The sequence below is a fragment of the Desulfonatronum thiosulfatophilum genome, assembly GCF_900104215.1.
In the GTDB taxonomy this organism is placed as follows: Bacteria; Desulfobacterota; Desulfovibrionia; order Desulfovibrionales; family Desulfonatronaceae; genus Desulfonatronum; species Desulfonatronum thiosulfatophilum.
Genome location: NZ_FMXO01000014.1, coordinates 1 through 57,671, shown reverse-complemented (window position 1 = coordinate 57,671; position 57,671 = coordinate 1). Strand labels below are relative to the sequence as shown.

Here is a 57,671-nt window from a genome sequence, read left to right as displayed (position 1 = left end):
CGCTGGGAGACCGTCTCGGCGGCCACTTGGTCAGCGGACATGTGGATTGTCTGGCGCAGGTCGGGGAAATGCGCCAGGTTGGTCAGTCCCGGTGGTTCAAGATTTTATTCCCCTCGGAGTTCGCAACGCTCGTCGTACCGAAAGGCTCCGTGACCCTGGACGGAATCAGCCTGACGGTCAACAGTTGCGGAGACAATTTTCTGGAAGTGAACATTATCCCGGAAACATGGCGTAACACCACTATTGCCGAGTGGCAGCCCGGCCGGGATGTGAATATGGAAACCGACCTGATCGGGAAGTACGTGCAACGCATGGTGGGGCCCTGGACCGAGGCGAAAAAATCCTCGGACCACGGCATCAGTGAGGCGTTTCTGCGCGAACATGGATTTTAACAGCCCGAAGTCAAAGAGGGACGAATATGGCGCTATGCAGCATTGAAGAGGCCATCGAGGACATTCGCCAGGGGCGGATGATCATCCTCGTGGATGACGAAAACAGGGAAAATGAAGGTGACTTGACCATTGCCGCCGAGAGCGTGACCCCGGAGGTCATCAACTTTATGGCCATTCACGGCCGCGGGCTGATCTGTCTGGCCATGGAGCAGGAGCTGGTGCAAAAGCTGGAATTGCCCATGATGTCCACGCGCAATGAATCCCGTTTCGGAACGGCCTTCACCGTGTCCATCGAGGCGCGCACCGGCGTGTCCACGGGAATTTCCGCCTATGACCGGGCGACCACGATCCTGACTGCCGTGGCCGACGACGCCAAGGCCGAAGACATCGTTTCCCCTGGTCACGTGTTTCCCTTGCGAGCCAGAAAGGGCGGCGTGCTGGTCCGGGCCGGACAGACCGAGGGCAGCGTGGATCTGGCCCGTTTGGCCGGAATGAAGTCCGCGGCGGTGATCTGCGAGATCATGCGCGACGACGGCAACATGGCCCGCATGCCGGATCTGGAAGTGTTCGCGGCCAAACATGACATGAAGATCGCTTCCATCGCCGACCTCATCCGGCACCGGATGAGGCATGATTCGCTCTCCGTGCGCCGGGTGGGCGAGGCCAATTTGCCCACCTGCCACGGCGATTTTCGGGTCTATGCCTATGAGAGCGACGTGGACAACGGCGTGCACCTGGCTCTGGTCAAGGGGACGATTTCTCCGGATGTGCCGATCCTGGTGCGCGTCCACAGCCAGTGTTTGACCGGCGACGTCTTCGGCTCATTGCGCTGCGACTGCGGTCCCCAATTGCAGACCGCCATGCAGACCATTGCCGAGGACGGCAACGGCGTGATTCTCTATATGCGTCAGGAAGGCCGGGGCATCGGTCTGGCCAACAAGATCAAGGCATATTGTCTGCAGGACAACGGCAAGGATACCGTGGAAGCCAACGTGGAGCTGGGGTTTGCTCCGGATCTGCGCGATTACGGTGTCGGAGCGCAAATCCTCGTGGATCTGGGTGTGAGCAAGATGCGCCTGATGACCAACAATCCCAAGAAGATCGTCGGCCTTGAAGGGTATGGCCTGGAAATGGCCGGCCGGGTTCCCGTGGAAGTGCAGGCCTGCGCGGAAAACCTGCAGTACCTGATGACCAAGAAGGAAAAAATGGGCCACATGCTGGATTTCAAAGCAGACAAGGAGAAGACGGATGTACCATCTTGAAACCATTGAAGGCCGCCTGGACGCCACCGGCTTGCGCTTCGCGATTCTGGCCAGCCGGTTCAACGATTTTATCGTGGATCGCCTGGTTGGCGGCGCTGTCGATTATCTGCTGCGCCACGGCGCCGAAAAAAGCGACATCACCCTGATGCGCGTTCCGGGCGCCTACGAAATGCCCCTGGCCGCCAAACGTCTTGCGGAAACGAAAAAATACCACGGCGTGGTTTGCCTTGGCGCCGTGATCCGCGGCTCCACCCCGCATTTTGATTACGTTTCCGCCGAGGTTTCCAAGGGCCTGGCTCAGGTGATGCTGGAGACGGGCGTACCCATTGGCTTCGGCGTGCTGACCACGGACACCCTGGAGCAGGCCATCGAGCGGGCCGGAAGCAAGGCCGGCAACAAGGGCGTTGATGCGGCCGCCGCGACCCTGGAACTGATTCGTGTTTTGGAGCAAGTCTGATTGATGGCCATGGAAACCCCTAAAGTTCATCGCCGATCTGCCCGCAGGCGGGCCCTGCAGTTCGTCTTCTCCATGAATTTCCGGACCTTCGAGGACAAAAAGCAGGTGCAGCGGGCTTTTTTTGAGCTGCCCGTGGATGAGGAGGACTGGAGCGATGAGACCAGCGCCGCGGTTTCGGATCCAGCCCCCCTGACGCTGGAGGACCGGGAATATGCCGCCAAGCTGGCCACCGGAGTCTACCTGTTTCGGGAGGAGATCGACCAAGTCATCCAGCGCTTTTCCAAACATTGGCGGATTGCCCGGATCGCCAAGGCCGAACTGAGCATATTGCGCCTGAGCGTCTATGAAATGCTCCATGAGCCGGACATTCCGCTGCGGGTGAGCATCAATGAGGCCGTGGAACTGAGCAAGGCGTTTGCGGACGACCAATCGTTTCCTTTTGTCAACGGTATTCTGGACGCCGTGGCCAAGGCGGTGAGCCATGGTGAATTTGGGCTTCATAAGCAGTTCTGAACAGTGTCCCCCCCATGTTCGCCATGTCCGAATTCTGGCGGGCCGGGAGCATTTTTCCGGAGCCGGTCAGGCTGAAGTGCGAATACTCACGGATGCGCAGGGACGGACCAGCTGGGCGCTGGACTGGCTTGTGGCCGCACCTGGGGATGTGGCTGCCTGGTCGAAGTTAATGGCAATTCAGATGAATAATCTGGCCTGGCCGGCATGGTGGCTGGATGTCGGGTCATTGCTCCAGACCACAAGTCTGCCCGCGGATTCGGCCCTTGCCAGATGGGGCAATCCCTTCTGGGGAGCCTACCTGGGGGATGCCCTTGTTTTCCTGGATGTCGGCGGACGGCGCAGGATGGTCTATCAGGTCGTGCGGCAATGGGAAGCGCGGATGCCCCACATGCGGTTTTCAACCAAGCATGATCTTGATGCAACGACATGAGACAACGAGGTACGGGAGAGGGAATGGAGAAGGTGACGGATCGTTACGATCCACAATCAGTCGAGGTCAAATGGCAGCGGATTTGGGAAGAGCAGGGCACATTTCATTCCGAAACCGATGCCGCGCTTCCCAAATACTATGTGCTGGAAATGTTTCCCTACCCTTCCGGGCGCATCCACATCGGCCATGCCCGCGTCTATTCCATTGGGGACGCCGTGGCCCGCTTGAAACGGATGCAGGGCTTCAACGTCCTCCATCCCATGGGATGGGACGCCTTTGGTCTGCCGGCGGAAAACGCGGCAATCAAGCACGGGGTTCATCCGGCCAAGTGGACCATGGAAAACATCGACACCATGCGCACCCAGTTGCAGCGGATGGGATATTCCCTGGACTGGCGGCGGGAAGTCACAACCTGCCTGCCTGAATATTACCGCTGGGAGCAGCTTTTTTTCCTGAAGTTTCTCGAGCAAGGCCTTGCATATCGTCACAAGGCCGCCCAGAACTGGTGCGAATCCTGTAACACGGTTCTGGCCAACGAACAGGTCGAGAACGGATTATGCTGGCGCTGCGACACGAAGGTGGAGCAGAAGGAACTGACCCAGTGGTTTTTGCGGATCACCAAATATGCCGAGGAACTGCTCCAGGATCTGAACGGTCTTGAGGGCGGTTGGCCGGAGCGGGTCGTGAGCATGCAGCGCAACTGGATCGGCAAGTCCATCGGCGCTGAAATCGAATTTGCCCTGGAAGAGCCTGCCGAGGACGCAACGCAGTCCATTCGCGTGTTCACCACGCGCCAGGATACGGTATGCGGAGCGACGTTCATGAGCCTGGCCGCCGAACATCCCCTGGTCGAGGAGCTGATCGCGGGGTCGTCGCGGGAAGCGGAAGTCCGCGCTTTTTGCGACAAGGTCCGGAACATGGACAAGATGGTTCGCGGCGCCGAAGACCTGGAAAAAGAGGGCGTGTTCACGGGACGGTATTGCCTGAATCCCTTTACTGGTCGGAAGATGCCCATCTGGGTGGCCAATTTCGTACTCATGGGCTACGGCACCGGCGCGGTGATGGCGGTTCCGGCCCATGATCAGCGCGATTTCGAGTTTGCCCGCAAATACGATCTGGAAGTTCTGCCCGTGATAATCCCCGAGGGCCGGACCATGGACGGGGCGACCATGACCGAAGCCCGGCCGGAACCCGGCCTGCTGGTGGATTCCGGCCCGTTCACGGGCATGGACAACGAAGCGGCCAAGGTGGCCGTGGCCGACCACCTGGAAGCGCATGGCCTAGGCCGACGGGCGATCAATTATCGCCTGCGGGATTGGAACATCAGCCGGCAACGGTACTGGGGCGCGCCCATTCCGGTCATGTACTGCGAATCGTGCGGCGTGGTCCCGGAAAAGGAAGAAAACCTGCCGGTCATCCTGCCTTTGGATCTGCAGGTCCGACCGGACGGACGGTCCCCCCTGCCCGATGCGCAGGATTTCGTGCAGACGACCTGCCACCTCTGCGGCGGGCCAGCCAGGCGGGAGACGGACACCATGGACACCTTTGTGGAGAGTTCCTGGTACTTTTTGCGTTACACGGCCCCCTGGGAGGACGGGAAGCCTTTCCGCGCCGAGGATCTGGCCTACTGGTGTCCGGTGGATCAGTACATCGGCGGGGTGGGGCATGCCATTTTGCACCTGCTCTACGCCAGATTCTGGGTCAAGGCCCTGCGCGACCTGGGTTACGTCGCCATGGACGAGCCGTTCAAGGCCTTGTTGGCCCAGGGCATGGTGCTCAAGGACGGCGCCAAGATGAGCAAGAGCAAGGGCAACGTGGTTTCGCCGGACGAGATGACCCAGCGCTACGGCGCGGACGCGGTGCGCTTGTTCCTGCTGTTTGCCGCACCTGCCGAGCGCGACCTGGACTGGAGCGATTCCGGCATCGAAGGCGCCCAGCGCTTTACGCACCGTTTATGGCGGCTGGTGACGGATCTGGCCCCGGATCTGACCGCCGTTGCTCCATGCTCGGCCTCGGCCCAGGATGCGCAGGCTGCGAAAGTTCCCGAAGCCGTGACCTTGCGGCGCAAGGAGCACGCAACCGTAGTCAAGGTGGCTGGAGACATCGCCGACCGTTTTCAATTCAATACGGCGATTTCCGCGGTCATGGAACTGGTGAACACCATGTACCAGGTTAAGGACGTTTTGCGCACCACCGATGCCGGCAAAAAAATGCTGTCCTCGGCAGTGGCCTCCACCCTGGTGGTACTCTCTCCGGTGACGCCGCATCTGTGCGAGGAAATGTGGCAGCTTGTCGGCCATGCCGATCTGCTTTCCCACCAGTCCTGGCCCGCCCATGACCCCCAGGCTCTCATCCAGGACGAGGTGACCATAGTGGTTCAGGTGGACGGCAAGGTTCGCTCCAAGATGACCGTTGCCGCGGATGCTTCCGGAGAACAGGTTCAACGTGAGGCCCTGGCCAGCGAAAACATTCAAAAACACATTTCCGGCCGGGAAGTCGCCAAGATGGTCTTCGTGCCCGGCAAGCTGCTGAACATCGTCACCCGGAAATGATGACCCTTCAGGAGCGCAACGACACGTCGCCAAGGCGAGTCCGTCGTTGCGCTCCATCTTCCGTGATCTCCATGCTTAGTTGAGAATCAATCGTTATCATCATCAATCCCATCCCTCATTCCTGACGGTACCGCATGTCCCGCGCTCCCTTCTTTTTCTGTATCTGCCCTGATCCCTGGATGATGCAACGGGAGATCAACCGGCTGATCAGCGCCGCCGGATGCGCACAGTGGAGCAGGACGACGTTCTGGGCTGACGAGCCTCTGGAATCCGGCTTCTGGACCATGCTTTCCATGCCCGGTTTGCTCAGCCTGCTGGGCAAGGGCCGGGTTCTGGTCCTGCGCCGGGCCAATGCCCTGACCGTCAAGGTCTGGTCGGATCTTGAGCCGTTGCTGCGCAAGGCCAAGCCGGATTTGTGGGTGTTTTTCTGCCTGGAAGGAGATTGGAAGGGCAGGACGCCGGCCGTGCCCGCGGTTCTGGCCAAGCAGAGTTTTTACAAGGCTGCCCGCAAGAAGAAGTGGTACTGGGAATTCCCGGGCATGACGCCGCAGACGCTGCGTTCGGAACTGCAAAGCTGGGCCGGCCGCCGGGGCATTTCCATTGCGCCGAATGTCGCGGAAAGGATGGCCGCCCTGTTGCCCCTGGACGGCGCTCGGTTCGGCAACGAGTTGCTGAAGCTGGAACTGCACCTGGGCGAGCGACGTCAGGTGGAGGACGCGGACCTGCATCTTTTGGGCGAAGCGTCGGCCATGGATAATTTTGCCTTTCTGAAGGCGGCGTTGCGTTCCCCGGCCAACCCCGAAATCTGGCGAACCGTACTGGCGGATCACGAGGCCGGCGGTTCCGGAATGCTCATGCCGATCCTGGGGCTGTTGCAATGGGAAATGCGTACCCTCGGGATGCTCAACGCGGGTGAGGACGCTTCAGTTTCCTTGCCGCCGAGCATCAAGGACGACAAGCGACGATTGGCCAGGCAGATGGGCGAGCAGGGCATCGCCGCGATTATCAACCTGGTTTTCCAGGCGGAAAAGGACCTCAAATCCGGACGCAAACAAGCGGACCAGATTCTGGAGTTTCTCGTTTCCAATCTCTCCAGGCATTCTCAAACTCAGAGATAACAGCTCGTTGAACCTGTTCCAGGTTCATATCGTTCTCCACACCTTCCTTCCTCGCCATTCTTCGTCCAATTTGCCGTCCATCAGGGCGCAAAAAGGCTACTGAAGGCTTCAAACGGTTTGCTTTCAAGGTTTTTGTTGATACAAACCGTTCCTACGGCCATGTTTTTTGAAAAATATGGTTTGTTGGGCGAATTTTCATTGCCATAACCAGCATCCATACCTATATGCCCATGGACAAGCATTATCTCGGACACCGGAAACGGCTCAAGGCCCGCCTTGCCGAAAACTCGCAGGGGTTGGCGGATTACGAAGTCATGGAACTTCTCCTCGGGTATGCCCTGCCTCGCAGGGACACCAAGCAGCTGGCCAAGGAGATGCTGACCCGTTTCGGCTCGTTGCGCGGCATCTATTACGCCCGTCCGAACGAACTGGAAGGGGTTCCCGGGATGAGTTCCAGCGTGATCGTCCTGCTGGATGTCTGGCGTGAATTTTGGGGAAGGGTGCAGGAGGGGGCGGTCCAGGAACGCCACGTCTTCAGCCACCCCCGGACCGTGGCTGATTTTGCCATTGCTCGTCTGGGCCACGAGTTGACCGAGCAGTTTTGGGTGGCCCTGGTGGACAACAAGAATCGTCTTGTGCAGTGGCGCCAAGTCAGCCGGGGAACCGTGGACCAGACGCCGGTCTATCCCAGAGAGATCTTGCGCATGGTTCTGCACCATCAAGCCAGCGGGTTGATCCTGGTGCACAATCACCCTGGCGGGGATCCGAAACCGTCCATCCAGGATCAGGAATTGACGCGGAAAATGCAGCGTGCGGCCCAGGAAATGGATATCCGGGTTCTGGATCATATCATCGTCACGGAATCCGACTACTTCAGTTTCCAGGCCCAAGGCTTGCTTTGACGGAACAGGAGGTACGTTCGTGAAGGAATTGCATGCATACGTTTCCGGCCGCGTTCAGGGTGTTTTTTTTCGGGCGTGGACGAGAAACCAGGCCCGCCAGCTCGGATTGACCGGATGGGTCCGGAATGTATCCGATGGACGTGTTGAAGTGACGGCTCAAGGGCCGGATCATGTCCTGAAAATGTTTCAGAGACGGCTTGGCGAAGGTCCGCCCATGAGTCGCGTGGACGGAGTAGACGTGACATACCAGGAAGGCGACGAACCGTTTGCCGGTTTTGAAATCACCGCGTCATCACGGTGATGAGCTGTCGAATTAAGCATGATAAAGCCATGATTCGTTTGGATAAAAGTCATTGTGCGCCGGCTCAAGCAGGACCAGTTCCCGCCGATGATAATTTTCCGAAGAAACTAAGAATGAGATAAATCCAAAGGAGTATTTCAATATGAGTACCAACGATGATACCCCGCATGTGGAAGTCATTAATGAATCCGAGGAGCAGGAGGCGCATGTGAAACTTGGGTCCTCCGTGGAGCCGGTTTCCGAATCCGAAGATCGAGACGGCGGCAACGTCGGTCAGGAACTGCCCCAGAATGTTCCCCTGCTGCCGGTGCGGGACGTGGTGGTCTTCAACTACATGATCCTGCCGCTATTCGTCGGACGGGAACGGTCCATTCTCGCCGTGGACGCCGCGCTGAATTCCAACAGGCACATTCTGATCGCCACCCAGAAAGAAGAAAAAACCGACGACCCCGGTCCGGAAGAGGTGCATTCCGTGGGCACCCTGGCCACGATCATGCGCATGCTGAAAATGCCGGACGGGCGCTTGAAGGTGCTGGTCCAGGGCGTGACCCGGGCGCGGATCACCGGGTATGTTCAGAATGAACCCTTTCACATGGTGGAGATCGAGCCGATCATGGAAGAGGAGGTGCGGGAGCCGACGCCGGAATTGGAGGCCATGGTCCGCACCGCCAGGGAACAGAGCGAAAAAATCCTGTCGTTGCGGGGCATCGCCTCTCCGGACGTTCTGGCCGTTCTGAACAACGTGGAGGAGCCGGGCCGATTGGCGGACCTTATCGCCTCCAATCTTCGGATGAAGGTCGAGGACGCCCAGGAAATCCTGGCTTGCGAGGACCCTGTCCAGCGCCTGGCTTTGGTCAACCGGCAACTGCTCAAGGAAGCCGAAGTCGCGGAGATGCAGGCCAAGATCCAGAACATGGCCAAGGAAGGAATGGACAAGGCCCAGCGGGAATTTTTCCTGCGCGAGCAGCTCAAGGCCATACGCAAGGAGTTGGGTGATTCCGGGGAGAGTGACGAGGATCTTGAGGAGCTGCGGGCTTCCCTGAAAAAGGCAGGCCTGCCCAAGGACGTACGCAAGGAAACGGACAAGCAGTTGAAACGGCTGGAATCCATGCATCCGGAATCCTCCGAGGCCACGGTAATTCGAACTTATCTGGACTGGATCGTGGAGCTGCCTTGGAAGAAGTTGTCCAAGGATCAATTGATCATCCAGAAGGCCAAGGAAGTCCTGGACGACGACCATTATGGGCTGGACAAGGTCAAGGACCGGATTCTGGAATATCTCAGCGTGCGCAAGCTCAATCCGGACATGAAGGGCCCGATCCTTTGCTTTGTCGGCCCGCCCGGCGTGGGCAAGACCTCGCTTGGGCGTTCCATTGCCGGTTCACTCGGCCGCAAATTCGTGCGCATGTCTCTTGGTGGAATCCGGGATGAGGCGGAAATTCGGGGCCATCGTCGGACTTATATTGGTTCCATGCCCGGCAGGATCATCCAGAGCATCAAGCAGGCCGGCACGCGCAACCCGGTGATCATGCTGGACGAAGTGGACAAGGTCGGCACGGATTTTCGCGGCGACCCGTCCTCGGCACTGCTGGAAGTGCTGGACCCGGAACAGAATTCCACCTTCAGCGACCATTACCTGAACGTCCCATTCGACCTCTCCAAGGTCATGTTCATCTGTACGGCCAATGTGCTGGACACCATCCCGTCGGCCTTGTTGGACCGGATGGAGGTCATCCGGATTCCGGGCTATACGGAAGTGGAAAAGGTCAAGATCGCAAAGCGTTACCTGTTGCCGAGGCAGATCAAGGAAAACGGGCTGAAGCCGGAGGACGTGGAGATTCCGGACCAGATCATCGGCAAGATCATCCGTGAATATACGCGGGAGGCCGGACTGCGCAATCTTGAACGGGAACTGGGTACCGTCTGCCGCAAGCTGGCCCGCAAGGTGGCCGAAGATGAGTCAGGACCGTTCGTGGTGACCGGCAGGATGGTTACCAAGCTGCTGGGCGTGCCCAGATTTCTGGAAAGCGAGAAGGACAAGGAGCTTTACCCGGGCGTGGCGCTTGGTCTGGCCTGGACTCCGGTGGGAGGAGAGGTGCTGCATGTGGAAGTGAGCACCATGCCCGGCAAGGGCAAGTTGATTCTGACCGGGCAGTTGGGCGACGTGATGAAGGAGAGCGCCCAGGCCGCGCTCAGCATCGCCCGGAGCCGTGTCAAGGCGTTGGGTCTGGATCCGGATTTCGCGGAGAAAAATGATATCCATATCCACGTTCCCGCCGGAGCAACCCCCAAGGACGGGCCGTCCGCCGGGGTGACCCTGGTTGCGGCCCTGCTTTCGGCCCTGACCAACATTCCGGTGAAGAACGACCTGGCCATGACCGGCGAGATCACGTTGCGGGGCCGGGTGATGCCGGTGGGCGGGATCAAGGAAAAGATTCTGGCGGCCGTGGCGCATCAATTGAAAACCGTCCTGATTCCTGTCCAGAACAAAAAGGATTTGCAGGAAGTGCCCAGTGAACTGCTCCGCAAGATCAAGGTTCGGTTCGTGGAACATGTGGACGAACTCTGGCCCCTGGTTTCCAGCGCAAGTCAAAAATAACGGCGGAATCCGTCGACATCGTCAAGCCAAAGGCCGTCTTTCGAGGCGGCCTTTGGCCTTTGGCATGCACGAAACTCTTACACCAGAGACCATTTTATCTAGCTTTTGCGTCTCGTTACTGATGCGCCGGCCTCGTAAACCGGACATCTGACATGGATTGCCGGTGAATGCCTTCAGGGTTGCGCGGAGGCGGATTGCTGATCAGGCTCGATGGAGGTCAGGCGGATGCTGCGGCGTCGCTCCAGGGGTAGGAAGATATCAAAACGCGCACCCTGTCCCGGTTTCGAGAGCACGTGGGCCTGGCCGTCATGATTGTCGATGATTCGTTTGAGAATGGCCAGATCTATGCCGGCGCCTTGGGGTTTGGTGCTGAAAAAAGGGTGGAAAATGGAGGGAAGGTGCTCTTCCGGGATGCCGGGACCATTGTCCTGAACGCTGAAGACGTACCATGAAGACCTGCAATGTCCTGTGACGCGGATTTCCCCGCCTCTGGGCAGGATTTCAAGGGCATTTTCCAGGAGAATGCATACGACTTTGGTGATCAAACCTTGATCCATGAGCAGCTGCATGGGTTCCACGTCGATACTGCACCGGACTTCGGCCGCGCGCATTTCCCGGGCAAGGGATGCGACACTTGCCTCCACCACCTGTTCGGTTGATGTGCTGTTCAGTGCAGGCTTGGGTGGATGGGTGAAGAATTCGATTTTGCGGACGATGTTTTCAATTTTTCGCAAGTTGTCCACAATGCACCGATATGATGCGTCGTCCTCGTCCGTAGCCTTGCAGGAGGCGTACATCTTGCGCAGATAGCCGCCGATGATCAGCAGGGGATTGCGAATTTCATGGCCGACCCCATTGGCAACCCGCAGTAAATCTTGATAGCCGAGCTCTTGCAGGACGTTCTCCATTTGTTTCTGGCGGTCGATGTCCTGGACGTGGAGCAGCAGCAGAGGCTGGGCTTCGTGGTCATATTTCCGCAGATGGATCATGGCCATGAAACGGGTTCCGTTGCGGCGCAGGAGCATCGCTTCTTCGTTCACGGCGCCTTTGTTCCAGGCCAAGCGGAGCAGGTTGCGGCAGAAAATTTCGGTATCTTCCGGGAGAAAGAAAATACTCAGGCTCCGGTCGCAAAACCAGTTCGGCACGTGGCCGAAAGTCGTCTGGGCTTCGGAATTCGCGTACAGTATGGTGCCGTCCGCGGAGCAAATGAAGGCGGCATGCGGCAAGGATTCCAGGAACTGTTGCAATAAGTGCGGATAATCGATCTGGTCGGGCAGGAGCGTCGGCATGGGAACCTCTTGTCGATGATGATCGGCAAAATGAAGGTAAGCATTTGCGGCCCACATGGAAAGAAGTTTGTCTGATGGGGTACATAACAAACGGAAGGGAGGAAATCATGAAGGAAATACAGGTGCAGGCACGGACATTGATGAAGGGGTTCTGTCGGGTTTGTCCGGTATGTGACGGACGGGTTTGTGCCGGGGAAGTCCCGGGCATGGGCGGTTTGGGAACCGGATCCTCATTTCAGGACAATGTGCGGGCCCTCTCGGAAATCCAACTGAACATGCGCTGTCTGCACGACGTCTCGCAGCCGGATCTGTCTGTGTCCATCCTGGGATTCGATCTGTCCATGCCGGTATTGGCCGCGCCCATCGGTGGCGTATCCTTCAACATGGGCGGCGGCATGGCTGAAGAGGAATATATCCTGGCCAAGCTCACGGCCTGTGTCGAAGCCGGGACAATCGGCTGCACGGGTGACGGCGTCCCGCCCGTCATCCATGAAAGCGGATTTGCCGCGGTCAAGGCCCTGGATGGCCGGGGCATTCCGTTCATCAAGCCCTGGGAGGACGAGGAACTGTTCGCCAAGCTGGACAAGGCTCTGGATGCCGGAGCAACCGTCGTGGGCATGGACGTGGATGCCGCCGGCCTGATCACCTTGCGCAAGATGGGCCGGCCGGTCTCGCCCAAGCCCGTCGCCGAGTTGGCGGAGGTGATTCGCCGCACCAAGGCCAAGTTCGTGGTCAAGGGGATCATGACGCCTGACGAAGCCAAGATGTGCGTGGATGCCGGTGCCGCGGCAATCGTGGTTTCCAACCACGGAGGACGCGTTCTGGATGGAACTCCCGGCACGGCCAGGGTTTTGCGCGGGGTGGCTGACGCCGTTCGCGGTCAGATCACCGTGCTGGCCGACGGCGGCGTGCGTTCCGGCGCCGATGTCCTGCGCATGCTTGCCCTTGGGGCGGACGCGGTACTCATCGGCCGACCGTTTTCAGTGGCCGTGCTAGGAGGCGGAAAGGACGGCGCGGCAACGTATCTGGAAAAGATCCGTCAGGAGCTGACCCAATGCATGGTGCTCACCGGCACGGCCAAGGCCGGCGAGGTGAGTCCTGGAATCATCCGGACAGTGGAGAGGTGATGATTGGCGGCACGCCTTGAATCTTTCAACGTCCATCCGAGCGGGGAAGGGCAGGGATGATCCGTTCTGGAACATGATCTGAAAACCCCATTGGAAAAGTCAGGGCGGAAACTGCGGCATACGAGGTTTCCGCCCTTTTTCAGGATGATGCGCGTCGACTTGCAATCAGATCATCCGACGACTGGCCGTCAGGTAATCAGAACAAAAAATCCAGCACGTACCGGCCGCCCGTGAAGACCAGAATCACTGCCAGCATCCATTTGATGTACACGGCGGGAACGAACTTTTGCATCCTGGCGCCGGCGTACATGCCGATCATCCCGCCGGCTCCCATCAGGATGCCCAAAGCCCAGTCCGGGGCCACGGCCATGTGCGGGTAGAACGGGGCAATGACCTGATAGAAGATGGCGGCCACCACGGATGTCAGAAAGGTGCCCATCAGGCAGGCGCCGGCAATGGTGTACACGGGCAGGCAGAAGATGGTCACGAAGAACGGCGCGATGATGGCGCCGCCGCCGATGCCGTACATCCCCCCGACCACGCCGACAATGGCGCTGAGAAGGAAAATGCCCATGGTCGGGGCCTGGATGGTCTCTCCGTAAAAGGTGTACTCGATCCTGGAAAGGGTGAAGCTGTTCATGGCCACGCAGGGCAGGGACCTGCCAACCGCCTCGGCCGAGGATTGTTCCTTGCGGAATCCGGCCACCAGTTGTTGGAAGCGTTTTTCCGAGGAAGCCTTATCCTGGCCCGAAGCAGGTTTCTTAAGCAGGGAGCGGGCTACCAGAAAGCCGATGTACAACAGCACCAGACCGGCGAAGAACTTGAAATGCGTTGGGTCCGGCAGGTAGCGCACCCGCAGGATGACGCCCACTAGGACGCCGGGTACCGTCCCGGCAATAACCACCCAGGTCAGGGGCCAGACCATTCGGCCTTCCCGGATGAACCGGTAGACGCCGCTGGGAATTGCCACAATGTTGAAGAGATGGTTGGTGGCGCTGACCGCCGGGGTGACGAATCCGAGAACGCTCATCTGGAAGGGCAGCAGCAGGTTGGCCCCGGACACGCCGCCCATGGAGCAGATGAAGGCCACGAAAAATCCGGCCACAAAGGGAATCCAGGGCGCAACTTCAATTCCGGCCACGGGAAACAGCATAACAACCTCCTAAATCACGCGATTTCCGGCTATCCGGAATCGAAGAAGGGAGTGAAAGCAGGATCAGGGCATTTTCAGAGCACGTGATTAAACTGACTGACACGAAAACTGCAATTAAGGTGTCAATTGTCGCCTACATCCGCCGGACTGCCATGTCAATATGTCTGAGCGGAAGAGCGAATCAGCGTTCTTTCTTGCCCTGGCGAAGTTGTCGCCTTATGAATCGGCATCCGCGCCATGGTCCGAGGTGTCGCGATAATCCAGCATGGGGAATAACCGTGGATTCATTCTTTGACGACGACAGTCGCAGCCGGTTCCGAACCGGCACGCATTTTTCCGTCCCGCCAGACGTGAAAATGCTGGACTCAGTGCAGCTTGCGGAAATGGAACGTTCCTTTCGCAACTGGGTAAACGATTCCGTGCGCCAGGACGTGCGCAGGTCCAGGAGGCGGATTCTGCTCATATTCTTGCTGATCCGCCATACCGGAGCAAAACTGCATGAGATTCTGGAACTGCAGGTAACGGACATCAACCTGGAAGAGCGGGTTGTCAGAGTGGGAGGCGAGGGGGCGGAGAATTCCAGGCAGGTTGAAATTCCGGATGATCTGGTGGAAGAATTGCGGCAGTTCCTGGCATCGGATGGAATATCGCCCGGCAAGGCCTTGTTCAGGGTCGATCCGGGTCATGTACGACGCAAGTTCTACGAACGGGCCGAGTCCTGCGGGCTGCCCAGGGAGTTCGGCAACCCCAGCGCACTGCGGCGGGCGCGCTCCGTGGAATTGCTGCGGGGCAACCTGCCGCTGCCCGTAGTGCAGAAGCTCCTCGGCCACTCCACGCCCAACCTGACCGCTGCTTTTCTGGATGTTTCCGACGAGGAGATGCACCATGCGGTCCGGCGACATATCGACCGCGAAAGCCGGAAAAGGACCAGTGCCAGGAACTTTTTCTTCGGCAAGATCAGTGAAATCATCCAGGGTGATATCCAGTCCGAGGTGATCCTCCTGACCCTGGGCGGCCTGCGCATTTCCTCGATCATCACAAACGGCAGCTTGAAACGGATGCGTTTGGCAGTCGGGACTTTCGTCACCGCGGAGATCAAGGCGCCGTGGGTGTTCATCGCAGCAACCGAGGAGGCAGCCGCCAACAGTGCCGAGAACCGGCTGCGGGGAACGATCATGGAGGTCAATGCCGGACGGGTGAATGCGGAAGTTTTGCTGCGTCTCGAGGATGGAACCGAGATCTGCTCGGTGATTACCGCCGACAGCTGCCGGCGTCTCGGCCTGCGGGTGAACGGCCCGGCCTGGGCGCTGTTCGGCGCGTATTCGGTAATCTTGAATCTCGAATAGCCTGGCAGGGATCGAACGTGGACCGGAAAAGGGAACCGCTCGCTTTGCTCAGGACGCCAAGGCCGCCAAGTAAAAATTTCTTTCTTCCTTGCGTCCTCGGCGCCTTGAGCGAAGCGGGGGTTCACATTCAAGGTTCTTTTCTTCCACCCTCGTCAATGCGAAAAGGTGCTTCAGCTTGTTCCAACCTCTTACCCGCGGTGGATCGTTCCGCCCGCACCTTCACCAGTTCCCCCACGATGCTCAGGGCGATTTCGGCAGGCGTTTCGGCGTGGATGTCCAGGCCGATGGGGCAATGGACGGCGTCCAGTTGGGATTGGTTGAACCCCTGGCGGCGCAGGGCCGCATAAATGGCGTCGCGTTTACGGCGGCTGCCGATCATGCCGATGTAGCCGGCTCTGGCGGGCAAAGCCTGGGCCAGGATGTCCATGTCGTGGCTGTGTCCCCGGGTGATGATCACGATGTAGCAGTTGTCGGTGATCCGGCGACTATCCAGGGCCGTGGCGAGGCTCTCCGGAACATGCACGGCCCGGGCGTTGGGGAAGCGCTGTCGATTGGCAAACTCCGGCCGATCGTCGTAGACCTCCACCCGAAAACCCATTCGGTGGGCCAGAGCTGCGACCTCCATGGAAACGTGTCCCGCGCCGAAAAGATGCACTGTTTCCGGATTAAGCACCGGCTCGACAACCAAGCGCACATTTTCCATATCGAACAGGACCGTGTTTTTTAGGGTCCGCGCCGCTTCCAGGAGCGGGATGAACGCGGCGGCATTTTCCGGTTCGCGGGGATGAAACACCGGTCCGGAGGGCGTCAGTTCCACCAGCAGCCGCTGGGGGACATATCCTTCATCCTGCTCCTTGCGGTCGTTTTGCAGCAGCGTGGCCAGCAACAATTGCCTGCCTTCAGCACGGAGCCGGTCAAGGGTTCGCAACAGACCGATGGTCCGTTCATCGACGCACACCGGCTCCACCAGCACGTCCAGCACTCCACCGCAAATCATGTCCATGTCGCGAACGTCCTTGCCGGTCAGCTCGAAGCGCCGCAAGAAGGCCTTCCCGGTCCGCAGCGCCTCAATGCCGGCCTGAATGACCTCGGCTTCCAGACGTCCGCCGCCGATGGTCCCCATGATCGAACCGTTGCCGCGCACGGCCATGCAGGTGCCGGCAGTCCGCGGCGCGGAACCGGAAAGACTGACAATGGTGGCCAGGGCCGAGGGTTCGCCGGATTCAAGCAGGGCGAGAATTTCGTTACTTAATTGGTTCATTCGGTGTTTTTCTGTAACTGTACAAGCTGTTCATGGGATAGAGCCGGATACCATTCCGTCTGCGCGAAGATAGAAATGCACGAGGAGGACTGTTCGCACACGGCATGGAATAAGACAAGTCAGGCCTACGAAGATGGAAATTCGGGATTTTGAATCAGAAATCCTGCTCCTGACCGGCAGGTATCCTTTGCAGACAGAAATGGAAAAAGTGTAACTATCGGCACATCCTGGTTAGGCCTCATTCCGACGCTGGATTCCCGCCTTCGCGGGAATGACTCGTATCCAATGCCGTCTCCGAATCAGTCATACCCGCGAAGGCGGGTATTCAGTCTGCATATGCACGGTTTAGCTGAGTATTTACAGTATCTTACAAAAAGTGGCGTGGCTGACGGGATTATGCGTAGCGTTCGCGCAGGATATTCGCGGCCAGGACGATGTTTCTGATCTTGGCCGCGGCAACTTCTTCCACGTTCACGCAGCGGTTGGCGAAGCAGCCGAAGCCGCAGTCCGTGTTCAGAAAGAGCTGCTCGGGCCGGTAGAATTGCATGGCGAGTTCGGTCTTGGCCACGATCTCCTCGGGCGTTTCAGCCACGGTGGTTCGCGGGTTGACCACGCCCAGCCCCAGTTCCCTGGGTCTGTTCGTGCCCGGAACGTTTCCGGAGAGTGCCGAACCGACCACGGCGATTTCTCCGGCTCGGGGAGTGGCGTATTCCAAGACGTACTGATGAATGTGCATCCTGGTCAGGGCCGGCAGGAGGGGCTTGTAGTCTCCGGTCAGCAGGACGTCCTCCCGGGTGCTCCAGTTGCCCCGGCAGATGTGCAGGCCGATGCGCGGTCCCTGCACTCCCTCCATGGTCCGGTTGATCAGTTCCGCGGCGTATTCCAGTTCTTCACCCACATCACGGCGGGTGGCCAAGGTCGCTCACATGAAGGTGCGGCGACCGCATTCCGCGGACATGACCACTTCGGTCAGCACCGGCTCGTCGAATTGGACGAATTCACATCCGGCCGCGGCCAGGTCCAGTAGTTCCTCGCGCAGGATGCGAACCACGTCGTCGCCCATCTCCTTCTGATCGACATAGACGTTCTTGGTATAGCCGGGCACCCACATGGACCGGCTGAGGAGGTAGGGGCCGGGCAGGGTGATCTTTACCGGCTTGTCCGTGAGGCTCTTCACGAATTGGAAGTCCTGCACGGCCAGGGGCTCCCGGCGTTCCAGCCGACCGACGCAGGTGGGGTTGCGGATGGCCGATGCCGGAACATCCAGGGTTCCGAGCAGTTCCTCGAATCCGGATTTGTCCTCCACCTCGTCCAGCATCTCGGCCAGGCTCATCAACCGGGTACCTTCCATCTTTTCGGTGATGAAGGAGTAGAAGTTGTCCCGGCGGTGCTCTCCGTCCACCAGGATGTCCATGCCGGCCTCTTCCTGGATGCGCACGGTGCGCCGCACTTCCTCATCGGCCACGGCGTCGAATTCGGCCCGGGACATCTTGCCCAGCCGCCGGTCGCGCAGGGCCTTGAGCATGTCCCGCGAACGGGGCCAGCTTCCGACTTGTGTTGTGGTAAACATGATCAGACCACCGCGAATTTGATGTTCAGATCGACCGCCTTGGCCAGGGTTGCGGCAATGGGCGAGCGGGCCACGGTCTGCTCCCATGTGGAGCGAACCTTGTTTTCGTTGTCCATGGTCGAGGCAAAGCATTTCACCTCGATGGACGCAAAGGACGGGTCGCCCGGCTCCAGGCCCATGTGAGCCAGGATATTGCGCAACTTGCCCCGAACCGTGATCTCGATATCGTCTACATCCAGCCCTTCCCGGGCGCAGTCCGTGGCAAAGCCGGAACTCAAGGCTCCGCCAAGCGCCCCAAGCAGAGCTTCCACGGCGCAGGGGTGGGCGTCCTTGTCCTTGAAGCTGGCCGGCTGGCCAAGATCCCAGGAGAAGTTTCGGCAATAGACCGTGCTTTTCAGGTTGCCCGTGGAGCGCACCCGCATCCGCCATTCGTAATCCATGGCCTTTTTCTTATCCTCGGCCAAAGCCTGATCGTCCGAGGGCGGCGCGCCGGCGGCCGTTTTGGGCTCGCCCCGGCGCATGAAATACCGGGCATAACCGTCGCCTTCAAGACGTCCGAGATATTCATGACCGGACATCCGGCACCAAGGCGGCAGATCGTCGTTGACCGTGGGTTCGCGAGTGCGCATTTCCAGGATTTCGCCCACTGGGATCTGGAGCATGTTCTCCCGGATCAACAGAATCAATCCGGACCCGCAGTCCAGATCCGCCCCGTCAAAGACCCGCTCCGGCCGCAATTCATTCAAAGCCGCCGCATCAAGGATTTCGGTCATTTCTTTCTCCACGGGCATCTACTCCACAAAATCATGTTAAGCCGGACCTCAGGAGTAGTTGCTATTACAATAGAAATGATCGTGCGGTGCGGATGCCTTCGCCATCTGGAAGATCACGGGGCGAAAGCATCTTTCCCGACGATACACATTTTATTCCGCTTCTTTCTGATCTCTGATTCAGATTTTTCAGATTTCAATCACTGATCCTGACCTCTACCGTTTGCCTTTCGGCTTAATAACCCACGCAGGCCGGATCGGTGGACAGCCATTCCACAAGGGCCGCGCCGCCGGCCGGAACGGCGCCTTCGATCAGATCGGCCTCGGACAGGCCGCGTTTTTTCAGACAGGGGGTGCAGACGTAGATCTTGCCGCCGGCATTCACGAACTTGGTGATCAATTCCTTGAGAGGTGCAAAGGGCGCGCCCTCGTCGATCTTCTCGGCCTCGCCCTTGACCGCGCAATATACGCCGTCCGAACTCAGAAAAATCATGGTTTCCTTCTCGCTGCCCTGGGCCGCGTTGGCAACGACGAAGCCCAGCGTGGCCTTGTCTCCATCGGTTCGGCAATGGCTGATGGTCACGCAAAATCTGTTGGCCATGGGATCACTCCTTTTTCAGTTCAGGTTTGTATTCAATGAGATAATAAGGATGCCGCTTGTCCAGAAGGGTGTTTTTGGTCATGCGGCACCAGGCCGGGAATTCGATGTGCGCAGCCGGATCTTTGGATATAAGCAGGACCTTGGTGCCGGGCGGCATGGGCAGCAGATAGGTGTACAGGTTGATGATCACCCGGCCGCAGGTTTCCTCACCGCCGTCGAACTCTTCGTCGAATTCCCATTCCGAGGGATGTGTTTCTTGCATTGTCCTGGTTTCCATCGTGAGAATTTCCATGAGGATTTCCAATCTTAGAAATGATTCAGGGGAGGAATGTCAAATTGAAAAAGCTGATGCATATCGGCTTTTCTGATAGGAATTCTCTGTTGATCAATTGGACGACATCATGGATATTGCCCATGCGCGCGTTGCAGGCTGTTCAAGAGAGCTTCCGCATCTCATTATGAATTCAATATACTGCCCCTGTCCTCCCACCCTGGCGTTCACCGCCGCATCGCCTGACTGCGCGGCCCGCTTGCAGTGGGTGAGCGAGAACGCCGTTGCGGTGGAGTTTTCTCCGGACCCGGAGCGCCTGGATCTCCTCCCCGAAATAATCCTTCCCTTCCGGCAGGCTGGTCTGCCCATCCGTTTCCACACCCGATACTTTCAGTATGAGCTGGGCCATGCGGATCCGAGCCTGGCTTCCGCCGCCCTGGAGGTGCATCAGCGTTCCCTTGTCGCCATGGCCGGATTGAGCGAGCCGGTGGTCACGGTGCACAGCGGCCTGAACCCGGATCAGCCCGTGCACATGCCGACCCTGGTGGACAATCTGTCCCGTCTCGTGGAATTTGCCGGAAAGTTGGGCATGATCGTTTGTCTGGAAAATCTGCGCACAGGGCATTCCAGCGATCCAAGGAACATCGCAAGCTGGGCCGCGGCAGCCGGGGCCATGATTACCCTGGACATCGGCCATGCACTGGGGTCTGCTTCGGTCCAGAGTGGAAGCTGTACGGTGGAGGATTTTGTCGATCTTTTCGCGCATCGACTGTGGGAAGTGCATATCTACGGCCGGGAAGACGAATCCGGACATCATCCCATTGACGACATGGAGCCCTTTGAGCCGATTATCGCCAGGCTGCTGGAAACCCGGTGCTCCTGGTGGACCGTTGAACTGCAGGATGCCGACGCGGCGCGGAACACGCGGGAAATGATCCGGCGCTCCCTGCAAAGCCGTTTTCAGTCTGATGCCCGGACCAGAGCTAACATGCACGCTGTTTAACCCTGGTTTCCCCATACGTCTCGTCAAATGGAGTGTTTTAAGACTGCCAGAGGAGATTGAGAAATACATGCCTTCGAAATGCCTGCTCATCGTCCTGGATGGACTCGGCGATCGCAGCCATGTCTGTCTGGATCACCGGACTCCGCTTCAGGCGGCCCATGTGCCGAACATGGACCGCCTGTCCGCTTCGGGCGCCAACGGGCTGTACCATGCAGGCATGCTGGGCGAATGTTTGCCCAGCGAGACCGCACACTGGGCCATGTTCGGATATGACCGGGCAGATTTTCCCGGGCGCGGCGTTCTGGAAGCCCTTGGCGCGGGAGTGGAGCCGGTAAAGGGTCAGGTCGCCGTGCTGGCCCATTTTGTGAGCCTGGAAGAGCGGGATGGCTGTCTTGTTCTGGCCGAGGATGTACCCCGGGCCGAGGCGGATGATGTCCGAGAGCTGATCGCCGCTGTGGCCGAATGGGAGCACGGCGGGGTGCGGATTCGCTATGTTCCGGTCAAGAGCGTCTTCGGCGTTCTGATCATGTCCGGAAACGTGTCGCCGAAATTCACGGATACCGGCCCGATGCGTAACGGGCGGTTCATCCCGGACGTGCTGCCCCTGGCGGAATGTGCCGATAATCTTGATGCTCAAATTACGGCATCCGCATTACGTTCATATCTTCTCCACGTCCGCCGGGTTCTGGGGCAACATCCTCTCAATGTCCGACGCCGGGAGCGCGGGCTGAAGCCCATCAACGGCATCGTGACCCAGCGGGCGGGACGGTTTCGCCCCAATGTTGCCTTTTCCAAACGTTGCGGGCTGCGCGGATTGAGCATTGCTTCCGGCGCGGTGTTCCATGGATTGGCCCGGTATCTGGGCTTGGATATCCTGCCGCCGCATGAAGGCGGAGATATGGAGTCGGATTTCGCCCGTGATCTGGAACAGGCCCGGGAGCAACTGGAGCGATACGACTTCATTCATCTGCACACCAAGGCCCCGGACGAGGCGGCCCATGCCAAGGACCCGGTCCGCAAAATGAAGGTCATCGAAGCCCTTGACCGGGCCCTGGGTTCCGGATTGTCCGCACTGACGGACGACCCGGAAGTGCTCATCGTGCTGACAGCGGATCATTCCACGCCAAGCTCGGGGGACTTGATTCACTCCGGCGAACCCGTACCGCTGATCATCCATGGCCGGGGAGTACGCCGGGATATGGTCCGCCGCTTCGACGAGATCCACACGGCACGGGGCTGCCTGGGCAGTGTCCGGGGAACCGAGTTGATGCGCCTGATCCTGAACCACCTGGACAAGGCCCGGCTGGAGGGCGTTCGGGACACGCCCGAGGACCGGCTGTGTTGGCCCGGGGATTATCAGCCGCTGAGGTTCTGAATCCGCACGGGCGCAAAGCGCCAGAGCACATTAAAAAAACCGGACGAGATTGCAATGTATGACATGGGTGTGATTCACGGTCGTTTTCAGGTCCTGCACAACGATCACATGCGATACCTTCTGGCAGGCAAGGAACTGTGCCGGCATCTCGTTGTCGGGATCACCAACCCGGATCCCAGTCTGACCGGCGAAGTGCAGGAGGATCGGACACGGTCCGATGCTCTGGCCAACCCTTTGAGCTATTTCGAGCGCTTGCTGCTTGTTCGGGATTCTTTGCTGGAAGTCGGTCTGACATACGAAGAAATGACCATCGTACCGCTGCCTATCACCCAACCGAAGCTTTTTCGCCATTACGTGCCGTTCAACGCCGTGTTCCTGCTTTCCATCTACGATGACTGGGGGCGACGCAAATTGGATCAGTTTCGGCAACTCAGCTTGGAAACCCATGTGCTCTGGGAAGTGCGGCCCGAGGAAAAGGGGATCAGCGCCTCGGATGTTCGGGAAGCCATGATCGACGGCCGGGAGTGGGAACATCTGGTTCCCAGGCCCACGGCCGTACGTTGCCGGCAATGGGATATTCCGGGCAGACTGCGGAAATTGAGACATGCCCGGCGGTGATGATACGGATAGCTGCCGCGGGCTGCTTCAACACAGAGAGAGGATGAATGAAGACTGACGATATGATCGAGAATATCAGGCTGCATGCCGAGCAAATGTACCGGGCCGGTGAGTTCTACTGTTCCGAGGCGGTGGTCAAGGCGATCAAGGACCATTACCTGCCGGATGTTTCAGATGACGTCATCGCCGCTGCATCCGGCTTTCCCATGGGGGTCGGCGGCGCGAAGTGCATCTGCGGCGCGGTATCCGGCGGCGTGATGGCCCTGGGCCTCGTCTTTGGCCGGAAAAAAGCGAAAGACCGACGGATCAAGCAGTGCATGAACTTGGCAAAAGAACTGCACGACACGTTCAAGGACCGGAACAAAGCCCTGTGCTGCCGGGTGCTCACCAAAAAAGTGAAGCACTGCTCCGTGGAACATCTTGATCAATGCACGCGCTTCACCGGGGAGGTCGCGGCCGATGTCGCCCGGATCATCGAGCGGGAGCGCAGGGAAAGTGGTTCTTTTTTTGATGCATTCACCGTTTAATTGTTCTGAGTTGGTTAAAAAAAGGTAACTATCAGCACTTCTGATCACGTGGCATGAAGTGGTCCGGCTTGTCTCGATTTTTCGGCATCGCCTGTCTAACTGAGTCAGGATTCGTTCATCGAACCATTGCCAAACGCATGAAGCGCCAAATGCTGTTTATTTACGCAATGGTTCGATGCTACGAAGCCGACGAAGGAGTTGCGAGGCCGAAAAATCGAGACAAGCCGGAACGCTGGTGAGTAGTTGCAAAAAATGTAACTACTCACGCTCTTCCGAGAAATATTCGAACTGGATACCGGCCTTCGCCGGTATGACTGAATTGGGAAAGGCTTGCTCCGATACGTCATTCCGGCGAAAGCCGGAATCCAGTGCATGTGAATGACCATCCACAGAATAAGCTGAATAGTTACCAACCTTTTGAAAGCAGCTCTTTCCTTGCTTTCAAAAATGGTTTTCTTGGCGTCCCCCGCGACTTGAGCGCAGCGGGCGGTTCACATTCAAGGTTCCAATCCGAAAAACTTCCTCAATTATCTCCTAAAAACGCTCCCGCAGATTCCGGATCTTGTCCAAAATCAGGGCCTGATCACGTTGAAGATCTCCACATGGCAGATGTTGACATCCGTTGCCAAGGTCCGACTATTATTATTGCTTGAGCCGTTATTTGCTCAACGTACAGAAACCTCCACTCTCAATTTCCAGCAAGGAAGCTTCTGACGGTCTTGTAGCGCTGGACGCTTGCGGCGTTCACGCAGGCCGTTTTAGGTCTGCCGGTATCGTGAGGAGCCAGATGAAACCCAGGAAGAAGATCGCAAAAAAGACCGTCCGAAAATATCCCATCGGCGCGGAACCAATGGGGAATGGTGTTCATTTCCGGGTATGGGCGCCGAGCCGGCGCGTCGTGACGCTGGTGGTGGAATCCGACGGCAATGCCGGTGGACGTGAACCTTTCGAGATCACGTTGGAGGAAGAGGGCGACGGTTATTTTTCTATCCTGGCTCCGCGCCTGTCCCAAGGTGCGATGTATCGCTTCCGTTTGGACGACGATCCCCGCCCATATCCCGATCCGGCTTCCCGCTGCCAGCCCAACGGGCCTCATGGTCCGTCCCAGGTGATCGACCCCGCGAAATTTGCATGGACCGATGATGACTGGCCGGGCGTTTCTCCGCAAGGTCAGGTGATCTACGAGATGCATGTCGGAACGTTCACCCAGGAAGGCACCTGGGCGGCGGCTGTTCGGGAGTTGCCGGAGCTGGCCAAGCTCGGCGTCACCGTCCTGGAGGTGATGCCCGTGGCCGATTTTCCCGGGCGTTTCGGATGGGGTTACGACGGCGTCAACCTTTTCGCGCCGACGCGGCTGTACGGAACGCCTGACGACTTCCGGCTTTTCGTGGACAAAGCCCATGAAGTCGGTCTCGGGGTTCTCCTGGACGTGGTCTACAATCATCTTGGCCCGGACGGAAACTACCTGCGGCAGTTCTCCAGGGATTATTTTTCCACTCGGCACAAGGGTGAGTGGGGAGATCCTTTCAACTTCGACGAAACCAATGCCGGGCCTGTGCGGGAGTATGTCCTGACCAACGCAGCCTACTGGATCGAGGAGTTTCATCTTGACGGCCTGCGCATAGATGCCACGCAACAGATATTCGACGATTCCGATGAGCACATCATGGCCGCGCTGACCCGGCGCGTGCGGGAGGCCGGAGCGCCTCGCAAAATTTATGTCGTGGGTGAAAACGAACCCCAGCATGTCCGGATGCTCCTGCCGTCGGACAAGGGCGGATACGGCATGGACGCCCTGTGGAACGATGATTTTCACCATACGGCCATGGCGGCCATGACCGGCCGTTCGGACGCCTACTACAGCGATCACCGGGGCGGGGCGCAGGAGTTTGTGTCCGCGTTCAAGCATGGCTTTTTGTATCAGGGGCAATGGTATTCCTGGCAGAAGAAGCCGCGCGGCACCCTCACGCTGGGGTTTCGGCCCGACCGGTTCGTCAATTTCATCCAGAACCATGATCAGTTGGCCAATTCCGGTAGCGGCAAACGGGCGCATCTGCTGACAAGTCCCAGCCGTTACCGCGCGTTGACGGCGCTTTTTCTGCTGGCGCCGCAGACCCCGATGCTGTTTCAGGGGCAGGAATACGCGGCCAGAAGCCCATTTTTCTATTTCGCGGACCATGACGAAGAGATAGCCCAGCAGGTGGCCAGGGGGCGCAGCCAGTTTCTCTCCCAGTTCCGGACCCTGGCAACCCCCGAGATGCAGGCCAGGCTCCCCGATCCCGCGGACCCGATGACATTTACCCGCTGCAAGCTGAACCACAACGATCGCGGCGTCCATGGCGAAGAATACCTGCTGCACGTGGATCTGCTGCACCTGCGCCGCCATGATCCCGTGATCCGAGCCTGTCAGTACGACTCGCGGGTCGACGGCGCCGTGCTGAATCCCGATGCCTTCGTCATCCGCTATTTCGGCGAATCGCACGGGAACGATCGGCTCCTGCTGGTCAACCTCGGCCGCGATTTCGTGCTGCTTCCCGCCCCGGAACCGCTCTTGGCTCCACCGGAAGAGGCCTCCTGGACTCAGCTCTGGTCCAGCGAGGATCCACGATATGGAGGCGTTGGGAGCATGCCCTTTGAATCCGAAGGCAATTGGCATTTGCTGGGGGAGTCGGCAATGGTTCTGACTCCTGAACCCAAACCGAGAACAGAGGTCGCAGATGAACGCTGATCCATTGCTTCGAATACCCTGGGCGCACGACCTGCATGAAGAGGATGGCTTGTTGACCCGCGAATGGTTGATCACCAACGGAATCGGCGGATACGCCTCAGGCACCTTGGCCGGTTTTCCCACGCGGCGCTACCACAGCATCATCACCGCGGCGTTGCCCGCGCCTTTGGGGCGATACGTCATGCTCGACCAACTCAACGAGTTGCTCCGTCTGCCCGACGGCAGCACGCAGCGCATCGGCGGCCTGGAACTGGCCGAGGGCAGTCTGGAACTGCATGGGATGGGCAACCTGCGGGAGTTTCGACTGGAAATGGGGTTGCCGGTCTGGCGTTATGAATTCGACGGCCATGTAATCGAGAAGTGGATGTTGATGCCCTACAGGCACAACTCGGTTCATGTCAGCTACCGTCTTGTGTCCGGAGCCGGAACGGTGCGATTGAAACTGCGCCTGGCCATGCTTTTCCGGCCGCATGAGGCCTCGCTGGCCAATTCAATGCCGAATCAGGTTTACGACCTCAAGGCATCGGAGGGGCAGTTCGAGGTTCACGGGCCTTCCCCGTGGCCCCTGCGGCTGCACGTTGACGGCGAAAGACCGGCGTTCACGTACGAGCCCCAGCGCTTTTCGGACATTCTCTATCGGATCGAAGAACAGCGCGGCTATGAAGCACAGGGGGTGCTCTGGAGCCCGGGATATTTTCGCGCCGACCTGTCGGCTGGGCGGGACGTCACCTTGATCGTCTCTACCGAGAACTGGGACGCCGTGCACTCGTTGTCGCCCGGCGAAGCATTGAACGCGGAAATAACGCGACGGCGGCGGCTGATCGCCATGGCCCATCCGGCCGTGCGCGGCGGCCGGATTTCGCAACTGGTGCTGGCCGCGGATCAGTTCGTGGTGGTTCCCACGGAACGGGTGGGCGAACTGGCTCGTTTGCGGGCCGAAGGCAGCGAGCCGCGGACGGTGATCGCCGGTTATCACTGGTTCACCGACTGGGGCCGCGACACCATGATCAGCCTGGAGGGGCTCACCCTGACCACCTGCCGTCATGTGCAGGCGGCCCAGATCCTGCGGACCTTCGCCCATCATGTACGCAACGGGCTCATCCCCAATCTCTTTCCGGAAGGCGAGAGCGAAGGCGTCTACTATACCGCCGACGCCACGCTATGGTTCTTTCACGCCCTGGACCGTTACCTGGAAACCACGGGTGACACGGTTCTGTTGCGGGAACTGCTGCCAAAGCTTCAGGACATCATCGAGCATCACGTCCAGGGCACGCGCTTCGGCATCCGTCGCGACCCGGAAGACGGACTACTTATCCAGGGCGATGCGCGATACGCCCTGACCTGGATGGATGCCAAACTGCGGGACTGGGTGGTCACGCCCCGCCGCGGCAAGGCCGTGGAGATCAACGCGTTGTGGCACAACGCTCTCAGATGTCTGGAAGGCTGGTTGCGGCGGGAAAATCAGACGGACCGTGCCGATAAAATCGCCACGCTGGCGCAGCAATGCCGGGAAAGCTTCAACCGCCGGTTTTGGAACCCTGATACAGGGTGCCTGTTCGATGTGGTGGACGGAGAGGACGGCAACGATGGGGCATGCCGACCCAACCAGCTGTTCGCCCTGTCCCTGCCGCATCCGGTATTGGACCAGGAACACCGGCAAGCCGTGCTGGAAGCGGTCCGGGAACGGCTGCTGACCCCGTTCGGACTGCGAACCCTTGCTCCGGACGATCCAAACTTCAAGCCGAACTACCACGGGGACCTGCGCACCCGCGACGCCGCATATCATCAGGGCACGGTCTGGCCCTGGCTGATCGGCCCGTTCATCGACGCCTGGCTACAGGTCTATCCGGACCAGCGAGCCCAGGCGCGCCGCTTTCTCGAGCCTCTGGTGGACAAGCATCTGAGCGAGAACGGCGTCGGCTCCATCAGCGAGGTTTTCGATGCCGTGGAACCCTTCGCCCCGCGCGGTTGCATCGCCCAAGCCTGGAGCGTCGCGGAGGTGCTCCGAGCCTGGGCCAAGACGGAGCCGGACGGGGAGTGACACGCCTCGGTTCGGTTCACTATCGTTGCCTCTTATGAAACCGCCGGGGTAAAGTGCGGCGGTGGATATCGCGTGGCTTACCTGGAGCATGTTAATTGAAGGCTCTACTTACAATCTGCATGGTTTCATGTAATCTTGCTCTATGCAAGAAAGAACAATCAAGCAGGCTCTTCATTACCTGGCTGCAAAATATCCGGTGGTCACGGTCACCGGTCCCCGTCAAAGCGGTAAGACCACACTCTGCAGGATGACCTATCCGGACAGAAAGTATGTCAATCTTGAAGCACCGGATGTTCGCCAATTCGCCATCGACGACCCACGAGGCTTTCTGGCTGAGTGCCGGGAAGGAGCTATCCTGGATGAGATTCAACGCACCCCTGACCTGCTGTCCCATCTACAACCCATGGTGGACGAGGACCCGAACCCAGGACGTTTCATCCTCACGTGCAGCCAACAGTTCAATTTTCGGGAGGCCCTGAGCCAGTCCCTGGCGGCAGGACCGGCTTGCTGACCCTGCTGCCTTTTGATTGGCGGGAAGTTCAAGCTTTCCAGGATGTTTACGACGTGGACAAGCTTATTCTGCATGGTTTTTATCCCCGCCTACACCAGATGCGCATCAATCCGACGCAGGCCCTGGCCGATTATTTTGAAACCTATGTGCAGCGTGATATCCGGCAACTCGTTCAGATCCGCAATGTCGGAGCGTTTAAGAGATTCGTGCGTCTTTGCGCCGGCAGGGTCGGGCAGTTATTGAACCTGAACAGTTTGGGCAATGATGCTGGGGTGACGCACACCACGGCCAGGGAGTGGATATCCATCCTGGAAGCCAGCTACATCGTATTCCTACTACCCCCTTGGCATGCCAACATCGCCAAGCGTCTGATCAAGACACCGAAGATTTATTTCTGGGACGTCGGCTTGGCCTCCTATCTCCTTGGATTGCAGGAAGAGAAGCAGGTGAGCAGGGACCCGTTGCGGGGCAGCCTTTTCGAAAACATGGTTGTGGCTGAATTGTTCAAGCAGCATTATCATCAGGGTGTACGCCCCAGGCTTTCCTTTTACCGCGATAGTGCGGGCAATGAGGTGGACGTGGTCATTGATCGGGGGAATGACCTTGTCCTGCTCGAAATCAAGGCCGGACAGACCGTGAGCAGAAACTATTTCCAGGGCCTGGAGCGTTTTGCCGGCGTGGTCGGGGAGCGCGTCAAGGGAGGGATAGTGGTTTTCGGGGGTGAAAAGGCGCAACGCCGGTCCGCCTGGGAGGTCTTGCCGGTTGGGGATATTGGCGGATTGCGGAACAGGGTGGAACAGTTTTTTCTTAATTGAAGATGCGGTTTCAGGTGTCTGATCTTTGAATTTGACTGTGTGGACGCTTGGAGATCAACAATTCAACAATTGTCCATGCCCCAAAGAGCGGCAGAGGGGACATGCGGATTTTTCAAGCGCTGGGCAAGCTTCTTTTTCAGCTGATCGCGCAGGTCCGGGGTCAGCTTATTCCACTCTTTCAGAGCCAGCTCATGGAATCGCAATTTATAGATCATCCATGTTCACCTCCACAAAAGGGCCGGCGGATCGCTCCTTTATGAGTTTTGCATCCTCGATGTCTTCGAGGCGATCGATCAGGCGTTCATAGTGCTCGGCGGAAAGAAGATAAGCTGCTGCCTTGTTGTGGTTGAGAATCGCAACTGGATCATTGCCGGCTTGGTTGAGCACGTTGGAGAAATTTCTTTTCAACTCTGTGACGCTGACTATTTTATCGGTATAAATGGTTTGCATATCATGCTCCTTTTGACATCTAATTTGGCACTAAAAATAGCGTGTTGTAAAATAATGTCAAGGAGATATTTGTGGGGGAAAAAATCATAGCCCAATGGCTAAAAGACTTATTTATTTAAACTCGACCAAGGTGTTGAAAAATTAAAAATTATGCAATTATATGACGATTTTTTGGCACTTATTCGGCAGGATGCAGGAGGGAGTAGACGGTTTTTCGGCATATGCCCAGGCGGTCGGCGATTTCTTGACGCTTGTATCCCCTGGCTAGGAGCTGTTCAACAATGAACCTTTTGGCCTTCCTGGATTCCGGCTACCTGGAGTTCTTGATGGACGCAAAATCTCGCGTTAATGCTTCCAGGTCGGTCAGTTCCATGACTTTCCGTTCTCTTTTGCGGCCAATCTGATCACCCCGGGCAATTCTTTTGAATAGCGCAGGAAAAATTCCGCCATTGTGACGCCAATGAGTAATCCGGAATCATGCCCCACAAACCCTCAAGGTGTTCATCCAGAGAAGAAGAGCATCAAGCCTTGGGCTGGAAGCAATATTGGGATGCCTTGAAAAGGATGCATGGCCAGCAGGTCCTTGTCGCCGGTGATCAGGCAATCTGCATTTCCATTGACCGCGGTTTCAAGAAATATGTCATCTTCCGGGTCCCGGCATCCCATGGGCCTGTTGACAATGGGTACGTACTCGGAAACCGCGTCCAACTGGGCCAAAAAACGCTGTCTCATTGGCACTGACACATACCGATCAAACTTGTTTTTCATGAGTCGGCTGACGAGTTCGGCCTGGGTTTCATGGGAAAAAAGAAGCACCGCGGTTGATCTGTGCAACGCTTCAAGCAGGCCTGCCGGCGGACCTGATGCTCGCAATGCCGCGCTGATCAGCACGTTGCTGTCGATGACAAATCGTTCAGCTTTCGTCATCGAGGAGCTTGGTCAAAATGTCATCGGTCAACCCATTTGCCTCGGCTTGATCCCGTATGGCGTCCATGGTCGCTGCAAGCTGTTCCCATGCCGACCCGCGCAACCTCTGAAATTGTTCCTCTGACAGGAAAACTCCGGCTGAACGACCTCGCTTGGTGACCCTGACCGGCTCTCGTTGCGCCCAATCCAAAAATTGCCCGAATTGATTCTTTGCGTCTTTTGAAGTGATTTCTTTCATGTGGCCAAAATAGCTATTTGGTCCAGTCACGTCAATGGACTCATGCTATCATTGAGCAGCGTGCTGATCAGTCCGATGCAATCCGGCCTGGAAATTGCTTGATCTTTATAAAAGAATTGCAAGCAGGTAAATAATGCCCAATCACAACAAGTATATACGCCATATTTCAGCTTCGCCAAAGGGTGTCAAAATATTATCATGCCGGGGCTGGAAGTTTTGTTCAGGCGGAAGCATTGTAGCAGTTGGCGGATGTGTAATATTGTACCCAAGAAACGTCACACGTGAAGTGGGTAATTTTCTGCAATTCTAACCAAATATTGTGTGACGACAAAAGAGTATTCAAGAAGTGGTGTCCATGCTCAACATCAGTCAAGGATATTCGTCAGTCTTAGGGATTGCCAATGAGTCTCGGAACACTGTTCCGTATCGGGATAAGGTGCGGCGTGAGCATTTGGAAAAGCTGCTTGGGCAGAGCAGCATGGTGCTTTGGTTCACAGGGCTGTCCGGGTCGGGCAAGTCCACCATAGCCCATGCCGTGGAGGAACGGCTGCATGCCATGAGCAGGCTGACCTCAATTTTTGACGGGGATAAAGTTCGTTGAACGTATCCGAGGGTATGACACCATGTTTGAAGGCAAGAGCATCTTGATTACCGGCGGGACGGGGTCGTTTGGCAAGGCTTTTATTAGAACGTTGCTGATCAAGCATAAGCCCCGCCGAATTGCCGTGTATTCCCGGGATGAACTCAAGCAGTTCGAGATGCAGCAAGAGTTCAATGCTCCAGAGATGCGCTACTTTATCGGCGATGTCCGTGACCGGGAACGCCTGATCATGGCCATGCGCGGGGTGGACTTCGTGGTCCATGCCGCTGCCCTGAAGCAGGTTCCGGCCGCGGAGTACAATCCCATGGAATGCGTAAAGACCAATGTCTACGGCGCGGAAAACGTGGTTCACGCGGCCCTGGCCCACAATGTGGACAAGGTCATTGCCCTGTCCACGGACAAGGCCGCCAATCCGATCAATCTTTACGGCGCGACCAAGCTCTGCTCGGACAAGCTGTTCGTGGCGGCCAACAATCTGGCCGGCGCTCATCGCACGACGTTCAGCGTGGTGCGCTACGGCAATGTTGTCGGGTCACGCGGTTCGGTGGTGCCGTATTTCAAGAAGCTGATCGATTCCGGCGCGGACCACTTGCCCATTACCCACGAACAAATGACCCGCTTCTGGATCACTCTGGACCAGGGCGTGGATTTTGTGTGCAACAACTTTGAGCGAATGAAGGGCGGCGAGATTTTCGTGCCCAAAATCCCCTCGGTGCGCATCACGGACCTGGCCAAGGCAATGGCTCCGGATCTGCCCAGCAAGATCGTCGGCATCCGGCCCGGCGAAAAACTGCACGAGGTGATGTGTCCCAGGGACGATTCCCACTTGACCGTTGAGTTTGCGGACCATTATGTTATAAAGCCGACCATTAAATTCTACAGCAAATGCAACGAGTTTTTGACCAACAAGCTGAACGAAACCGGAAAACCCGTGGATCAAGGCTTTGAATACAATTCCGGAGATAATCCGCATTTCCTGACCGTTGAACAAATCCGTGAAGTCAATCATTTGGCCGGGTTTTGAATGGAAGCATGGCACTACAGCGACATTCATGCCATGATCACCAATACGCCCTGAGAGTGGCCCACGGAACACACGGAAAAACACGGAAACCATGGGAGCGAGGGCATCTTGCCCACGGGTTTTTTTACTTCGGCAAAGTGTCGCAGTAATGATAAGTTGTTTGTCTTTATGAGGTCGTTGAAACCTTGAAATTTGATATATATGATTTGAGGTGCAAAACATGCCTTTGGAAATGAGATTTACGACAGAGTATCATTCAGGCGGAGTTATTGCCGTTGATCCACGAGTTGCCATGAGTTTGCGTGAGGGACAACGGTTGCGGGTTACCCTGGAAGTTTTGGAGGAACAGCGAGGTGATACATGTATCCCACGTGCTTCTCACAACGAATATTCTGAATTCATCGACTTCCTGAAACGCAACATTGTGCAGGGCGGCTATCGTGAAGCGGTCGTAACCAGAGATTTTATTCATGAAAACGACTGACAAGCCATTGCTTGATTCGAATATTTTGATCTATTCGATCAATGGCGATTCTCCCTTCCACGGAAAAGCCTTGGACCTGCTGGTACAGTACACCCAGAGCGGTTTTTATGTGGCTGATATCAACCTTGTTGAGTTTTTTCAGGTCGTTACGGACGGCAGAAAGACGCTTCACCCCTTTTCCACGGAGCAGGCATCTGAATACATCAGGAAACTTGTACGCATACCGCAAGTCAACGTTCTCAAAACGGGTTCGTTTCACGAAATTCTCCAGGACGAAGATGCACATGCCGAAATCCGGCGATTACAAATCAAGCGGTTTGCAATATACGACTATCTTATAGCGGATTGCATGCGGCGGCATGCCGTCAAGCTGATTATTACCGGAAATGCAAGAGATTTCCGGAAGTTTTCTTTTCTTGATGTCATTGATCCATTCACCAACTCTCTGACTTCTGATCTCGGAACTCGGACCTCAAACCTCAATTACATCCCCTACGCCCGCCAATCCATTTCCGAGCAAGACGTGGCCTCTGTCTGCTCGGTCCTGCGTTCCGACTTCCTAACCCAGGGGCCGAAAGTTCCTGAATTCGAAAAGGCAATAGCCGAGTACTGCAATGCCGGCCATGCCGTGGCCGTGAATTCCGGGACCAGCGCCCTGCACCTAGCCTGCCTGGCTCTTGGGCTGGGTCCTGGAGACACCCTCTGGACATCGCCCATCACCTTCGTGGCTTCGGCCAATTGCGCTTTGTATTGCGGGGCGTACGTGGATTTCGTGGATATTGATCCACGAACATACAATCTCTGCCCTCTGACTCTTGAGAAGAAATTGCAGGCCGCGAAAAAAAACGGGAAGCTGCCCAAGGTTGTTGTTCCCGTGCACTTCAGCGGTCAACCCTGCGACATGGAAGCCATCCATAACCTGAGCCGAGAATTTGGCTTCAAAATCCTGGAAGACGCGTCTCATGCCTTGGGAGCCCGGTACAAGAACGAACCTGTGGGCAATTGTAAATACAGCGACATTACGGTGTTTAGCTTTCACCCGGTGAAGAACATCACCACGGGCGAAGGCGGCATGGCTGTGACCAATGATCAGGGGCTTGCGGAGAAGATGGCCTTGCTGCGAAGCCACGGCATCACTCGCGATCCTAAGCTTTTTGAAAATGAACGATGGCAGATGTCAAGCGTCCGATGTCAGACGTCCGACCTTGACCCTCCATCTTTCTATTATGAGCAGGTTTATCTGGGCTTCAATTACCGCATGACCGACATCCAGGCCGCATTGGGGTTGAGTCAGTTGCAACGACTGGATGCCTTCGGTGCCCGCAGGCGTGAACTTGCTAAAAGGCATGACGAGCTTTTGGCCGGGCTTCCTGTGATCACTCCCTGGCAGCATCCTGACGGCGTCTCGGCGTGGCACCTGTATGTGGTCCGCTTGCGGGCCGCCGTGGGAAAAACTACGCATCGTCGTATTTTCGACGCTATGCGAGAACAAGGAATCGGCGTGAACCTACACTATATTCCGGTGCATACCCAGCCATGGTTTAGGCAACTAGGGTTTATGCCTGGCATGTTTCCTGAATCTGAAAAGTATTACGAGGAGTCCATCACCATGCCCCTGTTCCCGGCCATGCCCGAGGAGGAGCAGGATCGGGTGGTGGAAGCGCTGAAGGCAGCACTGGTCACAGAATATGCGGAGTAGCAAGAAACAAGAAGTTCACGCCATATGTATCCACCCATGTATTTCGTGAACAGAGATTTGCAAGATGAAAAGAAAAGCCTTGCTTAAACATCTGCATAACCATGGTGCGTGTCTCCTGCGTGAAGGTAGTCGGCACAGCATTTATCAGCATGGCCGTAGAAAGACGCAGGTGCCAAGACACGCGGAAATTATTGATGAATTGGCCCGAAAAATTTGTAAAGATTTAGATATCCCGTTCGTGAGGTAGAAAAATATGCAATACAGGGCTGTTATTAAGCAAACAGAAGGGTGGTGGATTGGATGGCTTATTGATCTGCCAGGGGTCAATGCCCAGGAGAAAACCCGAGAAGAGCTTATGGAGTCTCTGCGCATTGGAGCCCAGGAAATGCTTGAGACAAATGTTCCGTTTGAACCGGGTTTCATCATGGAAAAGTTGGATGTACCGGAGCCAGAGTGGGCATGAAAAGAATTTTTCCCACGTAAAACACGGAATGACACGGAAGGAGGGTAAAGGATATCCGATTTCTGACCTCGGCCATGGCCCTTCTGACTTCCGACTTTCCGTGTATTCCGTGGGCAAAAATCTGTTCTGATTGCTTTTCACATTCCATGAGCTCAAAGGTCCAAGAATGAAATCCATCCTCGTCATTGCCGCCCATCCTGACGATGAAACCCTTGGTTGCGGGGGGACCATGGCCCGGCTTGCACAGGAAGGCAAAGCGGTGCATGTCGCATATGTGGCAGACGGCGTAGGGTCAAGAATCCCGACCGGCTTGCCGGATCAGCAGGCACTCGCCGCCCGTCGACTGGCTGCGGCCAATGCCTGTACCGTTCTTGGTGCTCAGCTCCCACGTTTTGGTGATTATCCGGACAACAGGCTGGACAGCGTTCCTCTGCTGGAGGTCGTCCAGTACATTGAAGCCTTGATCTGCGACCATCGTCCGGACACCATCTTTACCCATCACTGCGGAGATTTGAATATTGATCATCAACTTGTTCACAAGGCGGTGGGCACTGCGTGCCGACCGCAAGCAGGTCACCCAGTAACCACCCTGTTGTTCTTTGAGACCCCTTCCAGCACTGAATGGCAAACCCCCGGGGATGCTCCGGCTTTTACCCCCAACTGGTTCGTGGACATCACAGATACGCTGGACCTGAAAATCCAGGCTGCTCAATGCTACGAGTCAGAGCTTCGGCCCTGGCCGCATCCAAGGTCTGTCCAGGGGATTGAGCATCTGGCCCGCTGGCGCGGGGCCACGGTGGGAGTGGATGCCACGGAAGCATTCATGCTTGGGAGATACCGGACATGACAAGTGTAGCCATCATACCTGCCCGGGGCGGCTCAAAACGCATTCCCCGCAAGAACATCAAAGACTTTCACGGCAAGCCAATGATTGCCTACCCCATCTCGGTTGCCCTGGAGTCCAGGCTGTTTGACCGGATCATTGTGTCCACGGATGATGAGGAAATTGCGGACGTCTCGATGCGTTACGGGGCTGAAGTGCCGTTCATGCGACCCAAGGAGCTGGCCGACGACTATGCCGGAACAAATGCTGTTGTCAGGCATTGCCTTGAATGGCTTGTTGAGAAGAACCAGAAACCTGAATACGCCTGCTGCATCTATGCCACAACTCCATTCCTGCAGGAGGAGTATTTGCGAAAGGGGCTTGAATTGCTCAAGGTCAGCGGGAAGTCGTTTGCCTTTACCGTGACCACCTTTCCTTCACCCATCCAAAGGTCCGTGCGAATCAGGAAGGACGGAGCCCTGGAGGCCATCTTTCCTGAACATGTGCCCAAGCGTTCGCAAGATCTGGAGGAAGCCTATCATGACGCCGGCCAGTTCTACTGGGGGAAGTCTGAGGCGTTTCTGAACAGGGTTGCGCTTTATTCCCCTGAATCCATCCCAGTGATCCTTCCACGTTATCTTGTCCACGATATTGATACGCAGGAAGACTGGAGAATGGCGGAGTTGATGTACAAGGCCCTGAGTTTCTACGAAAATCAATAAAAGCCATGAGGAATAGAAACGTTTCTATCCGTCCCGCATCAATAGACGATTGCCAAGATATTTTTGGAATCATTTCAGATCCAGATGTTATAAAGGCGACATTCAAGCAAAAAAAAATACCATTGGATGAACACAAAATCTGGTTTCAAATGGCATTGAATAATCCTGGCCGGTTCTTGTTCCTTATTGAAGACAATGACAAAAATACTCTTGGAATGCTACGGTTCGATATTCAAAAAAAATATGCTGATGTGTCCATCGTGCTGAACAAAGCGAGTCGTGGTCATGGGTATGGTCCACAGGCTCTCAATCTGGGTTGCAATGTCATTTATCAAACAACAGGGGTTTCTGATTATCGTGCGTATGTAAGAGCTGATAATATCCCGTCCTGCAAGGCTTTTACCAAGGCTGGATTTGTTCACAATGGCACAACCACAATTGAGGGTACAGAGGCTGACATCTTTGTCTACACCATAACAGACACTTCATCAAATGCCGTATGATCCCGACAGACAGCTTACCGTCAATCATTATCCTCACCGACAGCCTGCCATCCTCCGGCTTAGGTCATGCCCGGCGGACCATATCCCTGGGGCAGGCGCTACAGTCCCAGAGGTGCTGGGTGACATATTGGCTGCTGCCTGGCTCAGACACTGATCCTTTTGAGTCTGCCGGGTTCAGCCCAACAGTGCTCCCTGACCCGGCAGCTCCCCGATTCCTGGGACAAGCATTGACCCAGTCCCCAAACCATTTACTCATTATCGACACCTATCTTCTGCCTCGGGATTTTTATCATGAGCTGGCAAACGAGTTGCCGGGTTTGTTCATTCTGACTTTTGACGATCACGGCGAGAAGGTGGGATTGCCTGTGCTGGGCATTATGAACCCCGGACTTGGCGCTGATCAGATCCTCTATCCTGGTCGCTGGAAGCCCTTCAGCGCCATCGGTCCGGAATACATGCCCCTGCCTGAGGAATGTTTGCAGACAGGACCGCACCCGCGCATGTCAGACCAGGACAGACAGGAATACCCGCAAAATATTCTCCTGGTCATGGGGGCGTCCGACCCAGAGCGACAGACTGAACGGCTCACGCGCATTCTCCTGGCCATGACCGGCTCATTTCATCTGCATGTCGTGGCCGGTCCGCATTACGGTCCGCCTGAAGCACTAACGGCCCTATGCGCTTCTGATCAGCGGGCCAGGCTGCACATTGCTCCCAAAGATTTTCACCGGCTCGCGGCTTCCTGCGATCTGGCCATTGTGGGCGCGGGGTTGACGGTTGCCGAGATGCTTCACCTGGGGGTGCCGGTTGTCGCTCTGGCCTTGGCAGACAATCAGATGCCCACGGCCAATGGGCTGGAGCAGCGCAACCTGGGGGTGAATCTCGGGCGCTTTGATCAGAAGGATGATTGCCAACTGGCCCATGAGATTTCCAGGGCCATGGCCATGCCTGAACGTATACGCGAAATGGCGGCCAGGGGCCGCGGGTTGTTCGACGGCCAGGGCGCTTCCAGGCTTGCGGCCCATGTACTCTCAGCCTGGCTACGCTACCAGGGAAAACACTCCTCTACTGATGCCGTTGTTTCCGCGTACCGCCAGGCCTTTGTCCACCCTGAACCATACCGGAAAGTGCTCTGGGGTTCAGCGGAAGGCATGGAAAACCGGTATGCCCTGGCCCTGGAAATTCTTGGTTCGGTCCAGGGTGAAACATGGCTGGACGTGGGATCCGGCACAGGAGATTTTTTCATCTACGCAGTGAAAAAGAATCAGATGCCCTCTATCTATTGCGGCGTTGACCTCACCGAGGAGCTGACACGCTACGCTTTGGAGCGGTGCACACAGATCGCGGACATTGGCACCAAGTTTTGCTGTCAGGACTTCATGCAGCCTGTTCCAGGCGAACCGTTCTCGTTGGTCACCTGCCTTGGGGTACTCCAGAATTGCGGGGTCGGTTTAAAAAAGGCCGTTGCCCGCCTGGCCGAGTTGGTCGCACCGGGCGGCCGCGTCCTGGTTTCCACGAAGAACCTCGACTGGCAGGCCTTTGATGAGCCCGCATGCATCCCCTGCCCGGAGCATCTGTGGTACAGGACGGCGCAGTTGCGCGAGGCTTTTGCCGGGGCAGGCCTCGAGGATATCCGAATCACCGGCTATGAACCGCGTTCAGGCCGACTGCTCCCGGCACGCGAGGCGCACAGCGTTTTCGTGTCGGCAGAGAGGCGGAGCAATGATTGAGAGTTTGTCAACTTTTCAGATTTTTTTGCCACAGACGGGAAAGGCAGACAAAGGAGGACTTTTCACCAGCCGACTTGGCTGGTGAAAAACTCTTCCGTCTGCCTTATTCGTCCCGCATGGTCTAGCGAAGCGGGTGGCTAAAACAATGTATTTCAGGTTGCTTGGCGTTCAATGATTTTGCAGGGACAAACATCTAATGCTTCCATGATTGACGCTCATGTGTATTGCCTGCCGCCCCGGTTGCGTCAGGCGGACGTTCGCCTGCCGGCGAGCGAGCGGTCCATTCAGGAGGCAATTCATCGCCACCCTGAAGGCCCTTGCGCGCTTGCGCTTTCCGCGCCTGAAGCGATCCTGGCATCCATGGACCACTCGGGCATCCAGCGCTCCGTGCTGGTCGCGTTTCCCTGGGCCGATCCTGAACTGTGTAGCCAAAACAATGACTACCTTCTTCAAACGGCAACCGAAAATGAACGCTTCCTGGCCATTTGCTCGGTCCAGCCGACCAGCCCCAATGCGCTTCAGGAGGTGATCCGCGTGGTGAATGCCGGTGCCGTGGGCATCAAGGTCAATCCGGTCTGGCAGAAGTTTGCGCTGGATGATCCACGCATGGATGAGCTGGCCCTTGCCGTCCAGTCAGCCCAAGCCTTTTTGATGTTGCATGTGGATCAACCCTACAAATCCTCTCCAGCCTCGCCGGCAATGCTTTACGCCCTGGCCGGCAAACATCCGGGTCTGCGCATCCTGGCCGCTCATCTGGGGGGACTGCTGGGCCTGTCAGCCTTGCATCCGCCCGTGGCCCGGACCCTGGCCAATGTCTGGTACGACACTGCGGTATCCTCCACCCTGGAGATAGTTCGCTGGTACTGCCAGGCAGGTCTGGCCGACAAGGTGGTCCTGGGCACGGATTTTCCCTTCAATCACAGCCATAGTCAGAAGCAGGTGGTGGACGGAATCCGTGGTCTTGGGCTGGCCCCGGAACAGGGCATGGCGATTTTTAAAGCGAATTTTTCACGGTTGGCCAGACTGGATGTGGACCGGGAAGTAAAGGCGCAGCCATGACCATTGTCAGTGGCCATCAACCCGCATATCTGCCCTGGCTGGGTCTGCTGCACAAGGCCAGCCTGTGCGACATTTTCGTGTACATGGATGATGTCCAGTTCCTGGATCGGGATTTTATTCACCGCAACCGGATAGTCGCCACTGATGGCAATGTCATTTGGCTGACTGTACCAGTTGACCGCAGGAATTCATCTTCTCTAAGAATAAGCGATATCCGCATAAAGGATGACCAGGGCAAAAACTCCTGGAGATATAAGCACTGGGCAAGTCTTAAGACCTGCTATGGCAAGACAAAATACTTCAAAGAATATGCGCCTTTTTTTGAATGGCTCTACCTGGAGAACACCTGGCAGCGTCTTGCGGATCTCAACCTGGCCATTCTTAGAAAAGCCTTTGAGTGGTTTGAAATCCAGGCAAGCATTGTCGTCGGTTCGGCCTTGAATTTTTCGGGGAAAAAATCCGATCTGGTCCTGGATCACTGTCGGCGCTTCAATGCCAACACCGTGGTCACGGGCACCCACGGAAAAGATTACATTATTCGTCAGGACTTTGAAAAACTTGGGATAAAGGTCTTCTTCCAGGACTACAAGCATCCGGAATACAGCCAGAGGATAAGGCAGGATTTTGTTCCCTGTCTGTCCTTCGTCGACCTGCTCTTTAATCATGGCGCGGATTCTGCATTTTTTATGATAAAAGAAAATGTATGCAAAAGAGAAATAGAATCATGGACTCAGGCCACAACATAAAACCAATCCAAATCGAAAATCGCCTCATCGGCCCGGGCCATCCGGTGTTCATCATTGCCGAGATCGGGGTGAATCATAACGGGGACAAGGTCCTGGCCAAGCGGACCATTGAAGCCGCTGCCCGGGCCGGGGCTGATTGCGTCAAGTTTCAGACATGGCGGACCGAGGAGTTCATGGCTGACCGGGATTTGGAGTATGAGTATGTCTCTGGGGGAGGGCTGGTCAAAGAAAAAATGTACGACATGTTCAAGCGGCTGGAGCTGCCGTTGCAGTGGCACCAAGAGCTGTTTGACCATGCCAGAAATCTTGGTCTGGTTCCACTGACATCCGTTGCTGACCCATTGAGTACTGACGCTGCCCTGGAGGCAGGCGTAAAAGCCTTGAAACTGGCTTCCGAGGATCTGATCAATCTGCCGCTTCTGGAGTACGTGGCAGCCAAGGACGTTCCCTTAATCCTGTCCACGGGCATGGCTGATGAGATTGAAATCAAGGATGCCCTGGAGATCATGAAACATTATCATGCCCTGTCCAGGACGATCTTCCTGCATTGCGTTTCTCTTTACCCAACCAAGGACGGTGAAGCGAATTTACTGCGCATGCAGGCCATCCAGGAAGTGACAGGATGCATCCCCGGGTATTCCGATCATACCATCGGCCCGGAAGCATGTCTTGGGGCTGTCGCGCTTGGCGCGTGCGTTCTGGAAAAGCACTTTACCCTGGACAAGGGGTTGCCAGGGCCGGACCATGCCATGAGCGCGGACCCTAAGGAACTGATGCGGTTGGTCAGCATGATCAGACGTATTGATAACATGTTAGGTCAGAAAATCCTCCAACTATCTGAAAGAGAAGCAGAGGTTCGCAACACCTTCCGCCGATCTATCGTAGCAGCTAGGGATTTGCTGGCAGGGGAGAGGCTAAAAGCTGAAGACTTATCACTGAAGAGGCCGGGTTATGGGATGCAGCCAAGAAATCTCTCCAATATAATTGGAAAAAAAATTATGTGCAATATAAAAAAAAATGAGCGTATTGTGCTAAATTTTTTTGATGATGAATATGGTGAATAGAAGTAACTCAGATTGAGAGAGTTGTTGATAGAATGTTAGACTTCTGTATCTATTTATGTAATATAGGTGAATAACACTTTATTATCATATTGTTTATTTATGTTTTGATAATTAGATTTCACTTTTAATACGATTTTCTATGTCAGCTGTGCATGTTAAATCATGTGAACGATTTGAAGCCTGCGGGATACACTTTGTGTATTGCGCCAGGCATAAAAGAGGGGGTTATGAAGGAATGTCCTGTTTGTAATATCTGCGACCCAGTTATTGTTTATACGCGTGAGGGTTATCCGTTAATTGAGGGCGTGAACAGGATTGGGTGCAATTTTGCATTCGGCTTCAATGACTTGAATATTTCGTTGTGCAACTCCTGCGGGCACATCTACAACTGCACAATGCCGGGACGTTCCTTTTTAGAGAGGGAGTATTTTCAGTGGTATCCATCACCTCCTGTGCCGGGTGGCATGACGACGCTTCTTGATACCCTGATTAGAAGAATCGTCATATATGCTCAAGGCAATAGCGGCCATTCAAGCTCGTTGTTTCAAGACATGTGCGGCGATGGGTACTTATTGAAACATATGCGGGAAGTCGGTTTTTCCGTTGCGGGAACTGAACTTGATGCCTATCAGTTGCGTTTTTCTAATGTTGAACCTGAAGAAGAAGAAATTATCCAAGAGTGTTTTCTAGAAGCAGACATCGGCCGGACATTTGACTACTTCGTATCATATCACGTTTTCGAGCATGTGGCTTCGACCCGGGACTATCTTGAAAAGATTAGGAGGGTGTTGAATGAAGACGGTGTCGCCGTCCTGCAATTTCCCTGTTTGAAAACGAGGATGCAAAAGCATTATGTTGATCAGTTCATCAACGCGCATGCCTCATATTTTACTGTAGAATTCGCTGTTCAGTTTATTGAGTCATGTGGTTTCGATGTGCAGCACTATGAATTGAATAGTAACGGAAGTGCAACAGTCTTTGCGCGACGCAGCGAAACATATAAAGCGCTACATTCACATTTTATAGATAATATGAGGATTATTAAGGACTATATTTATATAGAAGACCATGTAAATTTTTTGCGTACTGAATTCTTCGGTGGTATTGATCCTGATGTGCGCATTGCATTTTTTGGTGTTGGTGGGGCATTGATTCACCTGCTGTACACTCAACCTAACCTGTTATCCAATAGGCACTGTTTCATCGATAATTCATTGGTGAAACAAGGCGAGAGAATCTGCTGGTCTGATGAAATTATACGTCCAAAATCCGCATTATCAGTATTTTCTCCTGACTTGACTGTGGTTACGACAACGTTTGCCAAGGAAGTTGTAGAATATTGTAAGATGGATGGGAAAAAGGTAGCAATTCTGTTGCCAGAGCCTAGGTATTTAGATTTGTAGAGTCAAAAGAGACATAATTGCCTATTAGAGTGGCCGAAATAGCCTGGATATTGCTTCTCGTGAGCAGGAAATCCGGCATGTTTTTCGCAAATCCGTGGTTGCGGCCCATGCGCTTCAAAAAGGCACTAGGCTTGCTGCCACGGACCTCGTTCTCAAGCGTCCAGGCTCCGGCCTTCGAGCCCGTGAAATACCGAAACTGCTTGGTTGTGTCCTGAACAGGGATGTGAACGCCGACACCCAGATTAGCTGGGATATACTGCAAAAGGAGTAGAGTGAATGAACGACCAGATTAAACCTCGCGAAAGTTTCCAAAAGGTTGTTGATCGATTTGTTGATCAGCTCACCTTTCTTCAAAATCCCGCGGAAGGCATCCCGCCTTTTCCTCAGCATATCCATATTGAACCGACCAACGCGTGCAACCTGCGCTGCATTCACTGCGTTCAGGACGCCATGCAACGCAAACGCGGCATGATGGACATGGACATCTATCGCAAAGTCATTGACGAAATTGGACCGCTGGGATGCGCCATCTCCCTGAATGTACAAGGTGAGCCCATGCTCCACCCTCATATCCTGGATATGGTAGCCTACGCAAAAAGCGCTGGATGCCATGTCTCGTTATTGACCAATGCAACGCGTTTGACCGCGGCAAAGTCCGCTCGCTTGATCGAGCTTGGCCTTGACCGTGTGGTTTTTTCCTTCGATGCGGTGGATCAAGACCTTTACGAACGTATCCGCAAACGTGCCAAGTTCAAGCCAACCCTGGCCAATATCCTTGAGTTCCTGCGCCAGAATCTGGAAGCCGGAAGCCCTACCTTTGTTTGCGCATCCATTATACATGAGGAGGCCACTAGCGGTCACCTGGAAGAGTACAAGCGCTATTTTTCCGAACTGCCGGTAAATACCATTTTTGTCAGCGAGTTGCTGAATATGTCCGGGTATTCCAGTATCTCCAGCGAAATTGATTTGACCAAGCATGAAAATTTGAAAAATGAAGATCGCCCTATTTGCCGGGTACCGTGGGAGAACATCACGGTAAACTGGGATGGTCGCGTTTGCTCATGTCCGCTGGATTTTGAAATTACCTGCCCAGTTGGCGATGTACGCACCCACTCTCTGAAAGATATATGGCAGAGCCCTGCATTCCAGGAATTCCGCGAGGCGCACTTGGAGCGGAATTATGCTTGTTTTGAGAAGGGCCAGACTTTGTGCTCAACCTGCAACTGCCTCTGGGATCCGGAGTATGATCTGCGAGGCTACCCCGAGTTCGTGAAGAAGGCCGTTTTACGGCAGGCAGGGCATTATGCGAATGCATTGACGGAGAGGAAAAGTGATATTGGGCTAGGGGAAAAGCGTATTTCGCTCATGAAGCGAATTAATGAACTATAACCTGAATTGATCGATTCAAAATTTTTGCAAGGCTTTCTTTGTTCGATTTAAGGTAAAATTGGTCTTCACGCCGGAATTTTTCAGCTTTTAAGTTTCAGGCAGACTCAAGATTTTTGTTTTTTGGCTCTTCGACGTTTGAAGTGGAATTCACATAATCCTGATGCAGCAACTTCAAGGGGTCAGACCCAACGGGGTTACCTCGAATTATATTCACTTGCAGGCGAGATAAGCACGCGTTTTTGAAAATCAAGTTTGGAAAAGCTCATTAAACAGAGAGATTCTCCGCTTTATGGTATAATTGCTTAGTTTGGATCCCTCTTTGTTATGTCGAACGAAATTTTGAAGTCAACTGTCAGTATCGCGTAACATTCCCCTCACCATCCTTTTCAGCCATCAGATTATCGAATCAAACCAAGATTATATTTGAACAGCTGCTCTGTTACTCTCTGACTCGTCCCAAGCTTTTGGTCTTGTATTTGACTAGTTTGGCAATATTGGCAGCCTTTATTCAATCTGTAATTTAAAAATTAATGGCAAATGACTACACTCGATTATGCCCAGCTAAGTAATGAATGTAAAATGATTAGATCCATTTTGCATCAGAAAAATTAAAAGATACAAAAGCGCTCTAGATCGTTGGGCAAAACATATTATTAGAGCCTTAAATGTTCAGACTAAACTACCTGATAATTCGTATATAAATATTAAATATGAAGATCTTGTAAAAAATCCTGATACTGTAATCAGTAATATTTGTGATTTTTTACAAGTTAAACATTATAAAACTACTCATCATGCTAATGTTCATAAAGAATCATTGTCTAAATGGAAGGAAGAATTTACTAAGGACGATCTTGATTACGCAAAAATACATTATTCAGAATTATTTAAAATTATTGGATACGAATTATAGCTATTGACAGTAATAACAGATGTTTAAATAAATACTTCAGGAGCATTGAAAATGAGTTCATTAAAAATTGTTGGATATTCTCCCTATAATCAATGGATGTTACATGGCCTCTGGCATATTACAATGCTTCATGGATTGCGGCTGAGAGGCAATGATGTGAAATATGTACTTTGTGATGGTCTGTATCAAGCCTGTGACATGCATAGAAGCAAACTTCCTAGAAATGAAATGTCCTGCTATAAATGTCAAAAAATTGTTTCTGAACAGGCCTGTGACCTTCGGATGCCATTTGAATGGCTGGGAAGATACATATACCCTTCTGAAATATTAACTGCTGAAAAATGGTGCCATGAGTTTGACTCGTCAAACTTTTTCCAAGCCAGGTATGATCATTGGGAGATCGGCTCCTGGATCAAATCTTCAATCCATACACATTTTCGCATTCCTTATCCTGATCTTAGCGATCCGAAAATTGCAGAAACAGTTAGAATGTATCTGTCATCTGGATTGATTGCCTGCTTTGCTCTAAATCGTCTTATGGACGACTATGCTCCGGATATACTGCTCCTTTTTAATGGTCGGATGTCATCTACAAGAATAGCTTTGGAGCTTGCCCTGAAAAGAGGAATACAGGTCTTTACCCATGAGCGTGGAACCTTGAAGGAAAGCCTGACTCTTTGGAAGAATACGTCATGCTCTTCATACTATCTGGTGCGTAAGGCATTGAATGAATGGGAAAATATTCCTCTATCCAAAAAGGAAGCAATAGAAATCAAAGCTTTTCTGAATGATAAAATGCACGGCAAATCACAAAACTGGGTTAACCACAGCCCACCTCCTGAAAACATTGAGTCTCTTAGAAAAAAAATGAACTTGCCAAGCAATAATCGTCAGCTCTTTGTGCTGTTTAATTCTTCTGACGATGAAATTATTGCCAGTGTTGACGAGCCAGGCCCATTTAAAAAACAAATTGACTGGATAATGCAAACCATCGCCTTTGCCAGGCTTCACCCTGAAATCGACGTTGTCCTCAGAGTACACCCTAATATTGCAGGGAAAAAGGCGGCTATGGGAAATAACTTTCAACAGCTTCATGAAATCCTCGACTTGAAACCTATTATCCCACTTAATGTTCGTCTGATCATGCCGGATGATCCGATAAGTTCTTATACCCTCATGTCCATGGCTGATGTAGGTCTGGTGTACAGAAGCACTGCCGGGCTGGAGATGGCATGTCAGGGAAAGCCGGTGGTGGTTGCGGATAATTGCATTTTATCTGATCAGCCATTTCTTCTCACCGCAAAATCGCCTGAACACTATAATGAAATCTTAAGCTCTTTTCTTGGAAAAAAGACAAAGGAAATTAATCCAGAAACAATCAGGATGGCTCACCGCTTTGCATATACATTGTTTTCTCGTAAATCTATTCCTTTCCCTCTGGTTAAAATGACCAATACCTTTAAAGGCAAAGTTGTTTACGATTCTGTTGATGATCTATTGCCTGGAAAGAACCCATATCTGGACCGGGTTATGCGCATTATTCTTGAAGATGAAGATATCATTCCCTCACCCACAGTAAAGGATAAAAAAAGGAGTACAAAATACGAAGATGCTATTCTTGCAGGGTCCAATGCTGATCATACAGATGATAATTCTTTTGATAATGTGGATGACCATGACTTTGAACTTATGAAGCATTTAAAGAATAAAGCATGGAATAATAAATTTCCTGTTTATTCGAAAAAATTTCAGTATGTAAAATTTTTCAATAAAAACGTACAACCAAAAATATCCATTGTAGTTGTGTCCTGGCGCCTGCACCCTGATACAATAAAAAATTTTGAAATACTTCAGCAGCAAAGAAAGCAAAACTTTGAGTTAATCTTTGTAAACAATGGAGCAGATGACGAAGAGTTTAAAACGCTTGAGCCTTTCATCGACACTTACGTCAAGCTGAACGACAATACAGGCCCATGCTTTGCGCGCAATCTCGGAGCAGTCTTTGCAAAAGCACCCATAGTTTGTTTCCTTGAGGATGACGGAATCCCTGAGAAAAATTTTGTTGCTGCTCATCTTCAGGCTTTTAAAAAATATGATATTATCGGCCTTCGGGGTGTATACCGCCCCAAAACAGACACCCCGATCAATCAAAAGGCACATCACTATTATATGGGAGATAGGCCTTTCCCAGCCATCATCAATCTTGAAGGCAATGCTTCCTTCAAATCCAAGCCTTTTTTCCAGGCTGGGGGATGGGATGAAGACATATTTATCATGGGCGATGGACTTGCTTTGTCCATGAGATTATTGCAGGTGGAGCCTGACTTGAAAAAGCAGATATATTATCCTGAAGCAGTAATTTATCACGACTATGCCAGGGATGAAGAGCATTTGAAAAAAAAGATGGCTCAGCTAGATAAGTCAATGGCCATTATCAGAGGCAAATATAAAAACTATGACTGTGTGAGAAAAATATGGAATTCATTTCAAAACAAAAATGACAATCCTATCACAACCGATAAACTCATCCGAGCTGGTGACTTTCAAAGGTTGAATCAAGATAATATTTCAGTCAATTGGGTACTTACAAGAAGATGCAATTATTCTTGTAGTTATTGTACTGTAAAAAATAATAAAAATGATTTTATAAATTTTGAAAAATTAAAAATTGCTGCTAATAATATTTCAAACCTTAAAAATAAAAAAATTACAATCACACTTACTGGTGGAGAACCAACAATTCATCCTGATTATCTTGATCTTTTAGAATACATTATGAGCCTTAAGGATGACCGAATAGTTGTTAATACGTTAACCAATCTAAGCCTGCCTTTATCTTTTTATAAAAAAATTGTCTCGTCTGAGATAATCGACAAATCTAAAATTAATTTTGGGCTATCTTATCATTTCGAATATGCCAAGCCGGACAAGTTTATTGCAAATGCAAAATATCTCGCAGAGCACAGAATCAATTCAAGCCTTCGCTTAATCGCAGACCCTAAATATATGCAAGATGTTAAAGCTTTATATGAAGCTTTTAAAAAATATAATTCTACCTATTTAAGCATAGATATCAAACTTGTCAGGGAAAATTTCGGCAACATCCCTGATAAAGGGTACACTGAAGCAGACTTGGCATGGTTAAGTAGTTTTTATAATGAATCAGAATCGAAAAGTATTTTACATGAAACAATTGACAATATCACAAACAACAAAAAAAGAACATACTTTACAAGTAATGATGTCATTTCTAAAGGCTTGAATAAGTATAAAGAAATGATCTGCCACGCCGGGGAAAATATGATGTCAATTGATGAGCATGGCAACGTTGCACCTGCTGTTTGTTTTCGAAAAAACAAAAAAAATGGCATAAATATATTTAATCCTGACATAAAACTCAGTGAGCTGAACAAACCTGTAATATGCCCTTTTGAAGCATGCGGATGTCTTGCCGACATCCCCCTGCCAAAGTATCTTCCAGGTTATCAACCTGCTGATTCTGATTTAAAGTCTATATCGCATGAGTCTTTATATCCAATAAATTCATCCAAAGAGTTCGATCATCGTAAATTATTGCAGCACGTTGAAGAGATAGGCTGGGAAAAGAAATCAGAGATTTATAGCCAATATTTTGAATCAGTCTCTCAAATTAATAAAATTGATAAGCCAACTATATCTATTATCGTCATCTCTTGGCGGCTCCACCCGGACACCATCAAAAATTTCCAGATTTTGGAAAAACAGCGCGATCAGAATTTCGAGCTGATCTTTGTAGATAACGGTGGAAAGCTGGGAGAATTTGATGAGCTGAAAACATATATTGATACCTATATACGACTGAATACTAATACCGGAGCCTACCTGGCCCGCAATATCGGAGCCGTATTTGCCAAGGCCCCGATCCTGTTTTTTCTGGAAGATGACGGAATTCCTGCTGGAAATATCGTCCAGGCACATCTTGATGCGCATGATAAATATGATGTCATTGCAGTTCGCGGGGTATATCAGCCAAAGACCAATAATCCGCTAAATCAAATAGCCAAACATTACTATTTAGGTCCTAAACCATTTCCCATCTACGCTGACCTGGAAGGTAACACTTCCTATTCTGCGCGGCATTTTTTCAAGGTTGGCGGGTGGGATGATGAAATCCGTTTTGGTGGCGGTGGTGTTGATCTTTCCAGAAGGCTAATTGAAGTCGAACCTGATCTGCGAAAGCAGATCTATAGTCCTGTTCCTGTCATTCTACATGACTACGCAAAAAATCAGGAGCATTTTGAGCAGAAGAGGGCCAAACAGAAAGAATCTCATGCTCGCTTGCGTGTTAAACATCCTGATTACGACAAATTTTTATCAATATGGAAGCCTTTTGCAGGTGATGATGAAATACTAATTAAAATGAATAAAAAAAAATATGACTTTTCAATAAATAATGAGATAAGTAAATTAATAACAGATATTTATACAAATCCATTTATCTCTATATGTATACCCACATACAATAGGGGGCATTTTATACTCGATGCCGTATATTCAGCTTTAAATCAGACATATCAAAAATTTGAAGTTATTATTGTTGACGATGGATCTACAGACAAAACAGAAACATTGCTAAAAAAAATAGACAACAATAAAATTAAATATAAACAAAAAATTCATAGTGGAGCTCCAAATACGAGAAATCAATGCATTTCTGAATCCAAGGGTGAATTTATACTATGGCTTGATAGTGACGATATTATCCATAAAAATTTACTATGTGAATATGTTGGCATGTTGAATAAATTACATGACATTGATATATTGTACTCAAATCATTATTGCGTTGATACGAATGGATACATTGTAAATAAATATACGCATTATGAATGGTATAATAATAATTATGAAATGATCATAAGATTTCTGACAAAAAACCCGCTCCCTAATCCAGGAACGCTTGTTAGAAAAAGAATATACGATGAACTTGGAGGTTATGATTCTCAATTTCCACGTGCTCATGATATGGAGTTCTGGAGTAGGGTGGCTCTTTCGAATAAGTATTCATGCAAATATGTTGATAAATTTCTAAATTTCATCAGGATACATAACGATAACATCACTGGAATTAAAAATCCTATAAAAACAAATTTCATACATGAATCTCAAATTACCAAAAATATTATTTCAGGATTAGGTCTAGAAGAAATTGTTAGGTATTTTAAACTCAATAAAAAATATTCAAAGCAACAGGTTTTTGTAAAAATTATTGATAGATTTCTAGAGTTGTATGCTTTTCAGGATGTGGATCAATTTTATAGACAATATTCACCAGGATATGAAAATTATAGTATAATTTCTCAAAGAATGAGTTTATTGCAAGAATATATGTCTGATTTCATTTTACATTACAACATATTCACTTTTATCATGTCTATAAAGCCAAGTAATATTATAAGTGATTATTTAAGTTTTGTATCTTCTAAAATTGAATTTATTGATTTATCAAAAAATATAAATATCATAGATAAACATAAAGCGGAGTGTATTTTAAATGAGCAGGCACGCAAGTACTTCGAAAAAAAAGATTATTATATATCGTTGTATTTATATCATGGGCTTCATCACTTTGATGAAAATAATATTGATTTAATGAAAATAATTTCTAGTCTCTACATAATGCTGAATGATTATCATAATTCTATAAAATTTCTTTCAAAATCTTTAAAAATCGATCATAATGATCAAGAAGTTATAACACAACTTGATAAAGTTAAAAATATTTTGGATTCACGAAATAAAATTAACATCTTTTATTAAAAATTTTAAGGATATTTATGCCATGAAAATTGATTTTCTTGCATGGGAACGTCATCATTTTGATCATCTAGCACCAATTTGGCATAAAATTCCTGATGACTTTAAGGGGTTCTTTTATGTGATAACAAGTTATGATAAACTACATGACTTTCGTGGTATATCTCTTGTTAAGGATATATCAATTGCGAATTCTTTTTCAGATCTAAATATCGATAATGATGTACCCGAAAAACCAATTGTCATCTCTACATTTTATAAGGTGGATTTTCTAACTGATCTAAGAAGACCAATTTTCTATGTTGAACACGGAGCAGGTCAAACGTATATAGGCTCACAGTTTTATAACTTTGAGAGAAAAAATGTTGTACTTGATATATTGCCTAGTCATAGATTATCTAATATTTTCCGAATGAGATATCCTTTTGCAAAAAAAGTTATTGTTGGTTGTCCTTTGCTAGACAAGTGGCACAAATCATTTTTTTACCCTTCAAATCGAATGCCTGTTGTTGCGATATCATTTCATTTTGAAAGGCCTTCCATGCCGGAAACCAAATCTTCTTTTCCTTACTTTAGAGTAGCAGTAAAGAATCTTTCTCAACAAAAAAAATGGAAAATTTTAGGCCATGGCCACCCAAGAATTATTAATCAATTAGCACCAATTTATGAAATGTATGGAATTGAGGTTGTGAAAAATTTTGAAGATGTCATGGAACGTGCAGACATTTACGTCTGTGATAACTCATCTACTTTATTTGAGTTTGCTTCCACAGATCGCCCCGTGGTTGTTTTAAATGCGCCTTGGTACCGTCGTGATGTTGAACACGGGCTTAGATTTTGGGAACATGCTGATATAGGAGTCAACTGTGATCATCCCGATGATCTTTTTAATGCAATTGAATTAGCCTTGTCTGATCCATGTGATCAGAAAAAGAGAAGGAAAAAAGCTGTTGAAGAGATATATGCCTATACTGACGGTGAAGCTTCAAATCGAGCTGCGCAAGCGATAGTCACACTGGCAGGGTCTATTTTTGATAAACCTTTATTTCTTTATCCTGGTACAAGCGAAGAATCCATAAACACTTTTTTGAGTAACAATGATGTAGCAATTGATTTTTTGGCAAAGAAAATTGAATATCACCAGCTTGAATCACTTAAATATTTGCATCGATTTAAAGAAGGTGAACACGTGCACATGAAAGATATGGAGTTTCATGTTTGGGCAATAATAGTGCTTTTGATGAAATGCAACAAAAATATAGAAGCATTAAAAGTCTTTAATGAGTCTAAATCAATTTTTTCATATTCAGAATACTTGCTCCCTATCAAAAATATACTGCAGTGCAGGTTAAATGTTAATAATGATTCATGTCAAAAAAAATCTTTTTTGAGAATAGCAGAACATTTTTCTCAAAAAGGGATGATTGAAAAAGCAGCACAATATTTTGATAAGGCGAAGCATTTTTCTTGAGCACTAAACTTAATATGAATTATAATGACATGCATAGCCTTATTTCAATAAAAATTGATGAGCATTTACCATCTTTTGGTGGTTGCTGTAAATTTTTATTCAGTGTTGTCACTGCTGTATACAACGCAGAACCATGGATTGAGACTCTTCTTGATAGCTTGACAAAACAATCTCTTGACTTTGAAACCAATATTCAGATTGTTTTGATAGATGATGGTTCGACCGATGAAACAGCCGATATCATTCATAACTGGGTTGTTCGATTTCCTCGGAACATCATGTTACTCCGTCAAGAGAACAGTGGTCCTGCCCTGGCACGAAACCGCGGCTTGGAGTTAGCAAGTGGCCAATGGGTCACTTTTATTGATGCCGATGATTTCGTGTCTCCTTTATATTTTCAAATTGTGCATGATTTTTTGAATGAGACGCAATTTGATGGACCAGTCATTGCCTGCAACCTGATTTTTTACTTCGATGCTGTCAGGCAAGCGGTAGACTGCCACGGTCTCAATTATAAGTTTGCCAAGACACATATTTCCAACCTTCTCGACGAACCGGACAACATTCAGCTTTCTCTTAGTTCCTGCTTTATTTCCAGCCGTCTGATAAAGCAATCTATGCTGAAGATAGACGAACGAATCCGTCCGACCTTTGAAGATGCACATTTTCTCAATTTATATCTCTTGCACACTGGGGATTTTCGCGTCGCCTTTCTCAAGGATGCCCACTATTATTACCGCAGGAGAGGTGCAGGAGCCGGATTGGTAGAGGGAGGATGGGCCAAATCTGAGAAATATCACGATCAGATCCTGTTTGGTTTTTTAAATTTAGTACAGCAATATCAACGCACATTGAACTCCGTTCCGGAATTCATTCAGAATCTTATTATTTATGAAAGTCATTGGTACATGACACGCCTGCTGGAAGGTCTTTCCGAATGCCCACTGTCGAGTACTCAGCGGGAATCTTTTTTTGAGCTGATGCGATTGCTTTTCCGACATATTGAAGTGCGTCAGATATTGCTTTCAAACCTTCCCGTACTTGAATTGCGAACACGCATTGCTATGTTGAAGGCATTTAAAGGCGCTCGTTTTAACTTCTCTCCGCCCGTGGCAACAGACATCAGTGCCGATGGGAGAGAGGTGCAATTGTCGCACTGGTCCACCGATGAAGCAATTTATCGTTTCTGTGACTGCGAGCACGAAATATCTATTACTTGGAGTAAACGAATTGTCCATCAACTTGGAGGTACGGTTCTCAGTCATGAATACCGATGTTGGCTTCCCTTGAGTGGATGTTCCGATGCCTGGCTCGAAATCGATGGTCAACGTACTGGCATTTTCTGCCGAGACCGCATTTTTGATAAATTCAATGCGGATATGCTTCGGCAGTTTTTTTTCCTGCCGATGTCTGCATTATCCGCGCAGCAAAATACCTGGCTTGCATTGGGAAAAGCCCCGGAAGCAACCGTATATGACAACTGCTGGATTCTCATGGACCGGGTTCACAAGGCGGATGACAATGCCGAGCATTTTTGTCGATGGCTGCGTGAGCATTATCCGAAGCAACCTGTCTACTTTGTGCTAGACCGTAAATCCAAGGACTGGGGCCGTCTTGAACGAGAAGGTTTTCCTTTGTTGGCATACCGAAGCAATGAGCACTTTGCAGCCCTGTCTCGGACTCAGTGGCTCATTTCTTCTCACGTGGATTTGCCCGTTACCGACCCAATGGGAACCAAGGCCTTATTTGGGTTGCCCAGGTATAAAATAGCTTTTTTACAACATGGGATCACGAAAGAGGATATTTCAGGCTGGCTAAACGAATTCAACTTGGACTGTATCGTTACTAGCACGCAGCAAGAGTATGAATCCATGTTGATCGGACGCTACAAGTTTTCAGCGCGGGAACTAGTTCTTACTGGTTTCCCCCGCCACGACACCCTGCTTCAAAAATCTCAAACTCGGAAACCAAGTCGAACCATCTTGATCTGCCCAACATGGAGGGAACATCTTCGCCGCACAGAAGCACATCTCCCCGGGGTAAATCAGGGTGAAGTTAAGGCTTTTCAGGAAAGTGATTTCTTTCATCATTGGAATAAGGTAACAAGCAGTCGGACCTTGGCACGCATAACCCGAAACCATGGCTACCGACTTCTCTTCTTGCCGCATCCCGAAGTGGTGCGTTTTTTACATTTGTTTCAACGCTCTGAAGCCTTTTCTTTTTTAAGCTGGACAGATGTAAAATCTGTGCAAGATCTTATGGTGAGCAGCTCAATGATCGTGACTGACTATTCCTCGATCGTATTCGACATGGCATACATCGGCCGACCTGTGGCGTATTATCAGTTTCCGGAAATGCCGGGTCCCTTTTCTAGTCGCAGAACACAGGGTTATTTCAGCTACAAAGAACATGGCCTTGGCCCTGTGTTGAACACCCTTGAAGCCTTGGAGGAGTGGCTTAGCGAAACCCTGAGCCAAGGTTGTGTTCTTCAGGAGCCATATATAAGTCGTGCAGATGCTTTCTTTACGTTTTGTGACGGCCATAATTGCAGACGTATTTATGATGAAATTTTACGTAGATCTAAATGATTTTTACATATATTTACTCATTAAATGAAAAGGATTTTTAAAAATGGATAAAAATTATTGACGTTTTAAATATTGATATTTTATTTCGTTATTATGAATTGAATATTTTAAATCAAGCAATTAAATATAATATAAACGATGAAAAGCAAAGAAAGCTCTCTACAAAGATTTTAGAAAAATTTTTCATAGACATTAATAGAATATTAAATCCAAAAGTATATTTTGAAATCGGTGCGCACCAAGCAACATTTTCTAAAATTATAAGCGAAATTCAACCAGAAGGAAAAATTTTTGCATTTGAAGCAAATCCTTATCCTGAATTGATCGATTCAATATTCACGCAAGCCACTCGGGCCGATTTGAGGTTAAGTTTTGACTTTGCATCAGGATAATTATCGATGTTGCTGAGAAGGTAGACTTAATTTTTCAATTTTTCAGCAATTTTTAACAAATTTATTGGCACTTTAACGTTTTTTGGGCGCAATACTTCTGTCTTTCCATCAACCCTAGGACCAAGCTCAGGATTAAGTCCAGAGTAAAAGCGGTGCCTTAGCGCAACGCTCCCAGAGTTCTTTGAAATTCAAAGCCTCCATGACGGCAACGCTCACCTTAAGCTTGACCTGTTTCGCGGTCCTGACAATCTTCCCGGCTATATCCACCAGCTTGCGGCGCAGGGTGGTCGGAGTAGCGGATATGGACACCACCGGATTACTGACGTCCTCTTTGAACGTTTCGAAAAGAAAGAACCCCAGAAGCATTGTGTAGTACATGGCCGCGTTGGGAGCAAAGTTCTTGAAGGGGAGCTGTTCAAAACCGAAATCCTTCAGGCAGCGATGGACCAGTTCGTCCGTTCCGCGTTGGTGATATGAGCTGATGATCTCTTCTGACTTGGTCAAGTATTCATATCCGGATTTTTTGAGTTGTTCGTCAATGGCTTGGCCCATGCCCAGATTGGTGTAGATCATGGTTCCTGGTCGTGCTCCTGGGAGAAGAAAGCGTTTCTCTTCCAGTAGTGGACGCCAAAAGATGGCCCGGCGGAAACGCTTCCACGTTGAGCGATGGTCGCCGAATTCGCAGTATTCCCAGATGTCCTCCTCGGTCTTGCCGTAGTGGCGATCAAAGGCTTTCTGGGGCAATGAACTAATGTAGCTTTTCACATCAGGCAAAAACCGGCCGCCGCAGATATATCCGATCTGGAGACGTTCCATTTCGGCGAACAGTTTCTGGTCGCAATATCCGGAGTCCATTCGAACAATGATCGGCACGTCCTGGCAATATTTGCTCCGGATCAGCTTGACCGCGCGGTGGATCATTTTGGCGGTATCGTTGCCGTGGTTGGAGTGTTTCTTCCCACTGCGAAATATAGCGTCGATGATGAACCTGCCCCAGGTCATCTGCAATGGTGCGAAACCACATACTTTCTTATAAGTCGGCTCGACGCCTTCGCGCTTGGGAGCATCATTATTGTCCATGACCATGGCGTCGATATTGAGGATGATCAGTTCCGGCTTGCTGATGTTCAGCCTCCAAACAAAAAGGCGCATCAGCAGCATCCGAAACATGGACGAAAAACGTAACGGGATCGAGTTGAAAAACCTTTTGATGGCATGCGAAGAAACCATATGTTTATGGTCCATTTCAATGCTGGCCGCATATCCTGGGTCTTTGGCCAGCGTGTCAAAGGATGACAAATGACGGCAGGTACCATCAAAGTGCCAGCACAAAATTTGAGTGAACAACTCGACGATGGACGCCCCTTTTGAATTTTTGCGGACTCTCCCGAAGAGTAGTTCAATCAAGGGGATGATCTGGATTGCATGCAGATACCTCGTGAACAAATTGATGCCGGCCCGGCTGGTCAAGGTCTCGTTGGTGGCCTCAACTTTTTTCACGATATGAGCCTTGTTGTGATTGTTTCTGGACATATTCTCCTCCACCCATGGGGTGCATATTTGCAGTGACCTGAATGGAGAGAATTATAAACAAAAACAATATGTTATGCAATCAGAACTGTAGTGCGAATGTATCGTAATCGCTCAACCTAGG

53 protein-coding genes and 1 pseudogene (1 of these 54 running past the window's edge) are annotated in these 57,671 nt (G+C 52.2%); 41 read left to right on the top strand and 13 right to left on the bottom strand.

The window, feature by feature from the left end; genetic code table 11:
- The 10 genes from BLP93_RS12235 to lon form a co-directional block, all read left to right on the top strand.
- Nucleotides 1-392, top strand: partial view of a riboflavin synthase gene (locus BLP93_RS12235; RefSeq protein ID WP_092122064.1) — the 3' portion only. 280 nt of this gene lie to the left of the window's left edge; the window shows 392 of its 672 coding nt (coding positions 281-672); the start codon falls outside the window, past its left edge; the stop codon is at nucleotides 390-392.
- Nucleotides 393-418: 26 nt separating this feature from the next.
- Nucleotides 419-1,654, top strand: a complete 1,236-nt coding sequence (locus tag BLP93_RS12230) for a bifunctional 3,4-dihydroxy-2-butanone-4-phosphate synthase/GTP cyclohydrolase II (protein WP_092122061.1) — start codon at nucleotides 419-421, stop codon at nucleotides 1,652-1,654.
- Nucleotides 1,641-2,111, top strand: coding sequence for a 6,7-dimethyl-8-ribityllumazine synthase (gene ribH / locus BLP93_RS12225; RefSeq protein ID WP_092122058.1), 471 nt, complete (start codon nucleotides 1,641-1,643; stop codon nucleotides 2,109-2,111). Before BLP93_RS12230 ends, ribH begins: the two co-directional genes overlap by 14 nt.
- A gap of 9 nt (nucleotides 2,112-2,120) precedes the next feature.
- Nucleotides 2,121-2,624: a transcription antitermination factor NusB gene (gene nusB / locus BLP93_RS12220; protein WP_244148742.1), complete on the top strand. Its 504-nt coding sequence runs from the start codon at nucleotides 2,121-2,123 to the stop codon at nucleotides 2,622-2,624.
- Nucleotides 2,593-3,054, top strand: a complete 462-nt coding sequence (locus BLP93_RS12215) for a hypothetical protein (protein WP_092122052.1) — start codon at nucleotides 2,593-2,595, stop codon at nucleotides 3,052-3,054. The genes nusB and BLP93_RS12215 overlap by 32 nt, the downstream gene beginning before the upstream one ends.
- Nucleotides 3,055-3,077: 23 nt before the next feature.
- Nucleotides 3,078-5,606: a leucine--tRNA ligase gene (leuS, locus tag BLP93_RS12210; RefSeq protein ID WP_092122048.1), complete on the top strand. Its 2,529-nt coding sequence runs from the start codon at nucleotides 3,078-3,080 to the stop codon at nucleotides 5,604-5,606.
- A 134-nt stretch (nucleotides 5,607-5,740) separates the two neighbouring features.
- Nucleotides 5,741-6,724, top strand: a complete 984-nt coding sequence (locus tag BLP93_RS12205; protein ID WP_139162996.1) for a DNA polymerase III subunit delta — start codon at nucleotides 5,741-5,743, stop codon at nucleotides 6,722-6,724.
- Nucleotides 6,725-6,948: 224 nt separating this feature from the next.
- Entirely contained in the window at nucleotides 6,949-7,626 is a 678-nt protein-coding gene (gene radC, locus BLP93_RS12200) for a RadC family protein (protein WP_092122042.1), read from the top strand.
- Between the two features lie 19 nt (nucleotides 7,627-7,645).
- Nucleotides 7,646-7,927: an acylphosphatase gene (locus BLP93_RS12195; protein ID WP_092122039.1), complete on the top strand. Its 282-nt coding sequence runs from the start codon at nucleotides 7,646-7,648 to the stop codon at nucleotides 7,925-7,927.
- 142 nt (nucleotides 7,928-8,069) lie between these two features.
- Nucleotides 8,070-10,526, top strand: coding sequence for an endopeptidase La (gene lon, locus BLP93_RS12190; protein WP_092122036.1), 2,457 nt, complete (start codon nucleotides 8,070-8,072; stop codon nucleotides 10,524-10,526).
- Nucleotides 10,527-10,699: 173 nt separating this feature from the next.
- Here lon and BLP93_RS12185 read toward each other — a convergent pair whose 3' ends face one another.
- Entirely contained in the window at nucleotides 10,700-11,815 is a 1,116-nt protein-coding gene (locus tag BLP93_RS12185) for a two-component system sensor histidine kinase NtrB (protein ID WP_161946321.1), read from the bottom strand.
- 107 nt (nucleotides 11,816-11,922) lie between these two features.
- On the opposite strand from BLP93_RS12185, the gene BLP93_RS12180 reads away from it, so the two are divergent.
- The gene (locus BLP93_RS12180) at nucleotides 11,923-12,942 is read left to right on the top strand and encodes an alpha-hydroxy-acid oxidizing protein (RefSeq protein ID WP_092122280.1); all 1,020 of its coding nucleotides are present in this window, start codon (nucleotides 11,923-11,925) and stop codon (nucleotides 12,940-12,942) included.
- Nucleotides 12,943-13,138: 196 nt separating this feature from the next.
- Here the strand turns inward: BLP93_RS12180 and BLP93_RS12175 are convergent, their stop codons facing one another.
- Complete coding sequence (locus BLP93_RS12175) at nucleotides 13,139-14,095, bottom strand: sulfite exporter TauE/SafE family protein (protein ID WP_092122030.1); 957 nt, start codon at nucleotides 14,093-14,095, stop codon at nucleotides 13,139-13,141.
- Between the two features lie 278 nt (nucleotides 14,096-14,373).
- Between BLP93_RS12175 and BLP93_RS12170 the strand changes: the two genes are divergently transcribed.
- Nucleotides 14,374-15,441, top strand: coding sequence for a TOBE domain-containing protein (locus BLP93_RS12170; protein ID WP_161946320.1), 1,068 nt, complete (start codon nucleotides 14,374-14,376; stop codon nucleotides 15,439-15,441).
- A gap of 127 nt (nucleotides 15,442-15,568) precedes the next feature.
- Here the strand turns inward: BLP93_RS12170 and BLP93_RS12165 are convergent, their stop codons facing one another.
- The 5 genes from BLP93_RS12165 to BLP93_RS12145 all read right to left on the bottom strand — a co-directional run bounded on the left by BLP93_RS12165 (nucleotide 15,569) and on the right by BLP93_RS12145 (nucleotide 19,935).
- Nucleotides 15,569-16,702, bottom strand: coding sequence for an XdhC family aldehyde oxidoreductase maturation factor (locus tag BLP93_RS12165; protein WP_092122024.1), 1,134 nt, complete (start codon nucleotides 16,700-16,702; stop codon nucleotides 15,569-15,571).
- A gap of 394 nt (nucleotides 16,703-17,096) precedes the next feature.
- Nucleotides 17,097-18,272: a cobalamin-independent methionine synthase II family protein gene (locus BLP93_RS17445; RefSeq protein WP_279615063.1), complete on the bottom strand. Its 1,176-nt coding sequence runs from the start codon at nucleotides 18,270-18,272 to the stop codon at nucleotides 17,097-17,099.
- Between the two features lie 2 nt (nucleotides 18,273-18,274).
- Nucleotides 18,275-19,045: a sulfurtransferase TusA family protein gene (locus BLP93_RS12155; RefSeq protein ID WP_161946319.1), complete on the bottom strand. Its 771-nt coding sequence runs from the start codon at nucleotides 19,043-19,045 to the stop codon at nucleotides 18,275-18,277.
- Nucleotides 19,046-19,277: 232 nt separating this feature from the next.
- Nucleotides 19,278-19,643 carry a DsrE family protein gene (locus BLP93_RS12150; RefSeq protein WP_092122019.1) on the bottom strand — a complete coding sequence of 122 codons (366 nt, stop codon included), beginning with the start codon at nucleotides 19,641-19,643 and terminating at the stop codon, nucleotides 19,278-19,280.
- Nucleotides 19,644-19,647: 4 nt separating this feature from the next.
- Nucleotides 19,648-19,935 carry a sulfurtransferase TusA family protein gene (locus BLP93_RS12145; protein ID WP_092122016.1) on the bottom strand — a complete coding sequence of 96 codons (288 nt, stop codon included), beginning with the start codon at nucleotides 19,933-19,935 and terminating at the stop codon, nucleotides 19,648-19,650.
- A gap of 166 nt (nucleotides 19,936-20,101) precedes the next feature.
- Between BLP93_RS12145 and BLP93_RS12140 the strand changes: the two genes are divergently transcribed.
- The 8 genes from BLP93_RS12140 (at nucleotide 20,102) to BLP93_RS12110 (ending at nucleotide 29,532) form a co-directional block, all read left to right on the top strand.
- On the top strand, nucleotides 20,102-20,917 hold the full coding sequence (locus tag BLP93_RS12140; RefSeq protein WP_161946318.1) for a sugar phosphate isomerase/epimerase family protein: 816 nt from the start codon (nucleotides 20,102-20,104) through the stop codon (nucleotides 20,915-20,917).
- Nucleotides 20,918-20,984: 67 nt separating this feature from the next.
- Nucleotides 20,985-22,292, top strand: coding sequence for a BPG-independent phosphoglycerate mutase family protein (locus BLP93_RS12135; RefSeq protein WP_092122011.1), 1,308 nt, complete (start codon nucleotides 20,985-20,987; stop codon nucleotides 22,290-22,292).
- A 54-nt stretch (nucleotides 22,293-22,346) separates the two neighbouring features.
- Nucleotides 22,347-22,910 (top strand): nucleotidyl transferase family protein, encoded by a 564-nt coding sequence (locus BLP93_RS12130; RefSeq protein ID WP_092122009.1) that lies wholly within the window; start codon nucleotides 22,347-22,349, stop codon nucleotides 22,908-22,910.
- Nucleotides 22,911-22,957: 47 nt separating this feature from the next.
- Nucleotides 22,958-23,437 carry a C-GCAxxG-C-C family (seleno)protein gene (locus BLP93_RS12125; protein WP_208596639.1) on the top strand — a complete coding sequence of 160 codons (480 nt, stop codon included), beginning with the start codon at nucleotides 22,958-22,960 and terminating at the stop codon, nucleotides 23,435-23,437.
- A 787-nt stretch (nucleotides 23,438-24,224) separates the two neighbouring features.
- On the top strand, nucleotides 24,225-26,165 hold the full coding sequence (treZ, locus tag BLP93_RS12120) for a malto-oligosyltrehalose trehalohydrolase (RefSeq protein WP_244148741.1): 1,941 nt from the start codon (nucleotides 24,225-24,227) through the stop codon (nucleotides 26,163-26,165).
- Complete coding sequence (locus BLP93_RS12115) at nucleotides 26,155-28,206, top strand: amylo-alpha-1,6-glucosidase (protein WP_092122003.1); 2,052 nt, start codon at nucleotides 26,155-26,157, stop codon at nucleotides 28,204-28,206. Before treZ ends, BLP93_RS12115 begins: the two co-directional genes overlap by 11 nt.
- Nucleotides 28,207-28,348: 142 nt before the next feature.
- Nucleotides 28,349-28,717: an AAA family ATPase gene (locus BLP93_RS17240; RefSeq protein WP_208596638.1), complete on the top strand. Its 369-nt coding sequence runs from the start codon at nucleotides 28,349-28,351 to the stop codon at nucleotides 28,715-28,717.
- Complete coding sequence (locus BLP93_RS12110) at nucleotides 28,711-29,532, top strand: ATP-binding protein (protein WP_208596637.1); 822 nt, start codon at nucleotides 28,711-28,713, stop codon at nucleotides 29,530-29,532. Before BLP93_RS17240 ends, BLP93_RS12110 begins: the two co-directional genes overlap by 7 nt.
- 62 nt (nucleotides 29,533-29,594) lie before the next feature.
- On the opposite strand, the gene BLP93_RS12105 is transcribed toward BLP93_RS12110, so the two are convergent.
- From BLP93_RS12105 to BLP93_RS17730, 5 genes and pseudogenes are all read right to left on the bottom strand, one after another.
- Entirely contained in the window at nucleotides 29,595-29,747 is a 153-nt protein-coding gene (locus BLP93_RS12105; protein ID WP_208596636.1) for a type II toxin-antitoxin system RelE family toxin, read from the bottom strand.
- The gene (locus BLP93_RS12100; protein ID WP_092122000.1) at nucleotides 29,737-29,982 is read right to left on the bottom strand and encodes a type II toxin-antitoxin system Phd/YefM family antitoxin; all 246 of its coding nucleotides are present in this window, start codon (nucleotides 29,980-29,982) and stop codon (nucleotides 29,737-29,739) included. The genes BLP93_RS12105 and BLP93_RS12100 overlap by 11 nt, the downstream gene beginning before the upstream one ends.
- A 178-nt stretch (nucleotides 29,983-30,160) precedes the next feature.
- Nucleotides 30,161-30,271 (bottom strand): annotated as a pseudogene (locus BLP93_RS12095) (helix-turn-helix domain-containing protein); the annotation flags it as partial.
- Between the two features lie 212 nt (nucleotides 30,272-30,483).
- Entirely contained in the window at nucleotides 30,484-30,909 is a 426-nt protein-coding gene (locus BLP93_RS12090) for a putative toxin-antitoxin system toxin component, PIN family (protein ID WP_092121997.1), read from the bottom strand.
- Nucleotides 30,896-31,147 (bottom strand): type II toxin-antitoxin system Phd/YefM family antitoxin, encoded by a 252-nt coding sequence (locus tag BLP93_RS17730; protein ID WP_425248228.1) that lies wholly within the window; start codon nucleotides 31,145-31,147, stop codon nucleotides 30,896-30,898. Before BLP93_RS17730 ends, BLP93_RS12090 begins: the two co-directional genes overlap by 14 nt.
- Nucleotides 31,148-31,625: 478 nt before the next feature.
- Here BLP93_RS17730 and BLP93_RS17440 point away from each other — a divergent pair, with 478 nt between their 5' ends.
- From BLP93_RS17440 to BLP93_RS16700, 21 genes are all read left to right on the top strand, one after another.
- On the top strand, nucleotides 31,626-31,748 hold the full coding sequence (locus tag BLP93_RS17440; protein WP_279615062.1) for an adenylyl-sulfate kinase: 123 nt from the start codon (nucleotides 31,626-31,628) through the stop codon (nucleotides 31,746-31,748).
- Between the two features lie 22 nt (nucleotides 31,749-31,770).
- Entirely contained in the window at nucleotides 31,771-32,772 is a 1,002-nt protein-coding gene (gene pseB, locus BLP93_RS12075) for a UDP-N-acetylglucosamine 4,6-dehydratase (inverting) (protein WP_092121987.1), read from the top strand.
- Nucleotides 32,773-32,992: 220 nt separating this feature from the next.
- Nucleotides 32,993-33,256 (top strand): hypothetical protein, encoded by a 264-nt coding sequence (locus BLP93_RS12070; protein ID WP_139162994.1) that lies wholly within the window; start codon nucleotides 32,993-32,995, stop codon nucleotides 33,254-33,256.
- Nucleotides 33,243-34,955 carry a UDP-4-amino-4,6-dideoxy-N-acetyl-beta-L-altrosamine transaminase gene (pseC, locus tag BLP93_RS12065; protein ID WP_244148740.1) on the top strand — a complete coding sequence of 571 codons (1,713 nt, stop codon included), beginning with the start codon at nucleotides 33,243-33,245 and terminating at the stop codon, nucleotides 34,953-34,955. Before BLP93_RS12070 ends, pseC begins: the two co-directional genes overlap by 14 nt.
- Nucleotides 34,956-35,019: 64 nt before the next feature.
- Nucleotides 35,020-35,202, top strand: coding sequence for a type II toxin-antitoxin system HicA family toxin (locus BLP93_RS17615; protein WP_092121981.1), 183 nt, complete (start codon nucleotides 35,020-35,022; stop codon nucleotides 35,200-35,202).
- 6 nt (nucleotides 35,203-35,208) lie between these two features.
- Nucleotides 35,209-35,418 (top strand): type II toxin-antitoxin system HicB family antitoxin, encoded by a 210-nt coding sequence (locus BLP93_RS12055; RefSeq protein WP_092121978.1) that lies wholly within the window; start codon nucleotides 35,209-35,211, stop codon nucleotides 35,416-35,418.
- 166 nt (nucleotides 35,419-35,584) lie between these two features.
- On the top strand, nucleotides 35,585-36,265 hold the full coding sequence (locus tag BLP93_RS12050) for a PIG-L deacetylase family protein (protein ID WP_092121975.1): 681 nt from the start codon (nucleotides 35,585-35,587) through the stop codon (nucleotides 36,263-36,265).
- Complete coding sequence (gene pseF, locus BLP93_RS12045; RefSeq protein ID WP_092121972.1) at nucleotides 36,262-36,963, top strand: pseudaminic acid cytidylyltransferase; 702 nt, start codon at nucleotides 36,262-36,264, stop codon at nucleotides 36,961-36,963. The genes BLP93_RS12050 and pseF overlap by 4 nt, the downstream gene beginning before the upstream one ends.
- Nucleotides 36,964-36,968: 5 nt before the next feature.
- Nucleotides 36,969-37,466: a GNAT family N-acetyltransferase gene (locus BLP93_RS12040; RefSeq protein WP_092121969.1), complete on the top strand. Its 498-nt coding sequence runs from the start codon at nucleotides 36,969-36,971 to the stop codon at nucleotides 37,464-37,466.
- Between the two features lie 227 nt (nucleotides 37,467-37,693).
- Nucleotides 37,694-39,196, top strand: a complete 1,503-nt coding sequence (locus BLP93_RS12035; RefSeq protein WP_161946317.1) for a methyltransferase domain-containing protein — start codon at nucleotides 37,694-37,696, stop codon at nucleotides 39,194-39,196.
- Between the two features lie 204 nt (nucleotides 39,197-39,400).
- Nucleotides 39,401-40,255, top strand: coding sequence for an amidohydrolase family protein (locus BLP93_RS12030; protein WP_161946316.1), 855 nt, complete (start codon nucleotides 39,401-39,403; stop codon nucleotides 40,253-40,255).
- The gene (locus tag BLP93_RS12025) at nucleotides 40,252-41,001 is read left to right on the top strand and encodes a WbqC family protein (protein WP_092121961.1); all 750 of its coding nucleotides are present in this window, start codon (nucleotides 40,252-40,254) and stop codon (nucleotides 40,999-41,001) included. Before BLP93_RS12030 ends, BLP93_RS12025 begins: the two co-directional genes overlap by 4 nt.
- Nucleotides 40,959-42,065: an N-acetylneuraminate synthase family protein gene (locus BLP93_RS12020; protein WP_092121958.1), complete on the top strand. Its 1,107-nt coding sequence runs from the start codon at nucleotides 40,959-40,961 to the stop codon at nucleotides 42,063-42,065. Before BLP93_RS12025 ends, BLP93_RS12020 begins: the two co-directional genes overlap by 43 nt.
- Before the next feature lie 164 nt (nucleotides 42,066-42,229).
- The gene (locus BLP93_RS12015; protein WP_161946314.1) at nucleotides 42,230-43,468 is read left to right on the top strand and encodes a class I SAM-dependent methyltransferase; all 1,239 of its coding nucleotides are present in this window, start codon (nucleotides 42,230-42,232) and stop codon (nucleotides 43,466-43,468) included.
- A gap of 94 nt (nucleotides 43,469-43,562) precedes the next feature.
- Complete coding sequence (locus BLP93_RS17725) at nucleotides 43,563-43,739, top strand: SAF domain-containing protein (RefSeq protein ID WP_161946313.1); 177 nt, start codon at nucleotides 43,563-43,565, stop codon at nucleotides 43,737-43,739.
- Nucleotides 43,740-43,744: 5 nt separating this feature from the next.
- Complete coding sequence (locus BLP93_RS12005; RefSeq protein WP_092121949.1) at nucleotides 43,745-44,857, top strand: radical SAM protein; 1,113 nt, start codon at nucleotides 43,745-43,747, stop codon at nucleotides 44,855-44,857.
- A gap of 598 nt (nucleotides 44,858-45,455) precedes the next feature.
- The gene (locus BLP93_RS17720) at nucleotides 45,456-45,770 is read left to right on the top strand and encodes a sulfotransferase (RefSeq protein WP_092122269.1); all 315 of its coding nucleotides are present in this window, start codon (nucleotides 45,456-45,458) and stop codon (nucleotides 45,768-45,770) included.
- Between the two features lie 51 nt (nucleotides 45,771-45,821).
- Nucleotides 45,822-51,569, top strand: coding sequence for a glycosyltransferase (locus BLP93_RS11995; protein WP_092121945.1), 5,748 nt, complete (start codon nucleotides 45,822-45,824; stop codon nucleotides 51,567-51,569).
- Between the two features lie 22 nt (nucleotides 51,570-51,591).
- Nucleotides 51,592-53,037, top strand: a complete 1,446-nt coding sequence (locus BLP93_RS11990) for a CDP-glycerol glycerophosphotransferase family protein (RefSeq protein ID WP_092121942.1) — start codon at nucleotides 51,592-51,594, stop codon at nucleotides 53,035-53,037.
- Nucleotides 53,038-53,066: 29 nt separating this feature from the next.
- A complete protein-coding gene (locus BLP93_RS11985) occupies nucleotides 53,067-55,625 on the top strand; it encodes a CDP-glycerol glycerophosphotransferase family protein (protein ID WP_161946312.1) in 2,559 nt (852 codons plus the stop codon).
- 98 nt (nucleotides 55,626-55,723) lie between these two features.
- Nucleotides 55,724-56,017 (top strand): class I SAM-dependent methyltransferase, encoded by a 294-nt coding sequence (locus tag BLP93_RS16700; protein ID WP_139162992.1) that lies wholly within the window; start codon nucleotides 55,724-55,726, stop codon nucleotides 56,015-56,017.
- A gap of 132 nt (nucleotides 56,018-56,149) precedes the next feature.
- Here BLP93_RS16700 and BLP93_RS11980 read toward each other — a convergent pair whose 3' ends face one another.
- Entirely contained in the window at nucleotides 56,150-57,550 is a 1,401-nt protein-coding gene (locus BLP93_RS11980) for an IS1380 family transposase (RefSeq protein WP_092121910.1), read from the bottom strand.
- Nucleotides 57,551-57,671 lie beyond the last annotated feature (121 nt).

Excerpts from the sequence above, each read along its gene's own strand:
- BLP93_RS12230 (WP_092122061.1), top strand. The coding sequence starts at position 419 with ATGGCGCTATGCAGCATTGAAGAGGCCATCGAGGACATTCGCCAGGGG.
- ribH (WP_092122058.1), top strand. The coding sequence starts at position 1,641 with ATGTACCATCTTGAAACCATTGAAGGCCGCCTGGACGCCACCGGCTTG.
- nusB (WP_244148742.1), top strand. The coding sequence starts at position 2,121 with ATGGAAACCCCTAAAGTTCATCGCCGATCTGCCCGCAGGCGGGCCCTG.
- BLP93_RS12215 (WP_092122052.1), top strand. The coding sequence starts at position 2,593 with ATGGTGAATTTGGGCTTCATAAGCAGTTCTGAACAGTGTCCCCCCCAT.
- leuS (WP_092122048.1), top strand. The coding sequence starts at position 3,078 with ATGGAGAAGGTGACGGATCGTTACGATCCACAATCAGTCGAGGTCAAA.
- BLP93_RS12205 (WP_139162996.1), top strand. The coding sequence starts at position 5,741 with ATGTCCCGCGCTCCCTTCTTTTTCTGTATCTGCCCTGATCCCTGGATG.
- radC (WP_092122042.1), top strand. The coding sequence starts at position 6,949 with ATGCCCATGGACAAGCATTATCTCGGACACCGGAAACGGCTCAAGGCC.
- lon (WP_092122036.1), top strand. The coding sequence starts at position 8,070 with ATGAGTACCAACGATGATACCCCGCATGTGGAAGTCATTAATGAATCC.
- BLP93_RS12185 (WP_161946321.1), bottom strand. The coding sequence starts at position 11,815 with ATGCCGACGCTCCTGCCCGACCAGATCGATTATCCGCACTTATTGCAA.
- BLP93_RS12180 (WP_092122280.1), top strand. The coding sequence starts at position 11,923 with ATGAAGGAAATACAGGTGCAGGCACGGACATTGATGAAGGGGTTCTGT.
- BLP93_RS12175 (WP_092122030.1), bottom strand. The coding sequence starts at position 14,095 with ATGCTGTTTCCCGTGGCCGGAATTGAAGTTGCGCCCTGGATTCCCTTT.
- BLP93_RS12165 (WP_092122024.1), bottom strand. The coding sequence starts at position 16,702 with ATGAACCAATTAAGTAACGAAATTCTCGCCCTGCTTGAATCCGGCGAA.
- BLP93_RS12155 (WP_161946319.1), bottom strand. The coding sequence starts at position 19,045 with ATGACCGAAATCCTTGATGCGGCGGCTTTGAATGAATTGCGGCCGGAG.
- BLP93_RS12150 (WP_092122019.1), bottom strand. The coding sequence starts at position 19,643 with ATGGCCAACAGATTTTGCGTGACCATCAGCCATTGCCGAACCGATGGA.
- BLP93_RS12145 (WP_092122016.1), bottom strand. The coding sequence starts at position 19,935 with ATGGAAATTCTCACGATGGAAACCAGGACAATGCAAGAAACACATCCC.
- BLP93_RS12140 (WP_161946318.1), top strand. The coding sequence starts at position 20,102 with ATGAATTCAATATACTGCCCCTGTCCTCCCACCCTGGCGTTCACCGCC.
- BLP93_RS12135 (WP_092122011.1), top strand. The coding sequence starts at position 20,985 with ATGCCTTCGAAATGCCTGCTCATCGTCCTGGATGGACTCGGCGATCGC.
- BLP93_RS12130 (WP_092122009.1), top strand. The coding sequence starts at position 22,347 with ATGTATGACATGGGTGTGATTCACGGTCGTTTTCAGGTCCTGCACAAC.
- BLP93_RS12125 (WP_208596639.1), top strand. The coding sequence starts at position 22,958 with ATGAAGACTGACGATATGATCGAGAATATCAGGCTGCATGCCGAGCAA.
- treZ (WP_244148741.1), top strand. The coding sequence starts at position 24,225 with ATGAAACCCAGGAAGAAGATCGCAAAAAAGACCGTCCGAAAATATCCC.
- BLP93_RS12115 (WP_092122003.1), top strand. The coding sequence starts at position 26,155 with ATGAACGCTGATCCATTGCTTCGAATACCCTGGGCGCACGACCTGCAT.
- BLP93_RS17240 (WP_208596638.1), top strand. The coding sequence starts at position 28,349 with ATGCAAGAAAGAACAATCAAGCAGGCTCTTCATTACCTGGCTGCAAAA.
- BLP93_RS12105 (WP_208596636.1), bottom strand. The coding sequence starts at position 29,747 with ATGATCTATAAATTGCGATTCCATGAGCTGGCTCTGAAAGAGTGGAAT.
- BLP93_RS12100 (WP_092122000.1), bottom strand. The coding sequence starts at position 29,982 with ATGCAAACCATTTATACCGATAAAATAGTCAGCGTCACAGAGTTGAAA.
- BLP93_RS12090 (WP_092121997.1), bottom strand. The coding sequence starts at position 30,909 with ATGACGAAAGCTGAACGATTTGTCATCGACAGCAACGTGCTGATCAGC.
- BLP93_RS17730 (WP_425248228.1), bottom strand. The coding sequence starts at position 31,147 with ATGAAAGAAATCACTTCAAAAGACGCAAAGAATCAATTCGGGCAATTT.
- BLP93_RS17440 (WP_279615062.1), top strand. The coding sequence starts at position 31,626 with ATGGTGCTTTGGTTCACAGGGCTGTCCGGGTCGGGCAAGTCCACCATA.
- pseB (WP_092121987.1), top strand. The coding sequence starts at position 31,771 with ATGTTTGAAGGCAAGAGCATCTTGATTACCGGCGGGACGGGGTCGTTT.
- BLP93_RS12070 (WP_139162994.1), top strand. The coding sequence starts at position 32,993 with ATGCCTTTGGAAATGAGATTTACGACAGAGTATCATTCAGGCGGAGTT.
- pseC (WP_244148740.1), top strand. The coding sequence starts at position 33,243 with ATGAAAACGACTGACAAGCCATTGCTTGATTCGAATATTTTGATCTAT.
- BLP93_RS17615 (WP_092121981.1), top strand. The coding sequence starts at position 35,020 with ATGAAAAGAAAAGCCTTGCTTAAACATCTGCATAACCATGGTGCGTGT.
- BLP93_RS12055 (WP_092121978.1), top strand. The coding sequence starts at position 35,209 with ATGCAATACAGGGCTGTTATTAAGCAAACAGAAGGGTGGTGGATTGGA.
- BLP93_RS12050 (WP_092121975.1), top strand. The coding sequence starts at position 35,585 with ATGAAATCCATCCTCGTCATTGCCGCCCATCCTGACGATGAAACCCTT.
- pseF (WP_092121972.1), top strand. The coding sequence starts at position 36,262 with ATGACAAGTGTAGCCATCATACCTGCCCGGGGCGGCTCAAAACGCATT.
- BLP93_RS12040 (WP_092121969.1), top strand. The coding sequence starts at position 36,969 with ATGAGGAATAGAAACGTTTCTATCCGTCCCGCATCAATAGACGATTGC.
- BLP93_RS12030 (WP_161946316.1), top strand. The coding sequence starts at position 39,401 with ATGATTGACGCTCATGTGTATTGCCTGCCGCCCCGGTTGCGTCAGGCG.
- BLP93_RS12025 (WP_092121961.1), top strand. The coding sequence starts at position 40,252 with ATGACCATTGTCAGTGGCCATCAACCCGCATATCTGCCCTGGCTGGGT.
- BLP93_RS12020 (WP_092121958.1), top strand. The coding sequence starts at position 40,959 with ATGCAAAAGAGAAATAGAATCATGGACTCAGGCCACAACATAAAACCA.
- BLP93_RS12005 (WP_092121949.1), top strand. The coding sequence starts at position 43,745 with ATGAACGACCAGATTAAACCTCGCGAAAGTTTCCAAAAGGTTGTTGAT.
- BLP93_RS11995 (WP_092121945.1), top strand. The coding sequence starts at position 45,822 with ATGAGTTCATTAAAAATTGTTGGATATTCTCCCTATAATCAATGGATG.
- BLP93_RS11990 (WP_092121942.1), top strand. The coding sequence starts at position 51,592 with ATGAAAATTGATTTTCTTGCATGGGAACGTCATCATTTTGATCATCTA.
- BLP93_RS11985 (WP_161946312.1), top strand. The coding sequence starts at position 53,067 with ATGCATAGCCTTATTTCAATAAAAATTGATGAGCATTTACCATCTTTT.
- BLP93_RS11980 (WP_092121910.1), bottom strand. The coding sequence starts at position 57,550 with ATGTCCAGAAACAATCACAACAAGGCTCATATCGTGAAAAAAGTTGAG.